The organism is Streptomyces monomycini (genome assembly GCF_022271435.1).
Lineage (GTDB): Bacteria > Actinomycetota > Actinomycetes > Streptomycetales > Streptomycetaceae > Streptomyces > Streptomyces monomycini.
Genome location: NZ_JAFIQY010000019.1, coordinates 57,672 through 113,511, shown reverse-complemented (window position 1 = coordinate 113,511; position 55,840 = coordinate 57,672). Strand labels below are relative to the sequence as shown.

The 55,840-nt window shown below is 73.1% G+C and carries 49 protein-coding genes (2 of these 49 only partly in view); 17 read left to right on the top strand and 32 right to left on the bottom strand.

Translation table 11 applies throughout. From position 1 onward, the window contains the following. A protein-coding gene (xylA, locus tag JXZ78_RS21950) for a xylose isomerase (protein ID WP_030023294.1) crosses the window boundary here: on the bottom strand, window positions 1-1,091 show its 5' portion. Its footprint begins 73 nt before the window's first position; 1,091 of the gene's 1,164 nt are visible here — the first part of the coding sequence; the start codon lies at window positions 1,089-1,091; the stop codon falls past the left edge of the window. Window positions 1,092-1,239: 148 nt separating this feature from the next. Between xylA and xylB the strand changes: the two genes are divergently transcribed. The 4 genes from xylB to JXZ78_RS21930 all read left to right on the top strand — a co-directional run bounded on the left by xylB (window position 1,240) and on the right by JXZ78_RS21930 (window position 6,426). Continuing rightward, entirely contained in the window at window positions 1,240-2,703 is a 1,464-nt protein-coding gene (gene xylB / locus JXZ78_RS21945; RefSeq protein ID WP_238783289.1) for a xylulokinase, read from the top strand. Window positions 2,704-2,810: 107 nt separating this feature from the next. Continuing rightward, window positions 2,811-3,113 carry a hypothetical protein gene (locus JXZ78_RS21940; RefSeq protein WP_050502882.1) on the top strand — a complete coding sequence of 101 codons (303 nt, stop codon included), beginning with the start codon at window positions 2,811-2,813 and terminating at the stop codon, window positions 3,111-3,113. 388 nt (window positions 3,114-3,501) lie between these two features. Then, entirely contained in the window at window positions 3,502-4,911 is a 1,410-nt protein-coding gene (locus tag JXZ78_RS21935; RefSeq protein ID WP_238783288.1) for a family 2B encapsulin nanocompartment shell protein, read from the top strand. A 96-nt stretch (window positions 4,912-5,007) separates the two neighbouring features. Then, a complete protein-coding gene (locus JXZ78_RS21930; RefSeq protein ID WP_238783287.1) occupies window positions 5,008-6,426 on the top strand; it encodes a family 2B encapsulin nanocompartment shell protein in 1,419 nt (472 codons plus the stop codon). Window positions 6,427-6,723: 297 nt separating this feature from the next. Here the strand turns inward: JXZ78_RS21930 and JXZ78_RS21925 are convergent, their stop codons facing one another. Beyond that, window positions 6,724-7,308, bottom strand: a complete 585-nt coding sequence (locus JXZ78_RS21925; protein ID WP_030023300.1) for a DinB family protein — start codon at window positions 7,306-7,308, stop codon at window positions 6,724-6,726. 488 nt (window positions 7,309-7,796) lie between these two features. Here JXZ78_RS21925 and JXZ78_RS21920 point away from each other — a divergent pair, with 488 nt between their 5' ends. Both JXZ78_RS21920 and JXZ78_RS21915 read left to right on the top strand, forming a co-directional pair. Then, entirely contained in the window at window positions 7,797-8,339 is a 543-nt protein-coding gene (locus JXZ78_RS21920) for a COG1361 family protein (RefSeq protein WP_030023301.1), read from the top strand. A gap of 286 nt (window positions 8,340-8,625) precedes the next feature. Further along, entirely contained in the window at window positions 8,626-9,861 is a 1,236-nt protein-coding gene (locus tag JXZ78_RS21915; protein WP_030023302.1) for a phosphodiester glycosidase family protein, read from the top strand. Window positions 9,862-9,894: 33 nt separating this feature from the next. Here JXZ78_RS21915 and JXZ78_RS21910 read toward each other — a convergent pair whose 3' ends face one another. Continuing rightward, on the bottom strand, window positions 9,895-10,089 hold the full coding sequence (locus JXZ78_RS21910) for a hypothetical protein (RefSeq protein ID WP_030023303.1): 195 nt from the start codon (window positions 10,087-10,089) through the stop codon (window positions 9,895-9,897). Between the two features lie 396 nt (window positions 10,090-10,485). On the opposite strand from JXZ78_RS21910, the gene JXZ78_RS21905 reads away from it, so the two are divergent. After that, window positions 10,486-11,256, top strand: a complete 771-nt coding sequence (locus tag JXZ78_RS21905) for a YwiC-like family protein (protein ID WP_030023305.1) — start codon at window positions 10,486-10,488, stop codon at window positions 11,254-11,256. Window positions 11,257-11,287: 31 nt separating this feature from the next. Here JXZ78_RS21905 and JXZ78_RS21900 read toward each other — a convergent pair whose 3' ends face one another. From JXZ78_RS21900 to JXZ78_RS21885, 4 genes are all read right to left on the bottom strand, one after another. Continuing rightward, window positions 11,288-12,100: an ABC transporter ATP-binding protein gene (locus tag JXZ78_RS21900; protein WP_030023307.1), complete on the bottom strand. Its 813-nt coding sequence runs from the start codon at window positions 12,098-12,100 to the stop codon at window positions 11,288-11,290. Next, the gene (locus JXZ78_RS21895; protein ID WP_050502888.1) at window positions 12,093-12,872 is read right to left on the bottom strand and encodes an ABC transporter permease; all 780 of its coding nucleotides are present in this window, start codon (window positions 12,870-12,872) and stop codon (window positions 12,093-12,095) included. The genes JXZ78_RS21900 and JXZ78_RS21895 overlap by 8 nt, the downstream gene beginning before the upstream one ends. Window positions 12,873-12,934: 62 nt before the next feature. Continuing rightward, window positions 12,935-13,744, bottom strand: coding sequence for an ABC transporter permease (locus JXZ78_RS21890; RefSeq protein ID WP_372498434.1), 810 nt, complete (start codon window positions 13,742-13,744; stop codon window positions 12,935-12,937). Further along, window positions 13,741-14,703: an ABC transporter substrate-binding protein gene (locus JXZ78_RS21885; RefSeq protein ID WP_030023312.1), complete on the bottom strand. Its 963-nt coding sequence runs from the start codon at window positions 14,701-14,703 to the stop codon at window positions 13,741-13,743. Before JXZ78_RS21885 ends, JXZ78_RS21890 begins: the two co-directional genes overlap by 4 nt. 257 nt (window positions 14,704-14,960) lie before the next feature. On the opposite strand from JXZ78_RS21885, the gene JXZ78_RS21880 reads away from it, so the two are divergent. Further along, window positions 14,961-16,172, top strand: coding sequence for a L,D-transpeptidase (locus JXZ78_RS21880; RefSeq protein WP_030023313.1), 1,212 nt, complete (start codon window positions 14,961-14,963; stop codon window positions 16,170-16,172). A 26-nt stretch (window positions 16,173-16,198) separates the two neighbouring features. Continuing rightward, window positions 16,199-19,516: a bifunctional lysylphosphatidylglycerol synthetase/lysine--tRNA ligase LysX gene (lysX, locus tag JXZ78_RS21875; protein WP_030023314.1), complete on the top strand. Its 3,318-nt coding sequence runs from the start codon at window positions 16,199-16,201 to the stop codon at window positions 19,514-19,516. A 147-nt stretch (window positions 19,517-19,663) separates the two neighbouring features. Here the strand turns inward: lysX and JXZ78_RS21870 are convergent, their stop codons facing one another. Genes JXZ78_RS21870 through JXZ78_RS21850 form a run of 5 tightly spaced genes read right to left on the bottom strand, consistent with a single transcriptional unit; the run spans window position 19,664 to window position 25,791 of the window. Beyond that, entirely contained in the window at window positions 19,664-20,713 is a 1,050-nt protein-coding gene (locus JXZ78_RS21870) for a 2-hydroxyacid dehydrogenase (RefSeq protein ID WP_030023315.1), read from the bottom strand. A 37-nt stretch (window positions 20,714-20,750) separates the two neighbouring features. Continuing rightward, window positions 20,751-21,383 (bottom strand): histidine phosphatase family protein, encoded by a 633-nt coding sequence (locus JXZ78_RS21865; protein WP_030023316.1) that lies wholly within the window; start codon window positions 21,381-21,383, stop codon window positions 20,751-20,753. Beyond that, window positions 21,380-22,885 (bottom strand): FGGY-family carbohydrate kinase, encoded by a 1,506-nt coding sequence (locus JXZ78_RS21860; protein WP_030023317.1) that lies wholly within the window; start codon window positions 22,883-22,885, stop codon window positions 21,380-21,382. Before JXZ78_RS21860 ends, JXZ78_RS21865 begins: the two co-directional genes overlap by 4 nt. Then, complete coding sequence (locus JXZ78_RS21855; protein ID WP_030023318.1) at window positions 22,878-24,473, bottom strand: FGGY-family carbohydrate kinase; 1,596 nt, start codon at window positions 24,471-24,473, stop codon at window positions 22,878-22,880. Before JXZ78_RS21855 ends, JXZ78_RS21860 begins: the two co-directional genes overlap by 8 nt. 13 nt (window positions 24,474-24,486) lie before the next feature. Then, window positions 24,487-25,791 (bottom strand): MFS transporter, encoded by a 1,305-nt coding sequence (locus JXZ78_RS21850; RefSeq protein WP_030023319.1) that lies wholly within the window; start codon window positions 25,789-25,791, stop codon window positions 24,487-24,489. Window positions 25,792-26,061: 270 nt separating this feature from the next. Here JXZ78_RS21850 and JXZ78_RS21845 point away from each other — a divergent pair, with 270 nt between their 5' ends. Then, complete coding sequence (locus JXZ78_RS21845; RefSeq protein ID WP_030023320.1) at window positions 26,062-26,841, top strand: DeoR/GlpR family DNA-binding transcription regulator; 780 nt, start codon at window positions 26,062-26,064, stop codon at window positions 26,839-26,841. A 72-nt stretch (window positions 26,842-26,913) separates the two neighbouring features. Here JXZ78_RS21845 and JXZ78_RS21840 read toward each other — a convergent pair whose 3' ends face one another. The 4 genes from JXZ78_RS21840 to JXZ78_RS40815 all read right to left on the bottom strand — a co-directional run bounded on the left by JXZ78_RS21840 (window position 26,914) and on the right by JXZ78_RS40815 (window position 31,451). Then, window positions 26,914-28,401, bottom strand: a complete 1,488-nt coding sequence (locus JXZ78_RS21840; protein ID WP_030023321.1) for an aromatic amino acid ammonia-lyase — start codon at window positions 28,399-28,401, stop codon at window positions 26,914-26,916. Window positions 28,402-28,510: 109 nt separating this feature from the next. Further along, window positions 28,511-29,026 (bottom strand): hypothetical protein, encoded by a 516-nt coding sequence (locus JXZ78_RS21835; RefSeq protein WP_050502886.1) that lies wholly within the window; start codon window positions 29,024-29,026, stop codon window positions 28,511-28,513. Between the two features lie 95 nt (window positions 29,027-29,121). Next, window positions 29,122-30,186: a beta-ketoacyl-[acyl-carrier-protein] synthase family protein gene (locus tag JXZ78_RS21830; protein ID WP_030023323.1), complete on the bottom strand. Its 1,065-nt coding sequence runs from the start codon at window positions 30,184-30,186 to the stop codon at window positions 29,122-29,124. Then, on the bottom strand, window positions 30,186-31,451 hold the full coding sequence (locus JXZ78_RS40815) for a cytochrome P450 (protein WP_167745466.1): 1,266 nt from the start codon (window positions 31,449-31,451) through the stop codon (window positions 30,186-30,188). Before JXZ78_RS40815 ends, JXZ78_RS21830 begins: the two co-directional genes overlap by 1 nt. A 132-nt stretch (window positions 31,452-31,583) precedes the next feature. Between JXZ78_RS40815 and JXZ78_RS21820 the strand changes: the two genes are divergently transcribed. After that, on the top strand, window positions 31,584-33,104 hold the full coding sequence (locus tag JXZ78_RS21820) for an acyl-CoA synthetase (RefSeq protein ID WP_238783286.1): 1,521 nt from the start codon (window positions 31,584-31,586) through the stop codon (window positions 33,102-33,104). A gap of 67 nt (window positions 33,105-33,171) precedes the next feature. Here JXZ78_RS21820 and JXZ78_RS21815 read toward each other — a convergent pair whose 3' ends face one another. After that, a complete protein-coding gene (locus JXZ78_RS21815) occupies window positions 33,172-33,846 on the bottom strand; it encodes a GbsR/MarR family transcriptional regulator (RefSeq protein ID WP_030022928.1) in 675 nt (224 codons plus the stop codon). 186 nt (window positions 33,847-34,032) lie between these two features. On the opposite strand from JXZ78_RS21815, the gene JXZ78_RS21810 reads away from it, so the two are divergent. Then, window positions 34,033-35,241: a cytochrome P450 gene (locus tag JXZ78_RS21810; protein WP_030022929.1), complete on the top strand. Its 1,209-nt coding sequence runs from the start codon at window positions 34,033-34,035 to the stop codon at window positions 35,239-35,241. 32 nt (window positions 35,242-35,273) lie between these two features. Here JXZ78_RS21810 and JXZ78_RS21805 read toward each other — a convergent pair whose 3' ends face one another. The 5 genes from JXZ78_RS21805 to JXZ78_RS21785 form a co-directional block, all read right to left on the bottom strand. Further along, window positions 35,274-35,945, bottom strand: a complete 672-nt coding sequence (locus tag JXZ78_RS21805; RefSeq protein WP_030022930.1) for an ABC transporter ATP-binding protein — start codon at window positions 35,943-35,945, stop codon at window positions 35,274-35,276. Beyond that, complete coding sequence (locus tag JXZ78_RS21800; protein ID WP_050502841.1) at window positions 35,938-36,939, bottom strand: ABC transporter ATP-binding protein; 1,002 nt, start codon at window positions 36,937-36,939, stop codon at window positions 35,938-35,940. Before JXZ78_RS21800 ends, JXZ78_RS21805 begins: the two co-directional genes overlap by 8 nt. Window positions 36,940-37,004: 65 nt before the next feature. Next, window positions 37,005-37,931, bottom strand: coding sequence for an ABC transporter permease (locus tag JXZ78_RS21795; RefSeq protein ID WP_030022932.1), 927 nt, complete (start codon window positions 37,929-37,931; stop codon window positions 37,005-37,007). Beyond that, on the bottom strand, window positions 37,924-38,889 hold the full coding sequence (locus JXZ78_RS21790; RefSeq protein WP_030022934.1) for an ABC transporter permease: 966 nt from the start codon (window positions 38,887-38,889) through the stop codon (window positions 37,924-37,926). Before JXZ78_RS21790 ends, JXZ78_RS21795 begins: the two co-directional genes overlap by 8 nt. A 29-nt stretch (window positions 38,890-38,918) precedes the next feature. Beyond that, on the bottom strand, window positions 38,919-40,517 hold the full coding sequence (locus JXZ78_RS21785; protein WP_030022935.1) for an ABC transporter substrate-binding protein: 1,599 nt from the start codon (window positions 40,515-40,517) through the stop codon (window positions 38,919-38,921). Window positions 40,518-40,628: 111 nt separating this feature from the next. Between JXZ78_RS21785 and JXZ78_RS21780 the strand changes: the two genes are divergently transcribed. Further along, on the top strand, window positions 40,629-41,090 hold the full coding sequence (locus tag JXZ78_RS21780; RefSeq protein WP_030022936.1) for a CHAP domain-containing protein: 462 nt from the start codon (window positions 40,629-40,631) through the stop codon (window positions 41,088-41,090). A 24-nt stretch (window positions 41,091-41,114) separates the two neighbouring features. Here the strand turns inward: JXZ78_RS21780 and JXZ78_RS21775 are convergent, their stop codons facing one another. After that, window positions 41,115-42,503, bottom strand: coding sequence for a hypothetical protein (locus JXZ78_RS21775; RefSeq protein WP_030022937.1), 1,389 nt, complete (start codon window positions 42,501-42,503; stop codon window positions 41,115-41,117). Between the two features lie 237 nt (window positions 42,504-42,740). Here JXZ78_RS21775 and JXZ78_RS21770 point away from each other — a divergent pair, with 237 nt between their 5' ends. Then, window positions 42,741-43,139 (top strand): hypothetical protein, encoded by a 399-nt coding sequence (locus tag JXZ78_RS21770; protein WP_050502835.1) that lies wholly within the window; start codon window positions 42,741-42,743, stop codon window positions 43,137-43,139. Between the two features lie 51 nt (window positions 43,140-43,190). Here the strand turns inward: JXZ78_RS21770 and JXZ78_RS21765 are convergent, their stop codons facing one another. The 4 genes from JXZ78_RS21765 to JXZ78_RS21750 all read right to left on the bottom strand — a co-directional run bounded on the left by JXZ78_RS21765 (window position 43,191) and on the right by JXZ78_RS21750 (window position 47,509). Continuing rightward, the gene (locus JXZ78_RS21765) at window positions 43,191-44,012 is read right to left on the bottom strand and encodes a hypothetical protein (protein WP_050502836.1); all 822 of its coding nucleotides are present in this window, start codon (window positions 44,010-44,012) and stop codon (window positions 43,191-43,193) included. 127 nt (window positions 44,013-44,139) lie between these two features. Then, complete coding sequence (locus tag JXZ78_RS21760; RefSeq protein WP_030022941.1) at window positions 44,140-45,309, bottom strand: acyl-CoA dehydrogenase family protein; 1,170 nt, start codon at window positions 45,307-45,309, stop codon at window positions 44,140-44,142. Further along, window positions 45,306-46,514, bottom strand: a complete 1,209-nt coding sequence (locus JXZ78_RS21755) for an acyl-CoA dehydrogenase family protein (RefSeq protein WP_030022943.1) — start codon at window positions 46,512-46,514, stop codon at window positions 45,306-45,308. The genes JXZ78_RS21760 and JXZ78_RS21755 overlap by 4 nt, the downstream gene beginning before the upstream one ends. Beyond that, window positions 46,514-47,509 (bottom strand): NADPH:quinone oxidoreductase family protein, encoded by a 996-nt coding sequence (locus JXZ78_RS21750; protein WP_030022944.1) that lies wholly within the window; start codon window positions 47,507-47,509, stop codon window positions 46,514-46,516. The genes JXZ78_RS21755 and JXZ78_RS21750 overlap by 1 nt, the downstream gene beginning before the upstream one ends. Window positions 47,510-47,820: 311 nt before the next feature. Here JXZ78_RS21750 and JXZ78_RS21745 point away from each other — a divergent pair, with 311 nt between their 5' ends. Next, window positions 47,821-48,702: a helix-turn-helix domain-containing protein gene (locus JXZ78_RS21745; RefSeq protein ID WP_030022946.1), complete on the top strand. Its 882-nt coding sequence runs from the start codon at window positions 47,821-47,823 to the stop codon at window positions 48,700-48,702. Here JXZ78_RS21745 and JXZ78_RS21740 read toward each other — a convergent pair. Continuing rightward, window positions 48,646-49,737 carry a glycosyl hydrolase family 18 protein gene (locus JXZ78_RS21740; RefSeq protein WP_030022947.1) on the bottom strand — a complete coding sequence of 364 codons (1,092 nt, stop codon included), beginning with the start codon at window positions 49,735-49,737 and terminating at the stop codon, window positions 48,646-48,648. The two genes, JXZ78_RS21745 and JXZ78_RS21740, sit on opposite strands and share 57 nt — an antisense overlap. Window positions 49,738-49,908: 171 nt before the next feature. Continuing rightward, entirely contained in the window at window positions 49,909-50,793 is an 885-nt protein-coding gene (locus JXZ78_RS21735; protein WP_030022948.1) for an SDR family oxidoreductase, read from the bottom strand. Between the two features lie 231 nt (window positions 50,794-51,024). Here JXZ78_RS21735 and JXZ78_RS21730 point away from each other — a divergent pair, with 231 nt between their 5' ends. Both JXZ78_RS21730 and JXZ78_RS21725 read left to right on the top strand, forming a co-directional pair. Then, window positions 51,025-51,486, top strand: coding sequence for an SRPBCC family protein (locus JXZ78_RS21730; protein WP_030022950.1), 462 nt, complete (start codon window positions 51,025-51,027; stop codon window positions 51,484-51,486). A gap of 1 nt (window position 51,487) precedes the next feature. Next, window positions 51,488-53,125 (top strand): phytoene desaturase family protein, encoded by a 1,638-nt coding sequence (locus JXZ78_RS21725; RefSeq protein ID WP_238783285.1) that lies wholly within the window; start codon window positions 51,488-51,490, stop codon window positions 53,123-53,125. Between the two features lie 38 nt (window positions 53,126-53,163). On the opposite strand, the gene JXZ78_RS21720 is transcribed toward JXZ78_RS21725, so the two are convergent. The 3 genes from JXZ78_RS21720 to JXZ78_RS21710 form a co-directional block, all read right to left on the bottom strand. Then, window positions 53,164-54,285, bottom strand: a complete 1,122-nt coding sequence (locus JXZ78_RS21720) for a selina-4(15),7(11)-diene synthase (protein WP_063726149.1) — start codon at window positions 54,283-54,285, stop codon at window positions 53,164-53,166. Window positions 54,286-54,569: 284 nt separating this feature from the next. Beyond that, complete coding sequence (locus JXZ78_RS21715; protein ID WP_030022954.1) at window positions 54,570-55,439, bottom strand: alpha/beta fold hydrolase; 870 nt, start codon at window positions 55,437-55,439, stop codon at window positions 54,570-54,572. Window positions 55,440-55,649: 210 nt separating this feature from the next. Continuing rightward, window positions 55,650-55,840, bottom strand: partial view of a DUF6980 family protein gene (locus JXZ78_RS21710; protein WP_030022955.1) — the 3' portion only. The gene runs 124 nt beyond the window's last position; the window shows 191 of its 315 coding nt (coding positions 125-315); its start codon lies beyond the right edge, outside the window; it ends in the stop codon at window positions 55,650-55,652.

Sequence of the window (55,840 nt, the reverse complement as noted above, 5' to 3'; positions counted from 1 at the left end):
GCCTCCACGTCGAAGGACTCGTACGCCGTACGGTCCGCGAGGAGACCGGCGAGCCCGTCCTCGGCGGTGGGCCGGGCCAGCTCGTCCACCCGGGAGGCGCGCAGGGCCTCTTGGACGGCCGGGTCGGCGCGGAAGGCCGCGGCGCGCTCCTTGAGGAGCAGGTAGGTACGCATGCAGCCGGCCGCCGAGGCCCACACCCCGTCCAGGTCCTCGGTGCGCGGCGGCTTGAAGTCGAAGTGCCTGGGGCCCTCGTAGCCCGCCGTCTCCAGCAGGTCCACCAGCCAGAAGGCGGCGCGCAGGTCCCCGGCACCGAAGCGCAGGTCCTGGTCGTACTTGGCGCCGGACTGCCCGTTCAGGTCGATGTGGAAGAGTTTGCCGGCCCACAGGGCCTGGGCGATGCCGTGCGGGACGTTGAGCCCGGCCATCTGCTCGTGCCCGACCTCCGGGTTGACGCCGTACAGCTCGGGCCGCTCCAGCTGTCCGATGAAGGCGAGGGCGTGGCCGACGGTGGGCAGCAGGATGTCGCCGCGTGGCTCGTTGGGCTTGGGCTCGATGGCGAACCGCAGGTCGTAACCCTGCTCGACGACGTACTGGCCGAGCAGGTCGAACGCCTCCCGCATCCGGTCCAGCGCGGCGCGCACGTCCTTGGCCGCGCCGGACTCCGCGCCCTCGCGCCCGCCCCACGCCACGTACGTACGGGCGCCCAGCTCGGCCGCGAGGTCGATGTTGCGCAGGGTCTTGCGCAGGGCGTAGCGCCGGACGTCGCGGTCGTTGGCGGTGAACGCGCCGTCCTTGAAGACGGGATGGGTGAAGAGGTTGGTCGTGGCCATCGGCACGGTCAGGCCGGTGGCGTCCAGTGCCTGGCGGAAACGTTTGACCGCCGCCTCGCGCGCGATGTCGCCGGAGCCGAAGGGGATCAGGTCGTCGTCGTGGAAGGTGATGCCGTACGCGCCCAGTTCCGCCAGCCGGTGGACGGACTCGACGGGGTCGAGCGGGCGGCGGGTGGCGTCCCCGAAGGGGTCGCGGCCCTGCCAGCCGACCGTCCACAGGCCGAAACTGAACTTGTCCTCGGGCACGGGCTGACAGCTCATCGCGACTCCTCGGCCCATTCGTCATGGCGCTTTACACAATAAGGCGGGGCCAAACTAATATGCGGCAGCACGCCGGGGAAGCCCCGGGACGGGCGAGGTACCCGGTGTCCGGCGGGGTGTTCCCCGCGGTGCGAAGAGGGAGAACGCGTTGAGCACACAGGCAGCGGGACCGCTCGTCGTCGGCGTGGACAGCTCCACCCAGTCGGCCAAGGTGCTCGTGGTGGACGCCGCGACCGGCCGGGTCGTGGCCCGCGGCCAGGCTCCGCACGTGGTCACCGGCGGCACGGCCGCCGACGGTTCGGACCTCGGCGGCGCCGGCAAGGAGAGCGACCCCGAACAGTGGTGGAGCGCGCTCGGCGCGGCGCTGGATCAGTGCGGTGACGCCGCGCGGCAGGCGGCGGCCGTGTCCGTCGCCGGCCAGCAGCACGGTCTGGTCACCCTCGACGCCTCGGGGCGGCCGGTGCGTCCGGCCTTGCTGTGGAACGACGTGCGGTCGGCGCCCCAGCACCGGCGTCTGCTCGCGGAGCACGGCGGGCCGGGGGCGTGGGCGCGGCGGGTGGGGAGTGTGCCGCTGCCGGCGTTCACCGTGACGAAGTGGGCCTGGCTGCGCGAGAACGAACCCGCGGCGGCCGACGCGACGGCCGCGGTGCGGCTGCCGCACGACTACCTCACCGCACGCATCGGCGGCGAGGCGGTCACCGACCGCGGCGACGCCTCCGGGACCGGCTGGTGGTCGCCGGCCGACGAGGCGTACGACGCGGAGATCCTCGGGCACATCGGCCTGGACCCGAAGGCACTGCCGCGGGTCGCGCTGCCGGGTGAGGCGGTGGGCACCGTAAAGGGCGGCGAACTGCCGCTGCCCCACGGCGCGCTGGTCGCCACGGGCACCGGCGACAACATGGCGGCGGCGCTGGGACTCGGGCTGCGCCCCGGACAGCCCGTACTGAGCCTCGGGACGTCGGGCACGGTCTACGCGGTGTCCACCCGGCGCCCGGACGGCGATCCGACGGGCACGGTCGCCGGGTTCGCCGACGCGCGCGGCGACTGGCTGCCGCTGGCCTGCACCCTGAACTGCACGCTGGCCGTGGACCGGGTCGCGGCCCTGCTCGGGCTGGACCGGGAGGACGTCGAGCCCGGCGGGTCGGCGGTGATGCTGCCCTTCCTCGACGGTGAGCGCACGCCCGACCTGCCGCGGGCGTCCGGGTTGCTGCACGGCCTGCGGCACGACACGACACGCGGCCAGTTGCTCCAAGCGGCGTACGACGGTGCGGTGTTCGCGCTGCTCCAGGCGCTGGACCGAATCGTGGACGAGGACGTACCGGCCGATGCGCCGCTGCTGCTGATCGGCGGCGGAGCCCGCGGGAACGCGTGGCGGGACACCGTGCGCCGCCTCTCGGGGCGGCCGGTGGTGGTGCCGGAGGCCCGCGAACTGGTCGCTCTGGGCGCGGCGGCGCAGGCGGCGGGGCTGCTGCTGGGTGAGGACCCGGCGGCGGTGGCGCGCCGGTGGGGGACGGCGCGCGGCGCCGAGTATCCGGCGGTGCCGTGCGACACGGCGGCGCGGGAGCGGCTGGCGGAGACGCTGGCGGCGGGCGGGCCGCTGCTGGGGGCCTGACCGGGGCATGTTCCCGTGGGGCAAGCGGTCGGCGGAACTCCGCATCCGGGCAGCGGATTCGGACGGCGCCGTACCGCGAGCGCGGATCTTGTGATGGGGTGCCGGGCATGAGCATCTTTGTTCGTGCCCGGTTCGATGTCCGCGACCGCCGGCAGGACGGCACCGAGCGGAGTGCCACCGCTCTGCACGAGGCGGCCGGTCCGGAGCCGTGCGGCCCGACCTATCGCTGGTTCCCCCTCCCCGAGCCCGGCGCCTATCTGGTGCTGGAGGAGTACGCCGATCCGGCGGCCTCTTCGGCCCCCCAGGAGAACGCCGCCGGGCTGCTGACGAGTCTGGGCCGGTGCGCCGACATGGCGTTCGCCGAGATGTACGGGCCGCTCGGGGCCGGCCGGCCGGACGTCGCCGGCTGAGACGGTGTCCGAGGCCCGCTCGGACGCCCCGCACCCGTATCCGTACGTACGTACCCACTGCCGAGACTCGGAGAACCGCTGCCCGCACGGCCGCCGCGCACCGGTTTCCTTCCGGCGGATCATCCGCTCCGTCAGCTCGTCGGCCTTCCGTCGTCACCGTGCCGTCCGCTGCCACTCCAGCGGAATCACCACGGCACACTTTCCAACGACGGATTCCACTAAACCTGTCCATCTCAATTATTTTTCATGCCACTCTTTTGAGTGATTGCCCACATTAAAACAACACGTCTATGTTCAGTGCGGCGAGCGGCACGGGCCTCGCCGCACGGAACGGCCGTGGCTCCGGCCGCCGTCCGATTGTCAAGTTCCCTAGATTGGTGGCGAAGACGTGACGGTTACCGACGAGACCATTCCCGGCCCCGGGGGCGAGACGCAGAATTCCAGTCTGACGACGGGCGCGGCACGCAATCTGGCCACGACCACCAAGACCGTCCCGCAGATGCAGGGCGTCACCTCGCGCTGGCTGCTGCGGCTGCTGCCCTGGGTGCAGGTCTCGGGCGGTACGTACCGCGTCAACCGGCGGCTGACCTACACCGTCGGGGACGGGCGCGTCGACTTCGCCGTCTCCGGCACCGAAGTATCGATCATCCCCGACGAACTGCGCGAACTGCCCGCGCTGCGCGACTTCACCGACAGCGAGGTGCTCGGCGCGCTCGGCGAGCGCTTCGTCCAGCACGAGTACGCGCCCGGGGACGTGATCGCCGCGGCGGGCACGCCGGCCGACCGCCTGGTGCTCGTCGCGCACGGCCGGGTCGACCGGATCGGCGCCGGCAAGTACGGCGACGAAACGGTTCTGGGGGCCCTGGCCGGGGGCGACCACCTCGGCGACGAGCTGCTCACCGACACCGCCGCTTCCTGGCAGTACACCTACCGCGCGGTCACCCGGGTCACCGTCATGGCCCTGCCCCGGCAGGCCGCGCAGGAGATCACGGACCGCTCCCCGCAGCTGCGCGAACACCTCGCGGCAGCCGGGACGGACACCGCGCCGCCGCGCAACGCCAGTGGCGAGTCGGCCATCGAGGTCGCCTCCGGCCACCACGGCGAACCACGCGTGCCCGGCACCTTCGCCGACTACGAACTCACGCCGCGCGAATACGAACTGAGCGTCGCACAGACGGTGCTGCGGGCCCACACACGCGTCGGTGACCTGTACAGCGACCCGATGAACCAGGTCGAGGAACAGCTGCGGCTGACCATCCAGGCGCTGCGCGAGCGCCAGGAGCACGAGATGGTCAACAACCGCGAGTTCGGCCTGCTGCACAACGCCGACCTCACCCAGCGCGTCCGTACCCGCAGCGGCCCGCCCACCCCCGACGACCTCGACGAACTGCTCGCGACGGTCTGGAAGGACCCGGCCTTCCTGCTCGCCCACCCCAAGGCCATCTCCGCCTTCGGCCGGCAGTGCAGCGCACGCGGCCTGTACCCGACGGCGGTCGACTTCATGGGGCACTCGCTGCCCTCCTGGCGCGGCGTGCCCATCTTCCCGTGCAACAAGATCCCGGTCTCCGCCGACGGCACGAGCTCCTTTCTGGTGATGCGCACCGGCGAGGAGAAGCAGGGTGTCGTCGGTCTGCACCAGACGGGAATTCCCGACGAATACGAACCGGGTCTCTCGGTCCGCTTCATGGGCGTCAGCGACCAGGCGATCGCCAACTACCTGGTGAGCACCTACTACTCCGCCGCGATTCTCGTACCCGACGCACTGGGAATTCTGGAAGACGTGCAGACCGGGCAATGAGCCACCGCATTCCAGCCATGGCAAACCATTGAAGAACCGTTTGCCGAGAAATGACGCACGACGCCGAACGACCGACAGGAACAGGTGAATCCCCCCATGACCACACCGGCGGACCCGACGTCCGGCCCCGGCGCCGTCCCGGGCACCGACCAGGCGCGCACGAGCCTGGCGACAGCCGCGGCACGCAATCTGGCCACCACGACCAAGACCGTGCCGCAGATGCAGGGGATCTCCTCCCGCTGGCTGCTGCGCGTGCTGCCCTGGACCCAGGTCTCCGGCGGTACGTACCGCGTCAACCGGCGCCTGACCCACACCCTCGGGGACGGCCGGATCGAGTTCACCAGCACCGGTTCCGAGGTCCGGGTCATCCCCGCGGAGCTGCGGGAACTGCCGCCGCTGCGCGACTTCGACGACCCGCCGGCGCTGGAGGCGCTGGCCGGCCGGTTCGTCCAGGAGGAGTACGCGCCCGGTGACGTCCTGGTCGAGCGGGGCGCGCCGGCCGACCGGGTCGTCCTGATCGCGCACGGCAAGCTGAACCGGGTCGGCACCGGCAAGTACGGTGACGAAACGGTTCTCGGCGTGCTCGCGGACGGCGACCACCTGGGCGAGGCGGCGCTGCTCTCGCCGGACGCGACCTGGGAGCACTCCGTACGGGCCGTGACGCGGGTGACCGTACTGACGCTGCCCCGTACCGAGTACGAGCAGCTCGCGGACCGCTCCCCCGCGCTGCGCGAACATCTGGAGCGCTTCCGCACGGCCCAGGTACCGCCGCAGAACAAGCACGGCGAGGCGGCCATCGACGTCACCTCCGGCCATGTGGGCGAGCCCGCGCTGCCGGGTACCTTCGTCGACTACGAGCTGGCGCCGCGGGAGTACGAACTGAGCGTCGCGCAGACCGTGCTGAAGATCCACACCCGGGTCGCCGACCTCTACAACGACCCGATGAACCAGCTGGACCAGCAGCTGCGGCTGACCATCGAGGCGCTGCGCGAGCGCCAGGAGCACGAGATGGTCAACAACCGCGAGTTCGGCCTGCTGCACAACGCCGACCTCACCCAGCGCATCCACACCCGCAGCGGCCCGCCCACCCCCGACGACCTCGACGAGCTGATCTCGCGGCGCCGCAAGACCCAGTACCTCCTCGCCCACCCGCGCACCATCGCGGCGATCGGCCGGGAGTGGAACGCCCGCGGCATCTACCCGGCCGGCGCGGAGATCGGCGGCACGGCCGTCCGGGCCTGGCGCGGTATCCCGCTGCTGCCGTGCAACAAGATCCCGGTCAATCCCGACCAGACCAGCTCGGTCATCGCCATGCGGGTCGGCGAGGAGAACCAGGGCGTGGTGGGGCTGCACCAGACGGGTATCCCCGACGAGTACCAGCCGGGCCTGTCGGTCCGTTTCATGGGCATCAATGAGCAGGCGGTCATCAACTACCTGGTCAGCGCCTACTATTCGGCGGCCGTACTGGTGCCGGACGCGCTGGGCGTGCTGGAGGACGTGGAGATCGGACACTAGGCCGCGCCTCCGCCCGGCGCCGGGCCGCGCCTCCAGCCCGCCCGGCGCCGGACCGCACCTCCGCCCCGCCCGGCGCCGGGCCACGCCTCCGTCCGGCCGGACCGCAGCTCCGGCCGGGCACCGCCCGCTGCTCCCGCCCGCAGGGCGCCGGAGCGGCGGGCGGAGTGTGCGTTCCCCTCCGGCCGGCCCGGGACCTTGCGCCCGCATCGGGTGACGCGGGCACATCAGGTGGCCAGGGCGCCCGGACATCGCAAGCGCCGGTGAGGGAGCTGATGTCAGGCTGCCTGGTACGTCTGACTAGGCCTTGCCCGGTGCGGCCGTCCTGGCGGCCCGCTCGATCTTCGCGCAGTAGGCCGCACGGGCTTCTTCCTCGATCCGCTTCTCGTGTTCGGCGCGCAACCCGGTGCGGCCGTCGAGGCACTCGCGCAGGATGTCGGCGTGCCCGGCATGCCGGATGGTCTCTCCGAGGACATGCACCATGACGGCGAACAGGTTCGTGCCGGCATGCGGCTCCGGCCACCACGGCACGCAGCCGGGGGCGTCGAGCGGAAGCTCGTTGACCGTCGCGTCCGAGTGTTCCCACGTGCGCCGGTAGAACCCGGTGATCTGATCGCGGGTCTCGTCCTCGGCCGCCCACAGATCGCTGCCGTCGGAGTCCTGCCACCGGGGCAGCGGTTCCGGGAAAGGACGGTCGAAGACCTCGCCGAAGTACCTGGCCTCGACGGTGGCCACGTGTTTGACCAGGCCGAGGAGGTTGGTCCCGGTCGCTGTCAAAGGCCGGCGGGCGTCGTATTCGGACAAGCCGTCGAGTTTCCAGAGCAGCGCCTCGCGGTCCCGCCGCAGTCTCCCGTGCAGGCTGTCCTTCGCGAACTCATCGATCATGCGGCAGGAGCCTGTCATGGGCTGCACATGGTCTCAAGATCCTGTACCGCTGTTCCCCGACGCCGGCTCCGCAGCGCGTGGGCCGGGCCGGGAACCATGCCGTACGGCGGGCCGTTGACCGTGTGTCGGCAGTGACTGTGGGGCCTGTGGGGCGCTGAGCCGCGTCTTCCGCCCTTCCCGGGCGGCTGCTTCACGCCAGGCCGGGCGGCGCCGGGCGCGTACCGGTACGCGGACACGGCATGGCCGGAATCGGCATGCGGCGGCCGCTCGGCGCCGTCGTCGCGCACCGCCCGACGAGCCCCGAGGGGCGCTCACCGACTTCGTGACGACCGTACGGAACCGAGCCGCCCCCGGCATCCCATCCGGCCGCTTCGCGCAATTCGGGCCGCGAGGAGGTCATTTGTGGGGTGGCCCGTCCTTTTCGGTCGAAAGAACGGGTTCTCCCGGAACCGCCCCGAAGAGCGGATCACGCCTTACGCTCCCTGGTCATGCGCAGAACAATGAGCAGCTTCAGCAGGGCCGGTTTCGCCGCCCTCCTCGCCCTCGTCGTCTCCGTCCTCGGCCTGGCCGGCGCGTCCCCGGCGTCCGCCGCCGACACCCCGGCGCTCGCCTTCACCGTGGACAAGGCACAGGCCACCCCGGGCTCGGACGTCACCGTGACCATGACGTTCACCAACACCGGCACCGCCGACGTGCGGTTCGTGTGGCAGTCGTTCCAGCCCACGTGGGAGACCTCTTCCGCGAGCGGTCTGAAGTACACCTGGAAGACCTGTACCGCCGACCCCGGCGTGACCTGCACCGCTGGCCAGGGCGCCTCGTACGCCGTGCCGATCGCCCCCGGCGCCACCCGTACGGTCACCATGACCTACACCATCGGCGCCGACTCCTCCTGCGGCTACCCGGACGTCGCCTTCTACTCGTACATCTACACCGAGTTCGCCGGTGGCCAGCCCGCCAAGGACGGCACCTACTTCACCCCCGCCACCCGCGTGATCTGCCCGACCACTCCCCCGGCGGGCGCGCAGGCCTGACCCGGCCGCACCACCCGTGCGTTCCGCACGGCGAAACCGCCTTCCCCCACCGGCACCGCACCGGCGCGGCCCCTCGCACGCGTTTCCGTCCCCTTCCGCCCCCTCGGCTTTCCGCTTCGCCGCGCCAGGGGCGTGGCCACGCCCCTGGCGCGGCGGAGCGGCTCCGGTGCCCGGGGGACGAAAGCGACACGACGGCCGTACGGCGGTTGTACGGTTTTCCGACACCTCCGGGCCATAGTGGGCTGCTCGTACCCGTGAGACCGTTACCGCGACGTCTGGGGGGATCGTGAAGAATCGATTCGTTCGTGCACGGACGGTGCTGACGGCGCTCACGGCCTGGGGCGTTCTGGCCGGGAGCGGAGTGGCCTCCGGGGCCACATCCCCGGACAGCACCTCGCAGCCGGGGCGCGCGGTCCGCGTCGCGCCGGGGGTGACGTACCGCGCCTTCGACATCCCCGTGGGGCGCGGCATCGCGCACGGCCACCTTCTGACGGTGGATCTGACCGACCGGCGTGTCGCGGTGGACCTGCTGTACCCCGGCGCGGTCGGCGCGCGGGCCCCGGTCTCCCGGCTGGCCGACGCACAGGCCGCGGTGGCCGCCGTCAACGCGGACTTCTTCAACATCAGCGAGACCCAGCATCCCGGTGTGGAGGCGACCGGCGCCCCCGTGGGCCCGGCCATCGCCTCCGGGCGGCATCTGAAAGCGGCGGTGCCCGACGGCCAGCGCTTCGGCCCCGCCCTGCCCCCGGGGACGAACAACAAGGACGTCATCGGCGTGGGGTTCGACCGCCGCGCGCGGCTGGACCGGCTGTCCCTGCGCGGCGCCGTCCTGACGTCGGCGGGAGCGCTCCCCCTGAAGGGCCTGAACCAGTACGCGCTGCCGGTGAACGGCATCGGCGCGTTCACGTCCCGATGGGGCCCCACTTCGCGCGTCCGGGCGACCTGCGGCACGGACAGCGACCGGGCCGCGCCGTGCAGCACGGAGACGTACGAGGTCACGGTCCGGCAGGGCCGGGTGACGCAAGCCGCGCAGGTGCCCGGCCGGGGCGGCATCCCCCGTGGGACGACGACGCTGGTCGGCCGGGAGGAGGGCGCCCGGCAGCTGCGCAAACTGCACGTCGGCGACCGGGTCCGGGTCGGTCACGCCCTGACCGGGCGGCGTCCCGCGCCGCTGCGCTTCGCCGTCGGCGGCTTCCCGATCGTCCGCGACGACGAGCCGCTGGCCGGTCTGGACACCGTCACCCCGGCCGTACGGACCGCCGCAGGCGTCGGCGCGGGCGGGCACCGGCTGTTGCTGCTGGCCCTGGACGGCGCGCCGGGACGGGCGGGGGCGACGGTACGCGAACTGGCCGACCTGATGGACCGGCTGGGCGCCCGGGACGCGGTCAACCTGGACGGCGGCGGCTCCTCCACGCTCGTCACGCGCGAGCCGGGCAGTCCCGGTTCGATCGTGCGCAACCACCCGTCGGCGGGCGCGGAACGGCCGGTCACGAACGCCGTCGGCGTGTTCGCGCGGGGGTGAGAGCCGGCGGCTGCGGGCCGCACGCCGGCGCGCTCAGGGGCGGACGCTGCTCACCACGTCCGCCGCGCCGGACAGCCCGTTCTGGATGTCGGGCGCCAGGTTGCTGCCCGCCAGATAGAAACCGAGCAGCATACAGACGAGGGCGTGCGTGAATTTCAGTCGTCCGCTGCGCAGGAAGACGACGGTCAGCACGACGAGCAGCACGACGACCGAGATCGAGACAGCCACGACAGAACCTCCTCACCCCGCCGCCCGAACGGACGACAACGGCCGCCAGTGTGGCCCATTCCGCCCCCTTTCCCGCGTCTTCGCGGGTGCGCCATACAGGTGATCACTACGGGTCACCGGCGGACGCGGGCGCGGCCGGCCGCAATTCCCGGCCCGGGCCGGGCGGGAAAGCCGGGCGGGAAATCCGGGCCGGAAAGCGGGTCCGGAAGTCAGATGGGAAGTCGGGGGGGGAGCCGGGCAGTGCGCCGGGTGGGAAAGACGGGGTGGGTGTCGGGGAGGCAGCGCACGGAAAGGGACCGGAGGGAACGCTCGGAAAGAAAGGCACCCGCCATGCGGGACCTAGGTCCCGGACCTTCGGCCGCCCGAACCGGCTTGCGCACCGCCTATATTCGTGGGATGAGCACTTCGCCCGGGCGGCGCGCCCTCCGCCGCTGGATACCGAACCAGCACGGCGCCTGGGCCATGCTGGTCGTGCCCCTTCTGACGGGGGCGCTGCTGGGCGGATTCGACGGGTGGCACACCGTCCTGCTGCCCGCGTGGCTGCTGGCCTACTGCGCGGCGTTCCACGCCCAGCAATACGTCCGGCTGCGCCGCGTCTCCCGTAATCCGCGGGCGCCACGCCGTCATCTCGCGCCGCTCACCGGATTCGGCGCGGCTTTCGCCGTATGCGCCGTACCGCTCGCGGTGGCGCGTCCCTGGCTGCTGATCGCGGCCTTGTGCGCGGCGCCGTTCTTCGCCGTGAACATCGGTTACGCGTACCGCAACAAGGAACGCGCCACGGTCAACGGAATCGCGGCCGTGGTGCCCGCCTGCGGAATGCTGCTCGTCTCGTACCGGCTGGGCAGCGGCACCGTCGATTCCGGTGCCTGGCAGGCCGCCGCGGCCTGCCTGCTGTATTTCACCGGAACCGTGCTGTACGTGAGGACGATGATCCGCGAGCGCGGGAACCGGACCTTCCGGGTGGCGTCGGCCGTTTATCACGGACTCGCGGTGGTGGCCGCCGTCTCGCTGGACCCTTGGCTGGCGGTGCCCTTCGTCCTGTACTTCGTACGGGCGAAGGCGCTGCCCACGCGCCGGGTGCCGGTCGCGGTGGTCGGCGCCGTGGAGGTGCTGTGCTCGGTGCTGCTGCCGGCCTTCCTCGTGTGCGGGCGGCTGTTCACCGGCTGAGGTCACACGGCCGGGGTCCCCCGCCGAGTCGCTACGGCCCGGACTGCTCCGCCTCCCGCACCGGAGCGTCCCCTCCTGTCACGCCGTTCTTCGCGTGCTTGATCTGCGCGTAGACATGGGCGCGCAGCTCGGCGAAGCGCGGGGCGGAGCGGGTGGTGATCTGGTCGCGGGCGGCCGGCAGGTCGATCGGAAGGTCCTCCTGGACGACGGTGGGCGCCGAGGACAGGACGATCACCCGCCGCCCCAGGTAGACCGCCTCGTCGATGTCGTGGGTGACCAGGAGCGTCGTCACTCCCAGCCGTCGCCACAGGGTGAGCAGCAGGTCCTCCAGCTCCGCCCTGGTCTGCGCGTCGACGGCGGCGAACGGCTCGTCCATCAGGAGGACCCGCGGCTCGTACGCGAGGGCGCGGGCGATGGCGACGCGCTGCTGCATGCCGCCGGAGAGCTGCCACGGGTGGGCCGCCGCGGCGCCCGCGAGGCCGACGGCGGACAGGGCCTCCTCGACCAGTTCGCGGCGGCGTGGCGCGGGCACCTTCTTCTCGCGCAGCGGGAGTTCGACGTTCTTGCGCACGGTCATCCAGGGGAAGAGGCTGCGCCCGTACTCCTGGAAGACGACGGCCATGCCGGGCGGCGGACCGGTGACCCGGCGGCCCGCGACCCGTACCTCGCCCGTCGTCGGTGACAGCAGCCCGGCGAGGCACTTGAGCAGGGTCGTCTTGCCGCAGCCGGAGGGCCCCACGACGCACACCAGATCGCCGTCGGCCACCCGGAAGTCGATCTTCCGTAGTGCCTCGACGCCGCCGCGCCCCTCGTAGACCTTGCCCAGCCCGGTGATCTCAAGCATGCCGTCCCCGCTCCCCGCCGCGCGCCAAGTGCCAGGCCAGTATGCGGCGTTCGACGGCCCGGAAGGCGAGCGAGAGGCCGAAGCCGAGCAGTCCGAGGACGACGATGCCGCTCCACATCTCCGGGATGGCGAAGCCGCGCTGGAAGAGGACGACGGTGTGACCGAGACCGGAGGTACTGGCGAACATCTCCCCGATGACCATGAGGATGATGCCGATCGACAGGGCCTGCCGCAGCCCCGCCATGATCTGCGGGCTCGCGGCGGGGAGGACGAGATGGCGCAGCCGTGCGACCCCGTGCAGCCCGAAACAGCGGCCGGTGTCGTCCAGCACCTCGTCCACGGCGCGGACGCCCTCGACGGTGTTGAGCAGCACGGGCCACACACAGCCGGAGACGATGACCAGGACCTTCATCGCGGTGTCCAGCCCCGCGAGCAGCATGATGAGCGGGACGAGGACGGGCGGCGGTACGGCGCGGAAGAACTCCAGTACGGGTTCGGCGGCGGCCCGCAGGGTGCGCGAGGAGCCTATGGCGACGCCGAGGCCGACACCGAGCAGTCCCGCGAGGGCGTAGCCGGTGAGCAGCCGGCCCACGCTGGGCAGGACGTCCTCGGTGATCCGCGCCGAGAACCACACCTTCGCGAAGGCGGTGGCGACCCGGCCGGGCGTCGGCAGGTAGAAGGTGGGGCTCGCGGAGCTGTACGCCCACCAACCGAGGATCAGCAGGACCGGCAGGCCCAGGACGCGCAGCAGGCGCAGTCCCGCGCGCCGCAGCGGCCCGGCGGGGCGCTCGTCTGCCGCGCTCGTCCTCTTGTCCCGCCCCGTACGTGCCGTGCTCACCGCGCCGCCTCGCCCCGTACGGACGGGTGCCAGGCGAGCACCCGGCGCTCCACGGCCCGTACCGCCGTGTTCACGGTGACTCCGACCAGCCCGGCCAGCACGATCAGCGCGTAGACCTCGGTGACCGCGCCGCCGGACTGGGCGAGCTGGATGCGCAGCCCCAGCCCGGGACTTCCGATGACCAGTTCGGCGGTGACGGCGAGGATGAAGGCCACCGCGGCGGCCAGCCGCAGGCCGGTCATCACGTACGGCAGGGCCGTCGGCCACACGAGGTGGCGCAGGTGCGCCCAGCGGCCGAGGCGGTAGCTGCGGGCGGTCTCGCGGGCGACCGGGTCCACGTCGGCCACCCCGTACAGCACCTGGATGAGCACCTGCCAGAAGGAGGCGTAGACGACGAGGAGGAGGGTGGAGCCGGTCTCGGCGCCGAAGAGGAGGGTGGCCAGCGGGATCAGTGCCACGGACGGGATGGGCCGCAGGAACTCGATGGTGGAGGCGGTGGCGGCGCGCAGCCCCGGTACGGCGTCGATGAGGACGCCGAGGGCGACGGCCAGGCAGCAGGCGATGGCGAGGCCGAGCGCCCAGGAGCGCAGGGTCTCGCCGAGCGCGGTCCACAGGGTCGCGTCGCCCAGTTCGGTGGCGAGGCGGCGCAGGATCGCGGTCGCGGGCGGCAGATGGCGGGGGTCGACGAGGCCGAGCCGGGGCACCGCCTCGGCGACGGCGAAGAGGCAGGCCAGGCCCAGGAGGCCGAGTCCGGCGGCGCGTGGTGTGCTCAGCGGCGCCCCGGCGCGTGCCCCTCGGCGGGTCACGGCAGCAGCGCGCCGACGTCGGCGGGCCGTGAGAGGACCCCGTCCTTGCGGGCGAAGTCGGCGATGGCCTGCACGGACGGGCGGTTGATCGCGGTGGGCCACTTGGGCAGCACGATCCGCCGGACGACCGCGGGCGGGATCTTGGTGTACTTGGCGAGTTCCGCGCGTACCGCCTCGGGGTGCGCGCGGGCGTGCGCCAGCGCCTGGTTGACGGCGGCGGTGAAGCGTTTGACCAGGTCCGGTTTCTCGCGGAGCAGTTTCTCGCTGGTGAAGTACATCGCGACGGTGAGGTTGTCGATGGCTTCGGCGAACGGCCAGCACACCTCGTGGGCGCCCTGGTCCTTGGCCTGCGTCTGGAAGGGCTCCACGGTCCAGATGGCGTCCACCCGTCCGGCGGCGAGGGCGGCGGGCATGTCGGTGAGCGGGATCTCGGTGAATTCGAGCTTCTCGGGGTCCCCGCCGGCCCGGCGCACGGCGGCGCGGATCGTGGTGTCGCCGATGTTCTTCAGCTGGTTGACGGCGATCTTGTGGCCGGGCAGGTCCTTGGCCGACTTGATGGCGCTGCCCTCGGGCACGAGGACGGCGCTGTAGTCCTTGCCGCGCCCGGTCTGCCCGGTGGAGGCCACCCCGCTGGCCACGGCCTTGAGGGGCAGCCCCTGTTCCCGGGCGGTGAGCAGGGTGGTGGTGTTGCTGAAGCCGAAGTCGAACTGGCCGCTGACGACACCGGAGGAGCTGTACGCGCCGCCCTGCACCGGCGTGATCTTCGCGTCGATGCCCTGCTTGGCGAAGAAGCCGAGCGACCGGGCCAGGTGGACGGGTGCGGTGTCCACGATGGAGAGCGCGCCGATCTCGATGCTGTCCCGGCCGTCGCCGCCCGGCCCGGATCCGTCGTTCCCGCACGCGGTGAGGGTGAGGAGGAGTGCTGCTGCTGCCGCCGCGGCGGTCCGTAAGCGATACACGCGGGAACCGTAGGGGCGGGCGGTGCCGTCGTCAACGGTGCAGGGGCATCGGGACGGGGTGCACGGGCATCGGGACGGAAGGGAGCCGGCGAGGCGGCACACCGGAGGAGCGGACCACGGACCACGCCGGCGCGCGGGCGCGACGCCCGCCGGTGGCGCGACGTGTCATGGATCACGTCACCCACCGCAACGAAATGCAGATGGTTCGCGTCTTAGCGGCCGACATCCCCCGGACCGCTGCAACGGAAAGCCCTTAGATGACCCCTGCCCCCGCCTCGCACCGCCGCCTCGTGCCGCGCCCTGCGCGGGCCGCGCTGGTCCTGGTGCCACTGCTCGGCATCGGTGCGCTGACCGCCTGCGGAGGCCCCGCGGCGTCCGCGTCCAAGGGCGCTCCGGTACGGGTGTCGCTGAGTGCGGCGAACGGCGTGAAGACGGTGCAGGCAGGGGACAAACTGCAGGTCAGCGCGGAGGGCGGCAGTCTGGTCAAGGTCGTCGTGACCGACCCGAAGGGCCGTCGGCTGCCCGGCGGGCTGGGCGACGGCGGCCGGGTGTGGACCTCCCACGAGCCGACCGTCCCGGCCACCAGGTACTCGGTCGCGGCCGAGGCCCGGAACGCCCAGGGCGGTACGAACACGGTCAAGGAGTCGCTGACCACCGCCCAGGCCGACAAGCTGAACAAGCTCGTGCTGAGCCCCGGCTCGCAGGGCGCCACCGTCGGCGTGGCGCAGCCCGTCTCGGTCACCTTCGACTTCCCGGTGACCGACAAGGCCGCCGTGGAGAAGCACCTGAAGGTCACCACCGACAACGGCACGGCCGGCGCGTGGGGCTGGGTCAAGGACTTCTCCGGCAAGGACCGGGTGGACTGGCGGCCGAAGGAGTACTGGCGGCCGGGCACCAAGGTGGGGCTGCGCGCCGATCTGAACGGCGTGGACTCCGGCGGCGGCCGCTACTTCGCCAAGGATTACGACCTGAACTTCACCATCGGCGACCGCCATGTGATCACGGTCGACCTGGACAGCAAGCACCTGACGTTCACCGAGAACGGAAAGGAGGTGAAGGACATCCCCTTCTCCGCCGGCAAGCCGGATTCGCGGCACTCCACCTGGACAGGCATCTTCCCGCTCATGGCGAAGGAGGGCACGATCACCATGAACTCCGAGACCGTGGGGCTGGGCGACGCGTACGAGAAGACGGTCCGCGACGCCATGAAGCTCACCAGCTCCGGCACCTACGCGCACGCGGCGCCGTGGAACGCCGGCAAGGTGGGCCGGGTCAACGACAGTTCCGGCTGCATCGGGCTGACCGACGCCGACGCCGACTGGCTGTACTCGAAGGTCCGCGTCGGTGACCCGTTCGAGGTCACCGGTTCCTCCGAACGGGGGAGGGCGGCCGAGAACAACGGACTCGGGGACTGGATGGTCGACTGGTCCCAGTGGCAGAAGAAGAGCGCCCTTCCATCGAGCAGCTGACCCCTTACAGAGCCTAGTGTGACGGAATGAGCACCGTGCAGGACCAGGACCAAATAACGGCGTGGGCGCGTTGTCGCCGCCGCGTGCCCAACGGCTTTGCCATCTTCTTCAGCCTTCTGGGGCTGTTCTGCGCCGTCACGGCGCTGATCGGGCCGCTGCGACGCGCCCTGAAACCGGTCATCCAATGGCTGGACACCCTGACCATCGTGGTCGAACCGAACCTCGCGTACGCGGTCTTCCTCTCGCTGCTGGCCGCGGCCATGACCGCGCGCAAACGAGTCGCCCTGTGGTTCGCCGTCGTCTACATGGTGCTGGTCACCCTGACCGACGCGCTCTTCGTGATCGACGGCTACCCGGAGTACTACTTCTCCCTGGTGCTGTGCACGGCCGCGCTGGTCCTGCTGCTGGTCGCGCACCGCGAGTTCTACGCGATCACCCGCCGCGGCGCGTTCTGGCGCGCCGCCGGGGTGCTGGTCGCGGGCCTGGTGGTCTCGATCCTCGTCGGCTGGGGCCTGGTGTCGCTGTTCCCGGGCAGCCTGGAGCGCGGCGCCGACAGCCGACTGCTGTGGGCGGCCGACCGGGTCTGCGGCGGTCTGCTCAGCAACCACCAGTTCCACGGCCACCCGCCGCACTGGATCATCTTCCTGCTCGGTCTGTTCGGCGCGGTGGCGCTGCTGAACGCGGCCCGGGTGCTCTTCCGGTCGCAGCGCATGGAGGCCGCGCTCCACGGTGACGAGGAGACCCGTATCCGGGCGCTGCTGGCCCGTTACGGCGGCCGGGACTCGCTCGGCTACTTCGCCACCCGCCGGGACAAGGCCGTGGTCTTCTCGCCCAGCGGCAAGGCCGCCGTCACCTACCGCGTGGAGGTCGGCGTCTGCCTGGCCAGCGGTGACCCGGTCGGTGACCGCGAGGCGTGGGGCCCGGCCATCGAGGAGTGGCTCAAGGTCGCCGGGCGCTACGGCTGGCAGCCCGCCGTCATGGGCGCCAGCGAGGACGGCGCCAAGGCGTTCGCGCGGAGCGGCCTGAGCGCCCTGCAGCTCGGCGACGAGGCGATCCTGCACGTCAAGGACTTCGACCTGGACGGCCGCGAGATGCGGGTGACCCGTCAGGCCGTCAACCGGGTCGAGCGCACCGGCGCCACCTTCCGGGTCCGCCGGCACTCCGAGCTGTCCGACGCGGAGATGCAGGAGGTCATCCACCGGGCGGACGCCTGGCGCGACACCGAGACCGAGCGCGGCTTCTCGATGGCGCTGGACCGGCTCGGCGACCCCGAGGACGGCGACTGCCTGCTGGCCGAGGCGTTCGACGGCGACGGCAACATGATGGCCCTGCTGTCGTTCGTGCCGTGGGGCAAGGACGGCATCTCGCTGGACGTGATGCGCCGCGACCGCAGCGCGCCCAACGGCGTGATGGAGTACATGGTCGCCCAGCTGTGCGCGCAGGCCGGGCAGATCGGGGTGCGCCGCATCTCGCTGAACTTCGCGGTCTTCCGGTCGGCCTTCGAGGAGGGCGCCCGGATCGGTGCCGGTCCGGTGCTGAAGGTGTGGCGCAAACTGCTGCTGTTCTTCTCCAAGTGGTGGCAGCTGGAGGCGCTGTACCGCTCCAACGCCAAGTACGCGCCCGAGTGGTACCCGCGCTTCCTGTGCTACGCGGACACCGGCGCCCTGGCCCGCATCGGCATGGCGTCCGGCATCGCCGAGGGCTTCGTGGCCGTACCGAGCCTGGGCAAGCTGTGGGGCAAGGGCCACAAGAAGCGGGCGCTCACCCCGGCCAGCACCGCCAACCTGCCGTCCCTGGACGAGCTGGGCCTGGTGGAGAAGCCTGCCGCCAGTGAGGAGGAGCTGCGCGAGCGGGAGCTGGCCGCGCTGCCGGAGCAGGTCCGCATCCGGCACCGCAAGCTGGAGCGGCTGCGCACGGAGGGCACCGACCCGTACCCGGTCGGGGTGCAGCGCACCCACACGCTGGGCGACGTCCGCGACGAGCATCCGGACCTGGAGTCCGGTACGCGTACCGGCAAGGTCGTACGGATCGCCGGCCGGGTGCTGCTCACCCGTGACCACGGCGGTGTGCTGTTCGCCGTGCTGCGCGACTGGTCGGGCGACCTCCAGGTCGCGCTGACCCGTGAGGGCACCGGCGCCGAGGAGCTGGCACGGTTCTCCGGCGACATCGACCTGGGCGACCACATCGAGGCCGAGGGCGAGGTCGGCGCGAGCGACCGCGGTGAGCTGACGGTCTTCGTCACCCACTGGCGGCTGACGGCCAAGTGCCTGCGCCCGCTGCCCGACAAGCGGCGCGGTCTGACCGACCCGGAGGCCAAGGTCCGCCAGCGCTACGTGGACCTGGTCGTCTCGCCGGACTCGCGGGACAACCTGCGGGCCCGCAGCACCGCGGTGCAGGCGCTGCGCCAGGGTCTGATCGAGCGCGGCTATCTCGAAGTCGAGACGCCGATGCTCCAGCAGATCCACGGCGGCGCCAACGCGCGTCCCTTCCAGACCCACATCAACGCCTACGACCTCGACCTGTACCTGCGCATCGCGCCCGAGCTGTACCTCAAGCGGCTGTGCGTGGGCGGTATGGAGAAGGTCTTCGAGATGGGACGCACGTTCCGTAACGAGGGCATCTCCTACAAGCACAACCCCGAGTTCACGATGCTGGAGGCGTACCAGGCGTTCGCCGACTACGACGTGATGCTCGACCTGACCCGTGAGCTAATCCAGGGCGCGGCCGTCTCCGCGTTCGGCAGCGCCACCGCCCGCAAGGCCGGCGCGGACGGCAAGCTCGTCGAGCACGACATCTCGGGCATCTGGCCGGTCAAGACGGTCTACGGCGCGATCTCGGAGGCCCTGGGCGAAGAGGTCGACGCGGACACCGACCCGGACGTGCTGCGGCGTCTGTGCCAGCGGTCCGGGGTGCCGGTGAAGCCCGAGATGGGCCGCGGTGACGTCGTCCTGGAGATGTACGAGCGGCTGGTCGAGGAGAAGACCACGCTGCCCACCTTCTACAAGGACTTCCCCACCGACGTCTCGCCGCTGACCCGGCAGCACCGCAAGGACCCGCGGCTCGCCGAACGCTGGGACCTGGTCGCCTTCGGCACGGAGCTGGGCACCGCCTACTCCGAGCTGACCGACCCCGTCGAGCAGCGCCGCCGGCTGACCGCCCAGTCGCTGCTGGCGGCGGGCGGCGACCCGGAGGCCATGGAACTGGACGAGGACTTCCTCCAGGCCCTCGAATACGCGATGCCGCCGACCGGTGGTCTGGGCATCGGCGTGGACCGGCTGGTCATGTTCCTCACCGGCCTGTCGATCCGCGAGACGCTGCCGTTCCCGCTGGTGCGGCGCCGGTAGGCACCTGCGGATGAAGGGCCGTCCCCGTCTGGGGGCGGCCCTTCGTCGTACCGGAAGGCTCGTACCGGGAGGCGTGGGCCGGGAAGGCACGTACCGGCAGGCTCGTACCGGGACATCCCGTGCCGGGAAGGCCGGTACGAGCCCGGGTCAGCCGCCCAGCACGTCCGGGTTGGCGCAGTGCGCGAGCGGCTCCCCGCGCAGGAAGCGTGCGGCCTCGGCGGCGACGATACGGGCCGCCTTGTGCGCGACCTGGCGGCTGCCGCCCGCGATGTGCGGGGTCAGCACCACGCCGGGCGCGGCCAGCAGGCGGGAGCCCGCCGGGACCGGCTCCTCGGGGAAGACGTCGAAGCCGGCGCCCCTGAGCTGCCCGGACTCCAGCGCGTCGCAGACCGCTTCGTAGTCCACCAGGGCGCCGCGGGCGCAGTTGACCAGGACGGAGCCGTGCGGCATGGCGGCGAGCTGCGCGCGGCCGATCATGCCGCGGGTCTCCTCCGTGAGGCGGGCGTGCAGGGACACGATGCGGGAACGGCTCAGCAGCTCGTCCAGGCCGACCTGCTCGGCGACACCGGCCGGCGCCGCGGGGGCGGCGTACGGGTCGTAAACGAGGACGTGCGCGCCCATCGCTGCCAGCACCTTGGCGACCCGGCTGCCGATCGCCCCGTACCCGACCAGGCCGACGGTGGTGCCCTCGATCTCGATGCCGCACTTGTCGTAGTCGTAGTAGTCGCCGCGCCACACGCCCTGGCGCAGGTCGGTGTGGGTGTCACCGACGCCGCGGGCGGCCGCGAGGAGCAGGGTCAGGGTGTGCTCGGCGGTGGCGGTGGCGTTGCGGCCGGGGGCGTAGCAGACGGCGACGCCGTGCCGGGTGGCGGCGGCCAGGTTGGCGTTGACCGGCCCGCCGCGGCCGACGCAGAACAGTTCCAGGTCCGGGCAGTGGGCGAGGATGCGCTCGGTGAGGGCGGCGTGCTCGGTGACGCAGATCCGGACGCCCTGGAGCGCCTCGATGAGCTGGTCCTCCGTACCGGACGCCTCGTCGACCTCGGCGACCTTGCCGAGCGGGGTGTGCGGCCAGGGCAGTTGCAGCTCCCGGATCTGCCCGGCGGACACCGCGCCGCCGGTGGCCTCCTGGACCGCCTCGGTGAGCAGGCTGGGGAGGATGAAGTGGTTGCCGGCGGCGAGGACGGTGGGGCTGCTCATGGGGGGTCTTTCTCCTGGGGTGTACGGGTCGGTGCGGTCAGTGCAGGGGTGCGGAGACCGGTGCGGGCGTGGCGGGGGCGTTGAGGCGCAGCAGCGCGGCCTGGCCGTCCCGGAGGCGCAGTTCGGTCAGCGCGCCGTTGAGGAGCTGCGGGAAGACGCGCCGGTAGTCGGCGAGCGGGATGCCCAGCAGATGGCAGAGCAGGACCCGGACGAGGGTGGAGTGGGCGACGAGCAGAACGCGGCCGTCCGGGTGGGCGCGCTCGATGTCGGCGAGGCAGTCGGCGGCGCGCAGGGCGGCGGCGCGGGGGTCCTCGCCCCCGGGCAGGTGGTGGCCGACCGGGTCGGCCAGGAACGCCTCCAGCTCGTCCGGGAAGCGCCGGCGCATCTCGGCCTTGGTCAGGCCCTCGCCGCGGCCGAAGTCCACCTCGCAGAGGCGTGCGTCGACGTGCGGGGAGAGCCCGCAGGCCGCGGCGGCGGGTGCGGCGGTGCGCCGGGCGCGGGACAGCGGGGAGCACCAGACGGCGTCCAGGCGGGCGGTGGCGGCCCAGCCGGCGAGGGCCGCCGCCTGCTCCTCACCGCGTCCGGTCAGTGCCACGTCGGTGAGGCCGGCGTAGCGGTTCTCGGCATGCCATTCGGTCTCGCCGTGGCGTACGAGGATGAAGTCGGTCACGGTGCGGCCCTCCTGCGGGCGTGGTCGGCCACGGTCTGGTCGAGCCAGCCACGGCGGGTCAGTTCGTCGAGGAAGCGGAGGTAGGCGGGGAGCAGGCGGGCGGTACGGGCCGGGTCGGGTGTGACCGGCGCGCCGGTGCGGACCATGGCGGCGGCGGCCTCCTGGAGGGTGACGCCGCCGGAGGTGGCGGCGAGCACGGCCATGCCGAGGGCGCCTTCGGCCTGTTCGGGCAGGTGGACGGGGCGGCCGAGCAGGTCGGCGCGGAGCTGCGACCAGTAGGCGTTGCGGGCGCCGCCGCCGGTGAAGGTGAGCGGCCCGTCCACGGGGGCGCCGAGGTGGTCGAGGTAGTCGAAGCAGAGGCGTTCGACGCAGGCGACGCCGAGCAGGCAGGCGTGGAACTCCTGGGCGCGGGTGGGGACGTCGCCGAGGGTGAACGGTTCGGCGTCGGTGGCGCGGAAGGGGAAGCGTTCGCCGCCCGCCGACACGAGCGGGTAGGTGACCGCGTCCCAGTCCCGGCCCTCGCGCGCGGCCTGCGCGGTGAGCGCGTCGAGGTCGTCGCCGTTCTCCTGGGTGAAGTGCCGGGCGATGATGCCCGCGCCGGAGCTGGAGGCGCCGCCGGGCAGCCAGTTCCCGTCCGGCCCGCGGTGGCAGTAGACGACGCCGTGCGGGTCGCGGATCAGGTGCGGGCTGGTGCCCTTGAGGACGAGGGTGGTGCCGAGCACGGCGTTCCAGGCACCGGGGGCGAGGGCTCCGGCGCCGATCTGGGCGGCGCACCCGTCGGTCATTCCGGCGACGACGGTGGTTCCTTCGGGGATGCCGGTGGCTTCGGCCGCCGCCGCGCAGACCGCGCCGAGGACGGTTCCGGGCCGTACGACCTGCGGCAGGACCCGCTCGGGCACGCCGAGGCGGGCCAGTTCGGCGGAGGGCCAGCGTTCGTCGACGAGGTGGTAACCGGTCTTGAGGGCGTGGCTGGCGTCGGACGGTACCTGATGGCCGGTCAGCCGCCAGGTGACGAGGTCGGGCTGGTGCAGCAGCCGGGCGCGCTCGCCGAGGCCGGGGTCCTGGCGCAGCATCCAGAGCAGCTTGGGCAGGGCCCAGGAGGGATGCATGGTGCGGTAGCCGAGGTCATGCCACACCGCTCCCCCGGCCTCGTTGACGGCCTCGGCCTGGTCGGCGGCGCGCCCGTCGTCGTACATGAGGCCGGGGGTGAGCGGGGTGCCGTCGGCGTCGGCGAGGAGGACCGTACCGGAAGTGGCGTCGAGGGCCAGGCCGCGCACCCGGGCCGGGGCGATTCCGGCGAGGGCCGCGCGGCAGGCCGCGGACAGGGCGCTCCACCACTGTTCGGGGTCCTGCTCGTGGCGCCTGCCGTCGCGGTGGCTCGTCAGCGGCCGGGAGGCGGCGGCGAGCAGCTGTCCGGTCCCGTCGACGGCGACGCAGCGGGCGCTCTGCGTGCCGAGGTCGAGGCCGAGCCAGACGGCGTCGGCGGTCAGGGCGTCAGACACGGTGGGGGGCTCCTCGGTCGGGGTGTTCGGGTGGTGCGGGTATCGGGTGCGGCCGGGCCGGTGGCCGGTCGGGGGCTTCGGGGGTGTTCTTGCGCCCGGCTCCGGGGCGCCAGCCCGCCTCGCGAGCCAGGTCGCGCCAGTACAGGAAGTCCTCGTACAGCTCCGCGTACCGGGCGGTGCGCTCCGGGTCGGGCTCCCAGCTGGACCGCATCCGTACGTACTGGGTGGCGGCGCTGTGCATGCTGGACTCGGCTCCGGACAGCACCAGGCCGGTGAGGAAGGCGCCCTTGGCGCCGAGTTCGGTGTCACCGGAGCGGGCGGTCGGCACGCCCGTCGCGTCCGCGATGAGCGCGCACCACGCGTCGCTGTTGGCGCCGCCGCCGCACAGACGCAGTTCGGTGACGTGCGTACGGGAGGCGGTCAGCGAGTCGCGCAGCACGAGCGAGAGGCCGTCGAAGACCGCGCGGGCCAGGTCGGCGCGGGTGTGTTCCAGGGACAGGCCCCAGAACCCGCCGCGGGCGTGTCCGTCGAGGAACGGGGCCCGCTCGCCCGCCGGGGAGAGGTACGGCAGGAACATCAGGCCGTTCGCGCCCGGCTCGGACTCGAAGGCCAGCCGCGACAGTTCCGGCGGGCCGGACAGGTGCAGGGCGCGGGCGGCCCAGCCGAGCACTTCGGCGCCGTTGAGGGTCGGGAAGGCGCGCAGGACGCGCTCCCGGCCGCGGTAGGCGATGGTGATGCCGGACGGTTCGCCGGTGGTGTCCACGGTCGTGCGGACGATCTCGGTGCACAGGGTGGTGCCGAGGATGCTGCACGCCTGGCCGGGGTTGACCACGCCGACGCCGCGCGCGGTGGCGGCGATGTCGTACGGGGCCATGACGACCGGGAGGCCGGCGGGCAGCCCGAGCTGGCCGGCCGCGTCGGACGTCATCTCGGCGATCCGCTCGTGCTCCCCGAGCACCTTCGGCAGCAGCCGCTCGTACGCGGCCAGGCCGAAGAGGTCGATGAGGTACGGGTCGTACGCGCCGGTGGCGTGGTCGAGGAAGGGCGCCGAGGCGTCCGACTCGTCGACGGCGATGACGCCGGTCAGCCGCAGGAAGAGCCAGCCGGCGGCGGTGAGCGAGGCGTGCGAGCGGGCGAGCCGGTCCGGGTCGTGCCGGGCCAGCCACGCGAAGATCGAGTTGGGCATTCCGGCGCAGGTCAGCGAGCCGTTACGGCGGAAGGCGGCCTCCAGCACGCCGTCCCGCTGCCACTGGCCGACGAGATCGCCCGCCCGGCCGTCGGACCACAGGATCGCGGGCCCGGTGGGGCGGCCGCGGTCGTCCACGAGCCAGGCGCCGTCGCCCTGGGCGGTGAAGGAGACCAGCCACACGGGGTCGGCCGGGCCGGGGCGGCCGGCGAGTTCGGACAGGGCGTTGCGGACGGTGAAGACGACGGCGTTCCAGACGGCGTCCATGTCCTGCTCGGCGCGGCCCGGGCGGGGGCGGAGCACTTCGGTGCCGAGCCGGGAGACCGCGATCTCGCGGCCTCGGTCGTCGAAGACCACGGACTTGATCATCGTGGTGCCGACGTCGATGGTCAGTACGGACATCAGGTGCGTCCTCTCACGCCGGTGACGGGGCGGACGGCGTGGCGGCCGCGGTGGGAGCCGCCCCCGCCGGTGCCGTGCCCGGCTCGTCCGGCAGCTTCAGGAAGACGGTGAGCACGGTACTGACCGCGTACATCCCCGCGAAGATCCAGACCACTCCTTCGACGCCGAGCGGTCCGGCGAAGACCGCGACGACGGCCGGTCCGACGAAGGTGCTGGCGCCCGCGCCCAGGTTGAGCGCCGCCAGTGCCTGGCCCTTGTGGCGCGGCTCCAGCGAGGGCATGAGTGCCGATATCGGGACGTATCCCGCCAGCGTAGCGCCGTAGAACGCGGCGACCACCAGAGCGAGGCCGAAGTTGGCGCCCGCCGCCTGCGGTACGTAGAACAGCAGCAGGGTGCTGACGGTGCAGCCCGCGCCGCCGCACCAGGCGATGGTGCGGCGCCAGCCGAACCGGTCGCCGATCATGCCGCACAGCAGATTGGCGACGATGTTGGTCGCGAACATCGCGCTGAGCAGGTGCAGCCACTGGGTGAGGCTGAAGCCGACGGTCCGGGTGAAGTGCACCGGCAGGATGACGAAGAACCCGAACTGCGAGGCTGTGTTGACGGTCCGTACGAGCGCGCCGGTGCCGACCCGGGGGTTGCGCCACAGGATCGTGACGCTGCCGAGCAGGGTGGCCATCGGTCCGTCCCCCTCGGAGCGCGGCCGCGGGCCGCCGCGGTCGTCGCGGACCAGCAGCAGCGCGATCAGGCCGCCGGCGGCGACCAGCACGAGGGCGGCCCACAGCGTGGCGTACGCGCCGATGTGCGGGATGAGGCCACTGGCGACCAGCGAGCCGAGGGTGGGCAGACCGCCCGTGAAGGCGAACCAGAACCAGCCCATGGCGGTGCTGAGCCGGGCCCGCGGCGCGACCCCGGCGATCCACACGAGGAACCCGTAGGCGAACAGCGGATAGCCCAGGCCGCGCAGGCCGTAGCCCAGCATCATCAGGGGGTAGCTGCCCAGCGGGACGGCCGCGGCGAGGAAGACGATCTGGAAGGCGCCCCAGATCGCGAGGCCGCTCCACATGACGCGGCGCGGGCCCCACAGCTCGGACAGCACGCCGGACAGCCAGGCGGCGACGCCCGCCGCGATGCCGTAGACGGTGAACAGCAGTGCCACCCGGGGCTCCGGGACCCCCTGGTCGATCAGGTACGGCGAGAGGTAACCGGACTCGACACCGTCACCGATCATGAACAGCAGCAGGCCCAGATAGCCCCAGGCCAGGGTCGGCGGTATGCCCAGGCGTGTGATCGGCGAACGCGGAGGAGGGTTCGTCATCGAATCTCCCCTTTCTCAGGCGGCAAGGGGTCTGCGGAGCGGACGGAGCCGATGCAACAGTTCGGCCGAAACGGGCGTCAATGGTGGCTGGAAATCTTCACACCGGGCCGGTGGCCTGCCATGTTGCGTCGTACCGGCACCGACCGGTGAGGGCCGCGCCCCGCGCGCACGCCACGTTAAATCCGTGCGAACATAACGCGGCGAATTCACACGGCGTACGCCGCGCCCCGGCCGCCGGACGGCCCCGGCACGGCGCGGAAGGCAGGCACCATGGACCGGCTCGAAGCCCAGGAGGAGCGGCGCCGCCGCCTGCGCGACACCGTCATCGCCCGCGGCTTCGTCCGCACCTCGGACCTCGCCGAGGAGTACGGCGTCAGCCTGATGACCGCCCACCGCGACCTGGACGCCCTCCAGGCGCAGGGCTGGCTGCGCAAGGTGCGCGGCGGGGCGACCGGTCTGCCGTCGGCGCAGTTCCACGGGAGCGTGGCCGACCGGATGGCGGTGATGGCACCGGTCAAGCAGGCTCTGGCGCGGGCCGCGGCGACCCTGCTCGTACCCGGCCAGACCGTCCTGCTCGACGACAGCACCACCTGCCTCCTGCTGGCGCACCGGTTCGCCGAGCACACACCGCTGACCGTCATCACCAACTCGCTGCCGGCCGTCACCACGCTCGCCAAGGAGCCCGGCATCTCGCTGATCACGCTGGGCGGTGCCTACTTCCCGGCGTACGACGCGTTCATGGGCCCGCACACGGCGGACGCGGTACGGGACTTCCGCGCCGATGTGCTGTTCCTGTCGACCACCGCCGTCACCAACGGCCGCTGCTACCACACCTCGCCGGAGACGGTGCAGGTCAAGCGGGCGATGATGGGGAGCGCGGCGCGGCGGGTGCTGGTCGCCGACCACACCAAGTTCGTCAAGGGCGGCTTGTACGCGCTCGCGCCGCTGACCGACTTCGACCTGCTGATCGTGGACGACGGACTGCCGGCGGCCGAGATCCGGGCCGTACGGGCGCGGGGCACCGAGGTGCTGGTGGTGCCGCGGCCCTGAGCGCACGGGCGAGCGGCCGCGGCGCCCGGATCGGCAGGTACCGCCTCCTGATCGGCACGTACGGCCTCCGGATCAGCACGCGCGGTCGAGCACGTCGGCGGCGTCGCGTACGGACACCGCCCACGGCCGGTCCGGCGCCACGGTCGGCTCCAGCGCGTCCAGGAGGCGGACGCAGGCGTCGGCGGTGGGGCGCCGGGTGCCGACGTGGACGGCCTGGCGCAGGGCGACGGCGAGCGAACCGTGCAGCAGGCGCAGCGTCCTGGCCTGCCGGAGCGCGGTGAACGCGGCCTGGGTACCGAAGGGGACGATGTCCTGGTTGTGCCAGTTGGTGGGGATGCTCTGCATGGCGGCAGGGGTCGCGGCCCGGCGCATCGCGACCACCAGGGACGTCGCGGCGAGCTGAATGCCCTGCACGCCGTGGTCGCGGCCGGGGTCCTCGGCGAGCATCGGGTTGAGGCCGCCGTTGCGGCGGGGGTCGATCAGCAGATCCAGCTGGCGTTCGGCGAGGTTGGCGAGCTGGGCCGCGGTGATGGACATCAGATCGGCGACGAAGGCGACCTGCTGGCCGAAGAAGTTGCCGCCGTGCGCGACGACGTCGCGTTCGGGGAAGAGCAGGGGGTTGTCGCTGATGCCGTTGAGGTCGTCGGTGACGACCTGGCGGGCGTGGCGCAGGCTGGTCGCCGCGGCGCCGAGGATGTGCGGCGCGCAGCGCAGGGTGTAGGGCTCCTGGAGGGCACGGGTGCCGCTCGGTTCGTGACCGGTGAGTCGTTCGCGCAGGTCGGCGGCGCGTTCGGCGGTGTCCTCATGGCCCAGCGCCTCGAAGATCTCGGGGGCGGTGAAGTCGGGACGGCAGCCGAGGACACCGGCGAGCAGGGCGGTCAGCGCGGTGCCGGCGGCCACCGAGCGGTGCAGCTGGGCGAGCGCGAGCCCGGCACCGGCCGCGGTCACGGACGTGCCGTTGACCATGCCGAGCGCGTCCCTGCCGGTGAGTTCCACGGGCAGCAGCCCGGTCTCGGCGAGGGCCTTCGCCGCGGTCATGCGGGTGGTGCCGACGTAGGCGTCGCCCCGCCCTTGGAGGGACCTGAGGGCGTGGGCCAGCGGTGCGAGGTCACCGCTGGCGCCGACCGATCCGTACTCGGGCATCACCGGCGCGAAGGACGTGCCGAGCATCGCCACGAGGGCGTGCACGGCGGCGGGCGCCACGCCGGAGCGGCCCTTGGCCAGGCTCCACAGGCGGGTGAGCAGGGCGGCCCGGACCACCGGCGGTTCCAGGTCGGGCCCCTGGCCGACTTCGAGATGGCAGAGCACGTTCTCGCACTGGTCGGCGCCCTGGTCCTGGCCCGCGTAGACGACGAGGGGGCCGAAGCCGGTGGTGGTGCCGTAGATCTCGCGGCCCTCGGCGATGCAGGTGTGCAGGTAGTCGTGGCTGCGGGCGACGGCGGCGCGGGAGGCCTCGTCGAGCCGTACGGTGACGGGCCCGGCAGCGGTTTCGAGCGTCTCGGGGGTCAGGACCGAGGGGAATCGCAGCTCGGCCGGGGAGGGCGGCAGGTTCGAGGGCATCGCTTTCCTTGGGTGGGGACGACGGTGCCGCCGCGGGCGGGGATGCGCGGCAACGGTGACGGTCGGGAGCGCGGCGGGCAGCCGGTCCCGGTACGGCCGGTACGGGCGGTCAGCGCCGGCCGGCCGTGAACAGGTGGGCCCAGGCCGTGCCGGGCGAGCGCGGGCTGTCGCCGGGGTCGGCGGCGATGGCCAGGGCCTGGTCGGCGTCGCCGGCGGCGATGACGCGCGCGGCGGCGGTGCGGGCCGCGACCAGCGGGTCGCCGATGGCGAGCGTGGCGACGAGCGGGCCGGTCAGGCCCCATACGGTGCTCAGGTGGCCGAGCGCCGTGGAGGGCACGTTCTGGAAGAGCAGGGGCTTGGGCACCTGCTGCTGTCCGGCCACCGCGTCGTCGATGGCGGTCTGGGTGACCACGTCGCCGCGGGTGGCCGCGAGGACGAGCGCGGTGCGGGCGCCGAGCGCCGGGGGCAGCGGCGGTGTGCCGTAGCGGTCGGCGAGGCAGCGTTCGCCGACGGCCACCAGCAGGGGTGCGAAGGCGGAGGTGTCGAAGCGCGGGACCTCCGGGAGGCGCGCTGCCGGGTCGTCCGCCGGCGGCCATTGGGCGCGGGTCTCTACGATCAGTTCCATGGCGTCCTCATGAGGCTCCTCCGCACTCATGGCGTCGTGCGGTACGGGGTGGTCGGGGATGGCGGCACGGCTGTGGCGGCATGGCTACGGTGCGGTTACGGCATCGCCAGGAGGAGGGCCGTGCAGACACCGCCGAAACCGCTGTTGAGGCTGAGCGCGTAGCGGGACTGCGGGGCGCGGCCCGGTTCAAGCACCAGATCGAGGGGGCAGTCCTCGTCCGGGCCGAGGTGGTTGGCGTTGACGGGCAGCTCCCCGTGGCGGAAGGCGAGGGCGCAGACGGCCAGTTCGACCAGGCCGGAGGCTTCCAGGCAGTGTCCGTGCAGGGCCTTGGTGGAGCTGACGGGGACCCGTACGCCGTGCGGGGAGAGCGCGCTCACGATGGCGGCGGCCTCGCCCGCGTCGAAGGCGGGGGTGGCGGTCGCATGGGCGTTGAGGTAGCCGATCCGGTCCCCGGTGACCCCGGCCCGGCGCAGTGCGGTGGTGACGGCCGCGGCGGGGCCCCGGCCGTCGGGGTGGGGGCGGCAGACGTGGTGGGCCTCGGCGGCGTTGCCCCAGCCGCGGACGGTGGCCCACGGCGGTGCGGTGCCGGTCTGTTCGAGGACCACGGCGGCGGCGCCGTCCCCCAGCACCGGGCCTTCACGGCCCGCGCTGAAGGGGCGGCAGACGCCGTCCGGGGCGAGGATGCCGGCGCTGTCGAAGGCGGCGAACATGCTCGCGTCCACGAAGCTGCCGCCGGCCACGACGGCCCGCCGCTCGGCCGTGGTCCTGACGAGGTGGGCCGCCTCGGCGACGGCGGTGTTGGAAGCGGCGCAGGCGGCGGTGTGGACGGTGAGCACCTCGCGCAGGCCGCAGGCGCCCGCCAGTTCGACGGCCAGGGAGGCCGTGTCCGGGCCCGCGTGCAGGGCGAGGACGAGCGGCGTGGCAGCCCGGTCGTCGGGGGACAGTTCGGCCTGGTCGCAGGCCTCACCGATGAGATCGGCCAGCTCCCCGTACAGATCGGGGGTGCCGGGGAGCGTGGCGGCGTGACGGGCCCGGTGGCGCGCGGTGTCGAAGCGGGTGACCGCGGAGGTGGCGGGCGTCGCGGAGGTCAGGCCCTTCCAGAGGGCGTCCGGGCCGTGGCCGTACGCGGTGAGGACCGACAGGCCGGTGACGCGGGCCATCAGGAGACCACCGCGTGCCGGGACTGTGGCTGGTAGGTGACGGGCAGCGCCGTCAGGCCCGCGGTGACGTGCAGGTGGGTGATGCCGCCGGTGGAACCGCGCTGCCACGGCAGCGTGTCGAGCGGCTGGGCGGCGGCGAGACCGGGCAGGCGGCGCAGTACGGCGCCGAGGGCGGTACGGCACAGGCCGACGGCGAGGCCGCTGCCGAGGCAGAAGTGCGGGCCGTGGGCGAAGGCGAGGTCCTGGCCGACGGTCCGGGTCAGATCGAGGCGGTGGGGGGCGGCGAACCGTCGCGGGTCCCGGTTGGCGAGGGCGATGTGCACGATGACGGCATCGCCCGGTGCCAGCTCCGCGCCGTACAGCTCGGTGGGCTCCAGGGCGAAGCGGGGCATGGTGGCCGCCAGGGGCGAGGTGTAGCGCAGCAGTTCGTCGAAGCCTTCGAGGACCTGGGCGGGCTCGGCGAGGAGGTCGGGGCGGTGCCAGAGCGCGTACAGGCTCGACGTGAGGAAGTCGGCGACGGGCTCGTAGGCGGAGACCAGCAGCAGGAAGAGGGTGGAGGTGAGCTGACCTTCGTCGAGGCCGGCGGCGTCGGCGTGCGCGATCATCGCGCTGACGGCGTCGGCCCCGGGTCTGCGCCGCCGGTAGGCGACGAGGTCGTGCATCAGCTCACTCATGGCTTCGCGGTCGGTCGCGTACTGCACGCGATCGGGCGAGCCGGGGGGATCGAACAGCGGCGACGGGCCCCAGCGCCGCAGCTCCAGCGCGCGCCGGACGAAGTCGGGCGGATATTCCAGCAGTCCGGTGACCGCCCGGACGCCGAACGGGTGGGCGAACTCGCGGACGAGGTCGGCGCGGCCGCGCCCGGCGATCGCGTCCAGCAGCTCCTCCGCGGTCTCTTCGGCGCGGTCGACGGCGGCCCGTACGCGGTCGGGCGTGAACGCCGACGCGCCCAGCTCCCGCAGCCGGCGGTGCAGATCGCCGTCGGTGTTCAGCATGCTGCGGACGATGCTGTCGGTGACCTGCGGACCGGTGAACCCCAGATAGCGCGTCCATCGCTCGCCACCGCGGACGGCCGGCTTGGCGAAGCCGCCGTCCGTCATCACCCGGCGCGCGGCGTCGTATCCGCTCGCGACCCAGACGGGCGAGCCGTCGGGCAGCTCGGCACGCCACACCGGGGGCTCGCCCCGGGTGTCGATGCGCTCGGCCTCGGGACTGAGGCGGACCCGCGCGTCCATCAGAAGTGCCGTACCGGGACCAGCGGCCACCACAGCCTCCCCACACTCGGAATACACAGTGTCATCAATGAATTACCATCAGTAATATCATGTCACTCGGTCATCCTCCTCAAACGGATGACGCGGCAACAGATCACCGCAGCAGACCGGACAGGGACACCCATGCACGACCAAGGCATCGGCGCCTGGACCGCACGGCGGGCGCGGCGCACACCGCACCGCACCGCACTGATCCACGACGGCGGGCTCCGGGTGACCTACGCCGCCCTCCACGCCCACGCCGCGTGCATCGCGCACACCCTGCGGCAGCACGGCGTACGCAAGGGCGACCGGGTCGGCTTCCGCGGCGCCAACCGGCCCGAGTTCCTCGCGTCCCTCTTCGCCACCGGCCTGCTCGGCGCCGTGTTCGTGCCCTTCAACATACGGCTCGCCCCGCCCGAACTGGCCTGGCAACTGACGGACTGCGGCGCCCGGGTACTGCTGCACTGCGGCCGCTCCCCCGGCCCGCCCCCGGACGGCGGCGTACGGCTGATCGAGGTGCCCCCGCCCCGATGCACCGCTCCCGCCCCCGCCTCCGCCCCCGTGCCCGTCCCGGTCGACGAAGCCGTGGCGCCCGACGACCCCTGCCTCATCCTCTACACCTCCGGCACCACCGGCCGCCCCAAAGGCGCCGTGCTCACCCACGCCAACCTCACCTGGAACGCCGTCAACGTCCTGATCGACGAGGACCTGACGGCCGACGAGACCGCCCTGGTCGCCGCGCCGCTCTACCACGCCGCGGCCCTGGGCATGCAGGCCCTGCCGGTGCTGCTGAAGGGCGGCACGTGCGTCCTGCTGGAGACCTTCGACGCGGGCGCGGCACTCGAAGCCGTCGAACGGCACCGCGTCACGTCCCTGTTCGGCGTCCCCACGATGTTCCGCCGGATCGCCGCCCACCCGCGCTGGCCGGACGCCGACCTGTCGTCCCTGCGCACCCTGGTGTGCGGCGGAGCGCCGACCCCTCGGTCCCTGATCGACACCTACGCCCACCGCGGGCTCACCCTGCGCCAGGGGTACGGCATGACCGAGGCGGCCCCTGGCGTCCTGCTGACCCACGACGGCCGCACCGACCCCGGCCGGGGCCGCGCAGGCATCCCCCACTTCTTCACCGACGTCCGCGTGGCGCACCCCGCCCCCGCGCCCGCCCCCACGTCCGCACCCGCCCCCTCCACCGACGCCGTCGGCGAACTCCTCGTCCGCGGCCCCAACGTCATGACCGGCTACTGGAACCGCCCGCACGAAACCGAAGCGGCCTTCACGGACGGCTGGCTGCGCACGGGCGACGCCGCCCGCACGGACACCGACGGCGGAGTGACCATCGTCGACCGCATCAAAGAGGTGATCATCTCGGGCGGCGAGAACATCTATCCCTCCGAGGTCGAGCACGCGCTGCTGGCCCACCCGGACGTCGCCGACTGCGCCGTGATCCCGGTACCCGACCCCGAGTGGGGCGAGGTCGGCCTCGCGGTCCTGGTGGCGGCCCCGGGAGCGACCCTCGACCCGGCCGAGGTCCTCGCCTCCCTGACCGGCCGCCTGGCCCGCTACAAGATCCCCCGCTCCGCCGTCATCGCCCCGGACCTCCCCCGCTCCGGCACCGGCAAGACCGCCCGCCGACACCTCAGGGCCCGCTACGGCGCGCCCTGACCCGCGCCCTCGCAAGCTCTGGCACACCGCGGCGGACGCCCCATCACGACACGCGTCACGACAGGCGTCACGACAGGAGGAAGCGCCAGCGGTCGGCCGATTCCCGCTGGTCCAGGACGACCCGTTCCAGGAACGTCCCCGACCTGGCCAGCCGTTCCCCCACGGGGCTGCCGGGCCCGAGCGCCTCCGCCGCCGCCAGTGCGGCCCGCGCCGACTCCAGCGTCCGCTGGGCGCTGAGCACGACCGAGTGGTACCAGGCGTCGTCGTCGACCACGTAGACGTCGCGGCGCCGGTGCGGGTCGCGCTCGCGCCGCACGTATCCGTGCTGCACCAGGTAGTTCACGGCCACGGACACGGAGGCCGGGCTGACGCCGAGCCTGCGGGTCAGCTCGGCCGCGGTGCGCCTGCCGTCCTCGGAGAGCAGCAGGTCGACGTGCACACGCGCCGTGATCCTCGGCAGTCCCGCCCGCACCGCCAGCTCGATCACCTCCTGCTCCACCGCGCCGTCCGGCCCTCCGGGCGCTTGGGGCGGTGCCGGTGTACCGCGCCGCGCCCGCCGGGCCGTCGCCCGGTGCGCCTGCTGAGGCCGGTAGCCGCCGGCGCCGCCGTTGCGTGCGACCTCCCGGCTGACCGTCGAGGTCGGCCGGCCGAGCCGCCTGGCGATCTCGGCGTAGGTGAGCCCGTCGGCGAGTCCGGCCGCGACGCGCTGGCGGTCCTGCTGGGTCAGTCGTCCTCCTGGCATGGCGGCAGTATTGCCTTCGCCTCCTCCCATTGCAACGGCACGTTGCATTCGAAGGCAGCGTCATTGCACCAATATTCCACTCCCCACCTGCATCGATGCATATCGGGTGATTGACGTGATGTTGAACGCAACGTAGCTTTCGAGCTGCGCCAAAACGCGTACTATCGCGACATGAGGAGAGCGGTCATGAGCGAGTCCCTCCACACCGTCCCCACGCTGCCGACAGGCCGCAGGTCCGGCTGTCCGTTCGCCCCGCCGGCCGAGCTGACCGACGCCCGCCGGCACGGCCCGATCAGCCGCTACACCTTCCCGGGCGGGAAACCCGGCTGGCTGATCACCGGATACGACCTGGTCCGCGCGGTCCTGGCCGACCCGCGGTTCAGCTCACGCAAGGAGCTGATGCGCTACCACCCGACCATCGACTACGGCGACATCGAGGTCCCTCCGGCGCCGCCCGGCGAGTTCCTCCTCACGGACGACCCGGAGCACCGGCGGTACCGCAAGCCGCTGGCGGGCAAGTTCACCGTCCGGCGGATGCGGATGCTCACCGAACGCGTCGAGCAGATCACCGACGACTGCCTCGACGCCATGGAGAAGACCGGGCCTCCGACGGACCTGGTGAGCGCGTTCGCCAAGCCCATCCCCGCCATCGTGATCTGTGAGCTGCTGGGAGTGCCGTACGAGGACCGGGCCGCCTTCCAGGAGCAGATCGGGTCGTTCATGAACGGGGAGACGACCGACGAGGAGCTGATAGCGGCGTACACCGCGGTGCAGAACTATCTCGCGGAGCTGGTGGCCGCCAAGCGCGCGCACCCCACCGACGACGTGCTCAGCGAACTCACCGACAGCGACCTGACCGAGGAGGAGCTGCGCGGGATGAGCCTGATCCTGCTGGCGGCCGGGCTCGACACCACCGCGAACATGCTGGCACTGGGCACCTTCGCGCTGCTGCGGAACCCGGCGCAGCTGGCCGCGCTGCGCGGCGATCCCGCGCTCGCCGACCGGGCCGTGGAGGAGCTGCTGCGGTATCTGAGCGTCGCCAAGACGTTCATGAGGATGCCGCTGGAGGACGTCGAACTGGGCGGCCACACCATCGAAGCCGGCTCGCCGGTGATCCTGTCGCTCAACACCGCCAACCGTGACCCCGAGCGCTTCGCCGATCCCCATGTGCTCGACCTCCGGCGGCAGGGCGGCGGGCACCTGGCCTTCGGCCACGGCATCCACCAGTGCCTGGGCCAGCAGCTGGCCCGTGTCGAGATGCGGGTCGCGTTCCCCGCGCTGGTCAACCGTTTCCCCACGCTGCGCCTGGCCGTACCGGCCGAAGAGGTCGGCCTGCGCCCGGAGACCGCGGACATCTACGGGGTCAAGCGCCTGCCGGTCGCCTGGGACGTGTGACCGGGAGTTCCGGGGAGGCTGTCCGTGCCCGCTCAGCCGCCCGCCCCGGAGGAGCCCAGCTCCCCCCACCCCACCGTCCGGTCGCACCACCGCTCCAGCAGGACGCGGTCGTGTCCCACCGCCAGCAGTCCCGCCCCCGACTCGCGCCGGTAGTCCTCGACCACCGCCACCAGCGCGGCCGTCGTCGACGCGTCCAGCATCGCGGTCATCTCGTCGCAGATCAGCCAGCGCGGACGCAGGACCAGGGCGCGGGCCAGGCAGGCGCGTTGCAGCTGGCCGTCGCTGACCTCGTGCGGGCGGCGGGACAGGAGGTCGCTGGAGAGGCCCACGGTGGGGGCCAGTTCGGCGAGGCGGGTGGGGGCCTCGGTGCGGCGGCCGGTGGCGCGCAGGGGTTCGGTGATCAGGTCGGCGAGGCGCAGGCGCGGGTCGGCGGACAGCCGGGGCTGCTGGAAGACCACGCCGTACGCGGTGCGCTCGGCGGGGGTGGCGCGGTGGCGGTAGCCGCTGACGGGCCGGCCGTCGAGGACGACGGTGCCGGCGTCCGGGCGGTGCAGCAGCGCGGCCACCCGGGCCAGGGTCGACTTGCCGCAGCCGCTGGGGCCGAGCAGGCCGACGGCCTCGCCGGCTTCGACGCGCAGCGAGACGTCCCGGACGACGGGGCGGGCGCGGTCGTACCCGGCGGTGACGGCACACAGTTCAAGCACCGGCTGCTCCCTCTCGTACGGCGGCCACGGGCTCCCCCGGCGTTCCCGGCGGGTGGTGGCAGGCGGCGCCGTCCGTCAGCGCGGGCACGACGCTCGTGCAGCGGTCCGTGGCCCGGTCGCAGCGGGCGGCGAAGGCGCAGCCCGGCGGGAGGTCGCCCAGTTCCGGGGGCATGCCGGGGATGGGGGTGAAGGCGCGGTCCGGGAGGGCGTCGAGCAGGCCGCGCGCATACGGATGACGGGGCCCGGGGGCGCCGAAGAAGTCCGCCGCTTCCGCTAGTTCGACGATCCGTCCCGCATACATGACGGCCACCCGGTCGGCGATCCGCTCGGCCGCCGCCAGGTCGTGGGTGATCATGAGGAGGGCGCGCCCGACGCCTCCGGTGTCCCCGGGGGTGCCGACGCCTCCGGTGCCGACGCCTCCGGTGCCGCCGGGCGCGTCGATGTGGCGGCGCAGTTCGTCGACCGTACGGTCCACCAGGTCGCGGTCCAGGCCGGTCGTCGGTTCGTCGGCGAGCAGCAGCGGGGCGTCGCCGACCAGCGCGAGGGCGGTGGCGGCGCGCTGGGCGAGGCCGCCGGAGAGTTCGTGCGGGTGGCGGTCGAGGTGGTCGGCGGGGAAAGCGGCGCGCGCCGCGGCCTGCTCGGCGGCGGCCCGCAGCGCGTGCTTGGGGGTGCCGGTCAGCTCCCGGACGGTCTCCTCCAGCTGCGCCCGCACGGTGCGAACGGGGGTCAGGTGGGCGGCGGGGCTCTGGGGCACCAGGCCGATGCGGCGGCCGCGTACGGAGCGGGACAGTTCGCGTTCGGAGGCGGTGAGCAGTTCCGTGCCGTCCAGGTGTGCGGTGCCCGCGGTCTGCGCGTTGCCCGGCAGGAGGCCGAGCAGCGCGGAGGCCAGGACGGACTTTCCGCAGCCGCTCTCACCGACGAGCGCGAGGCACTGGCCGGGCGCGAGGTCGAAGGAGACGTCGGTGACGGCGGCGACGTGCCGCCCGCCGCGCATCCGGAAGCGTACGGAGAGGTCGCGCACGGACAGTACGGGAGCGGCCGGGGGTGCGGGCGGCGTGGTCACAGCATCAGCTCCGATCGGCGGCGTGGGTTGATGCGTTCGCGCCAGACGCCGGCCAGGCCCGCGATGGCCAGCGTGGGGACGATGATGAACAGGCCCGGGAAGAGGGTCGGCCACCAGTCCCCCGCGAGCAGCGAACTGCGCGCGCTGTTGACCATGTTGCCGAGGCTCGCCTCGTGGGCGGGCAGCCCGAGCCCCAGGAAGGACAGGGCGGACTCGTGCCAGATGGCGTGCGGGACCATCAGGACGGCGGCGAGTCCGGCCTGCGGCAGTACGCCCGGCAGCAGGTGGCGGACGGCGACCCGCCACCGCGAGGCGCCGCCGGAGACGGCCGCGTCGATGTACGGGCGCGAGCGCAGGGAGAGCACCTCGGCCCGGACGATCCGGGCGGTGGACAGCCAGTGGGTCAGCGCCACCGAGATGATCACGGGCCAGACGCCGGGCCGGAACATCGCCACGATGAAGATGCCGAGCAGCAGGTGCGGTACGGACGAGAACAGGTCCACGACGCGCATCACGGCGCGGTCCGCCCAGCCGCCGAGCGCTCCGGCCAGCGCGCCGACCGCGGTGCCGATGACGGTGGCGACGAGCGCCGCGACCACGCCGACCAGCAGCGAGACGCGCAGCCCGTACACACAGCGCAGCAGCAGGTCGCGGCCCACGTCGTCGGTGCCGAAGGGATGGGAGAGGGAGGGCGCCCGGAGTTTGGCGGCGAGGTCGACGGCCTGCTGGTCCAGGGGGAACAGGAGGGGGACGACGAGCACGGCCAGCACGACGGCCGCCACCAGGACGGCGGAGGTGCGGACGCGCAGGGCCCGGGTACGGGTGCCGCCGCGCCGTGCGGGGCGCTGGTGCCAGTGGGTGGCGGCGGGAGTGCCGGCCGCCGTCTTCCTGGGTGCCTGCACCGTCTCAGCCGTTTCAGCCATCGAAGCCCACCCTCGGGTCGGCGAGTCCGTACATCAGGTCGGAGAGCAGGTTGCCGATCAGCACGGCGATCGTGGCGAGCACCGTCAGCGCGGCCAGCAGCGGGAAGTCCACGCTCGTCGCCGCGTCGACGGTGGCGGCGGCGATGCCCGGCCAGCTGAAGACGGACTCCACCAGCAGCGCGCCGGTGATCAGTTCCGGTACCCGCGAACCGATCAGGGTGAGGACCGGCAGCAGCCCGGAGCGCAGGGCGTGCTGGAACAGGACGGTGCGCTCGCCGAGGCCGCGGGCCCGCGCGCCGCGCACCGGGTCCTCCTCCAGGGCGTCTCCGACCCCTTGCCGTACGTACAGCACGAACCAGGGGAGTTGGGAGACGGCGAGGACCAGGGCCGGGAGGATGACATGGCGCGCGATCTGGCCGGCCGTGGCGACCTCGCTGCCGGTGTCGGTCAGCCCGCCGGCCGGCAGCACGCCGAGCTTGAGCGCGAACAGCCAGACGGCCAGCAGTCCGAGCCAGAACGGCGGGGCGGCCTCCAGGGTGTACGCGGCGGAGGTGACGGCGCGGTCCAGCATCGAGCCGGGCCGCCGGGCCGCCAGGACGCCCAGCAGCGTGCCCAGGACGATGGCGGTCACGAACGCCAGGGCGCACAGCAGCACCGACCAGCCGATGCGTTCGCCGATGACCTGCGAGACGGGCGCGCGCAGCGTCGCGGAGTCGCCGAGGTCGCCGGTGAGCGCGCCGGTCAGCCAGTGCCACCAGCGGCCCAGCAGCGGCTGGTCGACGCCGAGATTCTGCCGGATCTGGTCGAGGTTCGCCTGGGAGGCGGTGAGCCCGGCGGTGCCCGCGTACGCCCTGACCGGGTCGAAGGGCGCGGCGGCCGCGACGGCGAACACGCCGAGGGTGACGGCGAGGAGGACGGGTACGGCGAACAGAGCGCGCCGTCCCGTCATCCGCGCCATGGGGCCCCAGGGCAGCTGTGCGAGGCGGCTCACGTGGCGGGCTGCCAGTCCTCCACGTTCCACCACGGGCCGGAGGCCAGGCCGTGGTCGTGCGGCTCGACCTGGGTGGTGAGGTCCTTCCACCGGTCCTTGACCACGTAGAGGTGGTCGATGTGGGTGAGGAAGACGTACGCCGGGTCGTCGACGAGTTCGCGCTGCACGGCGTCGTAGCCGGCCTTGCGCGCGGCCTTGTCGTCGGTGCGGCGGGCGTCCACCAGCGCCTTGTCGACCTTGGGGTTGTCGTAGCGCGACATGTTGTTGAAGCCGTCGCCGGCCAGCGAGGAGTGCAGCAGCAGGTACTGGTCGAAGTCCGGGTCGGCGGGGCTGCCGCCGCCCGCGAGGACCGCGTCGGTCTTCATGTTCGGCATGATCGCTTCCCAGGGGCCGGACTCGACCTTCACCTCGATGCCGGCCTTCTTGGCGTCGGAGGCGAAGGCGAGCGCGTGCTCCTGGCGGAGCTTGTCGCCGGCCAGGTACCAGAGCTTGAACGAGGCGGGCTGTCCGTCCTTGGCGCGGATGCCGTTCTCGCCCTTCTTCCAGCCGGCGTCGTCGAGGATCTGCTCGGCCTTCTTCAGGTCGTGGGTGCGCTCGGCGCCCTTGGCGAACCAGGGACTGTCGGTCGGCACGGGCCCGTAGGCGGGCTTGCCGGCGCCGTCGAGGATGCCGTCGACCATGGCCTTGCGGTCCACCGCGATGTCCAGGGCCCGGCGGACGGCCTTGTCTCCGGTGACCTTGTTGGCGGTGGGCAGGGTGACGGTGCGGTAGTCGAAGGTCTTGGCGGCCAGGGACTTCTTGTCCTGGTCGGACTTGAAGGTGGCGGCGAGGTTGGGCGGCAGGATCGCGCCGTCGAGGTCGCCGGAGCGCAGCCGGGTGGCGCGTACGTCGTCGTCCTTGATGATCGCCATGGTGAAGTTCTTCACCTTGGGGGCGCCGCCCCAGTAGTGCGGGTTGGCCTTGAAGGACAGCTTCTCGCCCTTGGACCACTTGGTGAGGATGTAGGGGCCGGTGCCGATCGGCGCGGTGGTGAAGGAGCCGTGGTTGATGTCCTGCTTGCCCGCGACGTGCTGCGGGGCGATCGGCAGGACGGTGCGCTCGGCGAAGGGCGCGTAGGGGTACTTCAGGTGGAAGACGACGGTGCGGGCGTCCTTCTTCTCGACCTTCTCCAGGGCGTCCAGTTCGGCCTTGGAGGCGTTGTTGGTCTTCGCGTCGAGGATGGTCTCGTAGGTGAAGACCACGTCGTCGGCGGTGAAGGGCTTGCCGTCGCTGAAGGTCACGCCGTCGCGCAGCGTGTACGTCCAGGTCTTGCCGTCGTCGGAGACCTCGGGCAGCTTCGCGGCCAGCGCGGGCTTCAGCTTCATGTCCGCGTCGTGGGTGAGCAGCCCGTCGAAGATCTTGGAGTTGCCGTCCTTGCCGTAGCCCAGCAGCGGGCTCAGCGACTCCGGCTCGTAGGCGATGCCGACCACGGCGGAGTCCTGGGCACCGGACGCGCCGCCCTTGCCGCTGCCGGGCGTCGAGCAGGCCGCCGCCGTGAGCGCCACCGTTCCCGCCAGTGCCGTGGCGGCCGCTGAGCGTATCGACCGGGACCTCATGCCCACTCCCTACTGAAGACCGTATGTTGTTGCAAAGTGCAGGCAATTAAACAACATGTGAGAAGCGGAATCCTCGCCACCCCCCACCACCGAGCCCGGCACGATGGGCGGATGACCTCCGACCCGCTCTCGCGCCTGCCCGCCGCCCTGCGGGACGTGCCGTACACCGGCTCCCGGCACCCCGGTGCCGGCCCGCTGCCGGGCGGCCGCCATCCGTACGACGTGACGGCGGGCGCCAACTGCCAGCTCTACGCCTACGCCGTGCTGCGCCACTTCGGACGCGAGGTGCCGCCGCTGCGGTCCGCCGAACTGTGGGCCGACACCGTGGCGACCGTACGGGCCGGTCCGCCGCTCCCGCTGGACCTGGTGCTCTTCGACGCCGGGGAGGCGCCGGGACGGCCCGCCGGGTACGGGGCGCACGTGGGCGTGCACCTGGCGCCCGGCCAGGTGCTGCACCTGTGCAAGGAGGCCGGACGGCCCGCTGTGTGGACGTACGCGGACTTCGCCCGGCGGGCCCGCTACGCACGGTTCCTGGGCGCGAAGCGGGTGCGGGCGGCGCCGGTCAGCCGGTAGCCGCCACCGGCCGGGCGGCGCGCGTCACCAGTCTCCGCCGCCGAAGCCGCCGCCGCTGTCGCCGCCGCCGAAGTCCCCGCCGCCGCCGAAGCCGCCGGAGAAGTCGTCCGGGTTGAAGTCCGCCCCGGAGACGTCACCGCCCTCCGCGCCCTGCTGGCCGCCGCCGAAGTCGGAGGCGTAGGCGGACGGGCCCATCATGACGCTGCCGAGCATGGTGCCCATGAGGAGGCCCGGCAGCATGCCGCCGCCGAAGTAGCCACCCGCCCAGGGGCCGTACGCCGGGCCCGCGTCCCAGTAAGGACGCTGCCCGTACTCGGTCTGCACCGTGCGGGCCATCGGCTCCTGCCCGTCCGCCAGGCGCGCCTGGTCGGCGGCGCAGACCGGGACCGTACGCGGTGCCGCGCCGTTCGGCGCCCACTCCGCGTCCGCGACGGACGGCCCGTGCCGCGGGTCGAAGAAGCACGGCACCCGGCGTTCGGGCAGCGGCTTGCCCTCGCGCCGCGCGGCCAGCGTGGCCAGCGCGAACCGGCCGTCCTCCAGGGCCTTGGTGACCTGCTCGACGTCACCGGGGCGCTCGGCGCGGGCCATCGCCGACTTGGCGTTCTCGTACGCGTCCAGCGCGTGGCTGTAGTCGGCCCGCATCGCGTCGTCGGCGCCGGGCTCGCCGGGGGTGAAGTCGAGCCGGTCCAGTTCCTCGCCGAAGGCGGTGATGTCCTCGTCCACCACGACACGCAGCTGTTCCAGCGCGGCCCGCTCCTCCTCGGCCCGCCGCTTCTTGTTGCGGCGGTGCAGCTCGAAGGCGCCACCGCCGCCGACCACCACCAGCGCGCCCAGGCCGACGAGCGCGCCGGTGCCGACACCGGCGCCGTCGCCGCCCCAGGAGGCCGGCTCGTGGCCGGACGCCTGCTGGGTGGCGGTGTCCACGAAGCTGTTCAGGCGTTCCTTGGCGGTGCCGTAGTTGGAGCGCTGGACCGCGCCGACGAGGTTGCGTACGGAGTTGTGCGACATCACCCGGGCGTCGGCACCGGCGTTGAACTGGTCGCCGAGCTCGACGGCGTAGACGCCGCTGATGCCGGTCTTGGTGCGCAGGTCGCTCAGAAGGGTGCGGGGCCGGTACTCGGCTGCCTTGGGCAGCACCGCGACGAAGACCGGCTTCCCGGAGTCCTTGATCTTCTTGGCGAGGGCGTCCGCGTCGGCGGACGACAGCTCGCCGGACGCCCGCGGGTCCACGTACACCGGGCCCTTCTTCAGGGCGTCCGCCGCCTCGTCGAGCCCTCCGGCGGCCCGCGCGCCGGGGGCCACGGCGGTGAGCACCGCCAGGAGGACGGCGGCCAGCAGGGACGCCGGGCCGGCCTGCGGGTACCGGCGGAGCGCCGTCCCAGAGGCCGAGGGGCGACGGGGTGCGATCTTCATGATGACGACGCTACCCGAACCGCACTTTTTAGACATAACGGTTGCGTAACGGGCGGAGCCGTGCCGCACGCACCCGGACACCGGGCGCGCTACCGCCGCGCGGACACAGTGTCGTACAGCCGTGGCGCCCCGGCCGCTCAAGGGCCCCCGGTGAGGTGGCCGTCACCCCGGCACCGGTGATGATCTCATCGCGCGGGGAGGCTTCGCCCGACCGCCCCCGACGAAACGGAGGTCATCATGCGTACGGCGAAGGCCCAGGGCATAGTCGTCGGAGCCGCCACCGCCGCCGTGGCGGCCGCCCTCGCGGTCGGACCGGCCGCCGCCCCGTCCGCCGCCGATCCGGCCCTGAAGGTCACGGCACCGGCCGCCGGCTCCAGTGCGAAGGTGGCGGGCAGCCTCCTCGTCCAGTGGTCGAACACCACCGGGAAGGAGGTGGACGTCTGGCTGAGCGCCCGCACGCCGTCCGGCGGACACGACCGGCTGTCGCTGGTGGCACCCAAGGCGGGCGACAAGAAGGCCGGCGAGGCCCTGGCGACCCTGCCCACCGTGCCGCCGGGCACCTCCTACACGGTCGAGGTGACGACCCAGGACGGCAAGGAGAGCGACGTCAGCGGGCCGTTGAGTCTCGTCGGGTAGGACACACCGACACACACCGACCGCGGACGGTTCAGAGCTGCCGCGTACGGTTCAGGGCGCCCACGGAAGCCGGAGCGCTTCGAGACCGGGGTCGGCGAGGAGGGCCTCGATCAACGAGGTGGGTCCCGCGACCTTGGTGCCGTGCAGGTCGTAGTGGGTGAAGGTGACCCACGACCGGTCCTCCGGCCAGACGTTGGAGGGGCTGTAGGCCCCCAGGTCGGGGTGGTGGATCAGGCCGTACGCATCGCCCAGGCGGCCTGCCAGCACCGTGGGGACGTGGTAGTAGAACATGTTCCGGCAGAAGTGGACCAGGCAGCGGGTGTCCGCACCCTCCGGGCTCTGCTCGATGAGCAGATCGATCAGCCGGTGCCAGGTCTCCCAGTCGAGGCTGCCCTCTTCCGGCCACAGGACGTCGCCCGGCAGGCCGGGGTCCCTGGTGCCGCGGGGGCGCACTTGGTAACGGTCGGGACGAGAGCCTTCCTTGACGACCGGGACGCCGAGGTGTCCGGCCAGCTCCGCCCAGCGAAGGCGCCGCCAGTCAGGCGCCGGCGGCGTGTGCCAGCCCGTCTCGTCGTTCCCGGCGTTCTCCGCGGCCGCGTCGGCCGGGCGCCGCGGGACCTCGTACATGGCGTTCAGGACCCAGGCACTGTCGGGGCGCGCCGGCGGTTCGAACCCGAGCAGGCCGTCGTCGCCGGACAGCTCGGCCAGCCAGCGCGTCTCCTCCTCGGCGGACACCCGCGTCCAGTTGGCGAATGCCGCGGCCTCCTCGGCAGTCAGGACCTGCGCCGCCCGCTCGGCCTTGTGCTCTGCGAGGAGGTCCCGCAGTACGGAGTCGGTCTCGTCCATGCCGGGAAAGCCGTAAATGTCTTGCATAGGGCCATTCTTTCAGCCTGCGGGAGCCGGCCGAGGACCGCCCTCGCCGTCAGCAGGACGCCCGACGCCCCGCACGGTCCGCTGCGGAACCGGCCGTACGGGGCTGAGCCGAGCGCGCCGGAAGCCGCTACGGCGCCTGGAGGTCCGCCAGTTCCGCGAGGGCCGCGCGGTGCCGTCCCGGGGTGCCGAGGGCGATCTCGTCGGCCTTGGCGCGCTTGAGGAACAGGTGCGCGGGGTGCTCCCAGGTCATGCCGATGCCGCCGTGCAGCTGGATGCACTCCTCGGCCGCGCGCACCGCGACGGGCGCGCAGTACGCCTGCGCGACCGCCACCGCCACCCGCGCGTCCGGGCTGCCGGTGGCCAGCGCGTCGGCGGCGTTGCGGGCCGCCGCCCGGGCCGAGGCGACCTCCAGCCACAGCGCGGCCATCCGGTGCTTGAGCGCCTGGAACGAGCCGACCGGGCGCCCGAACTGGGTGCGTTGGGCGGTGTGCCGCACGGTTTCGGCCAGACACCATTCGGCGATGCCGAGCTGTTCGGAGGCGAGCAGCCCCGCGCCCGCGAGCAGGGCCCCGGTCACCGCCGCCCGAGCCGTGTCCTGTCCGGCCAGCAGCCGTCCGGCGGCGCGGTCGAGGGTGACCCGGGCCGGGGTGCGGGTCAGGTCGAGCGGTGTGCCGGGCGCGGTCCGCACCCCGTTGGCATTCGCGTCCACGGCGTACAGCGCGTATCCGTACGGGCCGTCGGCCGGCACGAGCAGCACGTCCGCCGCTGCGGCGTCCGCGACGCCGGTCACCTCGCCGCTCAGCGCACCGTCCGCGTCGGCCCGTACGGCCGGTTCCGGCAGGGTGCCCGGAGCCGTCGGCAGGGGCACGGCGAGCACGCCGACGCTGTGCCCTTCGGCGAGCGCGGCGAGCGGCGCGGCCACTTCCGGGCGGTCCGTCTCGCAGCCGAGCAGCGCCGTCACGGCCAGGACCGCGCTGGTCAGGTACGGAACGGGCGCCACCGAGCGGCCCAGTTCCTCCAGCACGACGGCGGCCTCGCGGGCGCTCGCGCCCTGCCCGCCGAGCTTCTCGGGGACCAGCAGTCCGGCCGTGCCCATGTCGGCGGCCAGCGCGCGCCACAGTCCGGTGTCGTGCGTCCGGCCGCTCTCCAGGTCGGCGAGGACGGCGGCCGGGCCGCCGCGGTCGGTGAGCAGCGAGCGGACGGCGGCCCGCAGGTCGTCCTCCGGCTCCGAGTAGAGGAGGTCGGGGGCGGCGCCGGGCTGCGCGGGGGCGGCCTGGGCCCTGCTCGGAGCGGTCATCGGGGGAGATCCTTCCACGCGACGTCCTTGTCGGTGCGCGGCTCGGGCGGCAGCCCCAGGACGCGTTCGGCGACGATGTTCAGCAGCACCTCGGAGGTGCCGCCCTCGATGGAGTTGCCCTTGGCGCGCAGGTAGCGGTAGCCGGCCTCGCGTCCGGTGAAGTCCACTCCCTCGGGGCGGCGCAGCGTCCAGTCGTCGTACGCCAGCCCGTCCTCGGCCAGGAACTCCACCTCCCAGCCGCTGATCTGCTGCGCCAGCCGGGCGAACGCCAGCTTCATGCCGCTGCCTTCCGGCCCCGGCTGCCCCTTCGCGAGCTGCTGACGCAGCCGCTCCCCCGTGAGGCGGGCGACCTCGGCCTCCACCCACAGGCCGAGCAGCCGCTGGTGGAGGTCGTGGGTACGCGCTTCCGGTCGTGCCCGCCAGGCCTGGGCGGCCACGCCGATCATGCCGCCCTCGCGCGGCATGCGGGCACCGCCGATCGCCACCCGCTCGTTCATCAGCGTGGTCTGCGCGACCTTCCAGCCCTCCCCCACCTCGCCCAGGCGGTGCGCGTCGGGAATCCGTACGCCCGTCAGGAAGACCTCGTTGAACTCGGCCTCGCCCGTGATCTGCCGCAGCGGCCGTACGTCGACGCCGGGGTCGGTCAGGTCGCACACGAAGTAGGTGATGCCGCGGTGCTTGGGCAGCTCCGGGTCCGTACGGGCGATGAGGATCGCCCAGCGGGCCTGGTGGGCGCCGGACGTCCAGACCTTCTGGCCGTCCACCGTCCAGTGGTCGCCGTCCCGTACGGCGCGGGTGGCGAGCGCGGCCAGGTCCGATCCGGCGCCGGGTTCGCTGAACAGCTGGCACCACACCTCTTCGCCGGTCCACAGCGGACGCAGGAAGCGCTTCTTCTGCTCGTCGGTGCCGAAGCGGAGGATGGTGGGGGCGGCCATGCCCAGGCCGATGCCGATGCGGCGGGGGTTGTTGTCCGGTGCGCCCGCCGCCTCCAGCTCGGTGTCCACGACGACTTGGAGCGCGCGCGGCGCGTCGAGTCCGCCGAGGCCCGGGGGGAAGTGGACCCAGGCCAGCCCGGCGTCGAAGCGGGCGCGCAGGAAGGCGAGCGGGTCGGTGGTGGCGGGCGGGTGGGCGGCGAGCAGGTCGGCGGTGCGGCGGCGCAGTCCTTCGGCGTCGAGGCTCCCGGCCTCGGGGTGCTCCTCGGTCATCACGCGTCCTCCAGACCGGGGACGACGACGAGGCGGCCGGTGGTGGTGCCGTCGAAGACGCGCTGGACCGCCTCGGCCGCGCCGGACAGCGGCACCCGGCCGCCGATCAGCGGCTTGATGACGCCCTGTGCGGCCAGCTTGGTCAGCTCCTCGTGGCAGGCGTCGACCGCGGCCGGGTCCTTGGTGTTGTACAGGCCCCAGTGCAGGCCGAGGATCGTGTAGTTCTTCACGAGGGCGTGGTTGAGGCCAGGGGCCGGTACGGCGCCGCTGGCGAATCCGACGACCACGATACGGCCCTCGAAGGCGACGCACTTGACGGACTTGGCGTACGCGTCGCCGCCCACCGGGTCGTAGACCACGTCCGCGCCCCGGCCGCCGGTCGCCTCCTTGACGGCGGCCACGAGATCGTCGGTACGGCGGTCCAGCACCACGTCGCAGCCCAGTTCACGGGCGACGGCCGCCTTGTCGGGGCCGCCCACCACCCCGACGACCCGCGCCCCCGCGGCCTTGCCGAGCTGGACGGCGGCGCTGCCGACCCCGCCCGCGGCGGCGTGCACGAGCAGCGTCTCGCCGGGCTGGAGACGGGCCCGGCGGTGCAGGCCGAACCAGCCGGTCTGGTAGCCGATGTGCAGCGCGGCCGCCTCCGCGTCGTCCAGGGCGTCCGGTGCGGGGCGTACCGTCGCGGCGTCCGCGAGGGCCAGTTCGGCGAAGCCGCCGTCCGGCAGCGGGGGCTGGGCCAGGACCCGGGCGCCCACCTCGGCGGACGCGCCCTCACCCGCGGCGAGCACCTCGCCGCAGATCTCCACGCCCGGCGTGAAGGGGAGCGGCGGACGTACCTGGTACTGGCCGCGGCACAGCAGCGCGTCGGGGAAGTTGACGTTGGCCGCCCGCACCCGCAGCAGCAGTTGTCCCGGCCCGGGCCGCGGGTCCGGCACTTCTTCCCGCCGCATCACCTCGCGAGGCTCGCCGTTCTCGTGTACGCGCCATGCCTTCACAGGTGCCTCCACAGACCTCGGGTACGCGGGGAGCGCGGGGTGCCGGATCGCGCCGGGGTCCCGCGACCCTCGGCATACTAAGCGGTCGGTATCCCTGAGGGAACAGCCGATCGCGGGCAGGCTGGTACCGGGGGGCGCCGCGGTCCGCGGCCTGGCAGCGCCCAGAGCCTGGTACTTGGGGCGTCGAGGTACGCGACCGGCGGCGCCCGGAGCCTGATACCCGGCCCGTCGAACTCCCCGACCGGCGGCGCCCGGAGCCTGATACCGGCAGGGGCAGGCTCCGCACCGCCCGGTGGACGACACTGACCCGTATGGACACCACCGCCGAGTTGGGCAACTTCCTCCGGACCCGCCGCGCCCGCCTCCAGCCGGAGGACGTCGGCCTGATCTCCTACGGCGCCCGGCGCCGCGTGCCGGGCCTGCGCCGTGAGGAGCTGGCACAACTGGCCGGGGTGAGCGTGGCGTACTACACCCGCCTCGAACAGGGCCAGAGCCACAACGCCTCGGACGGCGTCCTCGACGCGCTCGCCCGCGCCCTGCGGCTGTCCCCGGACGAACGCGCGCACCTGCGCGACCTCGCCCGCCCCGCCCGGGCCCGCCGCCGCCCGGCCGTACGGCCCGACAGGGCGCGCCCCGGCACGCTCCAACTGCTCGCCGCGCTCGGCGAGGTGCCGGCCGTGGCGCTCGGCCGGCGCTTCGAGGTGCTGGCGTGGAACCCGGCGGGGCACGCGCTGGTCGCCGGCCACCTGGACTTCGACAGCCCCGGACGGCCGCTGGACCGGCCCAACGCCCAGCGGCTGCTGTTCCTGGACCCGCACACCCGCGAGCTGTATCCGGACCGCGAGACGGAGACCCGGCGGGCGGTCGCCGCGCTGCGCATGGCGGCCGGGCAGCATCCGGACGACCAGCAGTTGGCCGAGCTGATCGGCGAGCTGTCCATGAAGAGCGCCGAGTTCAGCACGCTCTGGTCGCGGCACGCGGTCAACCATTGCAGTTTCGGCGTGAAGAGTTTTCACCACCCGCTGGTGGGCGCCATGGAGCTGGACTTCGAGATGCTGCACACGCCGGACGCGTCCGGGCAGGGCCTGCTGATGTTCACCGCGCGGGCCGGCAGCCCGTCCGAGGCGGCGCTGCGGCTACTCGCCGCCCAGCGCCTTCCAGAACCGCGGGTCCTCGAACCCGAGCGCCCATAGCCCGGTGTTCCGTACGCCGTACTTCCTCAGCAGGGGCAGGTGCGCGGCGACCCCGCGTGCGTCCTGGTACCAGACGTGGTGCACGGCCCGGCCCGCCTTGTACGTGAAGTGCGGCGTGCCGGACTTCGTGTCGAAGCGGTAGGCGGCGCCCTTGCGGCGGCGCAGCGCCTCCGCCTCCTTCCAGGTCAGGTGCTTGGCGCGGGCCTTGACACCCTGGGTCCAGTCCCAGCCGTACCCGGGGAAGGCCACTTCGAGCTTGTCGCGCGGCACGATGCGGGTGGCGTAGCGCAGGAACTCCTCGTACCAGGCGAGCGAGGACAGCGGCCCCGGGGAGCCCTCGGCCCAGTGCAGGTCGTAGCCCATGATGCGGACGCGGTCGGCGGCCTTGCCGAGGCGCGCGTAGTCGTACGCCTTGCCGGAGGTGCCGGTGCGGGCCATGACCGTGATGACGCAGGTCTTGCCCTTGGCGTGCAGCCTGGCGCACAGCTCGTCGGCGAACAGCGCGTACCCGGTGCGCACGCGCTCGCGCATCCGGGCGCTGCCGGTGGTCGCCATCGTCTCGTAGTCGAGGTCGATGCCGTCGTACGCGCGCGAGGCCACCAGCCGCAGCAGCGCCGCGATGTGCGCGTGGCGGCGGGACCGGTCGTGCAGCAGCGCGGCCATCGCGGTGGCGTCCATGGACTCGTTGACGGTCGGTACGACCTTGATCCCGGCCTGGTGCAGGCCCGCGATGACCTGTTTGTCGCCCGCGCCGTGCTGGCTCTTGATGGTGGTGGCGGAGGTGGCCCGGTACCAGAAGGGGCTGACGGTGTGCAGTTGCGCGGCGTGCTGGAGCGCGTCACGGTAGGCGGCCTTGGTGTCGTCCCAGTAGGGCAGCCAGGCGGAGGCCGTACGGGCGGACTCCGCGGCGGCGGGAGCCGCGGCGCCCGTACGATCCTGGGCCGCGGCGCCGGGGGTGAGGGCAGCGGCGATCCCGGCCGCCGACAGCAGGAAGACGAGCCCGAGCCGGGCCCGGGGAGCCGATGCTTGGTCCATGTCCCGAGCTTGTCCCGGGTGCGGCGGGCCCGCCGCGCCGGTTGCGCCGAACGGCCGCGCCGTCCTCCGTACCGCGAACGGATGGAATCGAGGCTCCTGTACCGCGAACGGCCGGGAACGAGACCCCCGTACCGCGTACGGCCGGAGACGAGACCCCCGTACTGTGAACGGTCAGAAGCGGGCGTCGGCGGACGCCTCGGCCGCCCGGCCGCCCGCCCCGAGCAGCCCCGTCGGCGTGAGGTCGGCGTGGCCCGCCAGGCGCAGGAACGCGCGGCGGGAGCCCTCGGCCACGATCCCCGGCAGGACGGCGCGCACCGCCTGGCCCGCCCGCAGCCACGGCTGTGCGTAGACCGCGGCGGCCCGCCGTTCGATGCCCCGGACCATACGGTCGGCCACCGGCCCGGCGTCGTAGGTCTTCGACGCGGGCCACGGCAGGTGGGCGCGCAGCTCCCGCATCACCGTCCGGCGGTCGGAGGCCCGGACCATCTCGGTGTCCGCCCAGCTGAGGTACGCGGTGCCGACACCCACCCCGCGGTGCGCCAGCTCGGCCCGCAGGACCTGCGCGAAGGTTTCCACTCCCGACTTCGAGGCGCAGTACGCGGACAGCATCGGCGCCGGGCCGATGGCCGCGAGGGAGGCGACCTGGAGCAAGTAGCCGCGGGTGTGCAGGAGGGCGGGCAGGAAGGCACGCGCGGTCACCGCGCTGCCGATCAGGTTGACCTCGACGACGCGCCGCCACACGGCCGGGTCGGTGTCCAGGAAGGGGCCGCCCGCCACCACCCCCGCGTTGGCGACGACGACGGACGGCGGGCCGAAGCGGCGCTCCACGAGGGCGGCGGCGCGGTCCATGGCGTCCTCGTCGGTGACGTCCACCGGCCAGTGTTCGGCGCGCCCCGGCAGACCGGCCGCGACCTGCTCCAGCGCGTCCTCCTCCAGCCCGAGCAGAGCCACGTCGGCTCCCCGCCGTACGAGTGAACGCGCCAGGTGCGCGCCCAGGCCGCGCGCGGCCCCGGTGACGACGGCGGTGCGTCCGCGCAGGGGAAGGTCGTGGCTCATGGGCGGGCCTCCACGGGCTGCGTACGGTGCCGTTCGGGGGTGACGGGTCGAAGGCGGGTACCCGGGGCCGGGCTTCTGCAACGTCACGCCGGGTCACCGCCGAGGCCCGGGACGAAATCCGCCCGGCTGGTGTCGTACGGCCCGTCACGGGCACACGGTCGTGGTCCCGAAGGCCGGGACGACCGGACCCGCCGGTGCCGGCGACCGGCTCCCCCTGACGTTGGAGACCGCATGGCGGTAAGACATCAGCTGATCAAGAGTCCCCCCGCCGCGGTGTGGGCGGTGCTCGCCGACGGCGCCCGCTACCAGGAGTGGGTGGTCGGCCCCTACCGGTCGGAGCCGGCCGAGGGCGACTGGCCGGAGCTGGGCTCCTCGATCGCGTACAGCGTGCGCGTGGGTCCGTGGTCGCTGAGCGGCCGGACCATTGTCCGGCGAGTCGAGCCGCCCAGGGAACTGGAGCTGGAGATCGAGAGCGGCGCCCTGGGCAGCGCGCGGATCGCCGCCGAGATCCGCCCCTGGGGCGAGCACAGCCTCATCATCATGGACGAACACCCGCTGCGCGGGCCCGGCGGGCTGCTGCACAACGCCGTGCTGGACGCCCTGCTCCAGATCCGGCACCGCAGCATGCTCGGCAGACTGGCCAAGGTCGTGGAGGGCGGCCGGCCCCGGCAGCAGCCGAGCGGGGCGTTCTGAGATGCCCGACGCGGTGGTGATCGGCGCCGGTCCGAACGGGCTGGTGGCCGCGAATCTGCTGGTCGACGCGGGGTGGAGCGTGGAGGTCCTGGAGGCGCAGCCCGAGGCGGGCGGCGCGGTCCGCAGCGACCGCGGCGTCCATCCCGATTTCGTCAACGACCTGGCCAGTTCCTTCTACCCACTGGCCGCCGCCTCCCCCGTACTCGCCGCGCTCCGCCTCGACGACCACGGGCTGCGGTGGAGCCACGCGCCCAGCGTCCTCGCGCATCCGCTGGCCGACGGCCGGTGCGCGGTGCTGGAGCGGCGGCGGCCGGCCACCGCCGACGGGCTGGACCGCTTCGCGGACGGTGACGGCGACGCCTGGCGGCGGCTCTGCGAGATCTGGGACCGGGTGGGCCCGGACATCCTGGGCGCCCTGTTCACGCCGTTCCCGCCGGTACGGGCGACGGCCCGGCTCGCCGCCCGGCTGCACAGCGCGGGCGGCCTGCGGCTGGCCCGCACGCTGGTGCTGCCCGTACGGCGGCTGGGCGAGGAGGAGTTCGGCGGCGAGGGCGGCCGGCTGCTGCTCGCGGGCAACGCGCTCCACGCCGACCTGGCACCGGAGGCCGCGGGCAGCGGGGGCTTCGGGTGGCTGATGTCCATGCTCGGGCAGTCGTACGGCTTTCCCGTACCGGTCGGCGGCGCGGGCGCGCTGACGGAGGCCCTGGTACGGCGGCTGGAGTCGCGCGGCGGTGTGCTGCGCTGCGGCGAACGCGTCACCGAGGTCGTCGTACGGGCGGGCCGCGCCGTGGGGGTGCGCTCCGCGGGCGGCGAGTCGGTGCCCGCGGGCCGGGCCGTGCTGGCCGACGTGTCCGTACCGTCCCTCTACGGCGAGCTGGTCGACAGCCGGCACCTGCCCACCCGGCTGATGGCGGACCTGCGCCGCTTCCAGTGGGACTTCGCGACGTTCAAGGTCGACTGGGCGCTGGACGGGCCGGTGCCGTGGACCTGCCGGGAGGCGGCGACCGCGGGCACCGTGCACCTGGCCGAAGGCGTGGACGAACTGACGCGGTTCGCCGCGCAGCTCGCGGCGGGCCGGGTCCCCGACCGGCCGTTCGCCCTCTTCGGGCAGATGACCACCGCCGACGCCACCCGGTCACCGGCCGGGACCGAGTCGGCGTGGGCGTACACCCACGTACCGCACGACGTCCGTGCGGACGCCGGGGACGCCGGGATCACCGGCTCCTGGAGCCGCGGCGAGCAGGAGGCGATGGCGGACCGGGTGGAGGAGCAGGTGGAACGGTACGCGCCGGGCTTCCGCGCCCGCATCCGCGCCCGCCGCATCCTCGCGCCGCCCACGTTGCAGGCGCTCGACGCCAACCTGCACGGAGGTGCCATCAACGGGGGCACGACCGCCATGCACCAGCAGCTCATCTTCCGCCCGGTGCCGGGTACCGGGCGCCCGGAGACCCCGGTCAAGGGCCTCTTCCTGGCGTCGGCCGGGGCGCATCCGGGCGGTGGTGTGCACGGCGCGCCCGGCGCCAACGCGGCGCGCGCCGCGTTGCGCAAGCGGTCGCCGAGTGGCGCGCTCACCCGTCTCCAGCGGTCGCTGACCGGCCGTAACCGGCTGGGTGACCGCCCGGACGACCCGGCGGAGTGACCTGCCCGGAAGGGAGCGGCCGACAGGGGCCAGGGCGGTCAGCCGGCGGGCTGTGCCACCCAGGCATGCGCGCGTGCGCCGTCGGCCGCTCCGCGCGGCTGGTCGTGGGTGGCCGGGACGAGTCCCCACCACCAGGAGATGACGGGGATGTCCAGCGGCGCACGGCTGTCGTCGGTGGGTGTGGAGCGCAACGCCGAGGGCAACCGGGCCGGGTCGTCCGGGGTGGTGTAGCGCAGGGAGGTGATACCCCAGTCCTGGGAACCGCGGATGAACGTGCCCAGGTTGTGCAGGTACTGACGCAGCTGCGGGCTGGCCTGCGGCCGCAGGTGCGCGCTCAGGCGCATGAACAGCGTCATCACGCGGTCCCGCTGGGCTATCGCCGTGGTCAGGGCCTCTTCCTGGGATATGCCGTACTCGTTCTGGAGGACGCGCAGCACGTTGAGGTAGTAGCCCGGCCCCCGGCTCTCCTTGTGGTGGGAGAAGATGTCGTTGTCCCAGGTGATGATGAAGGAGGCCATCTCGGCCGCGGCGCGCACGGACTTGTGCTCGCGCTCGTGCGGCTGGAGTTCGTAGCCGTGCCCCATCTCCAGCATGGGCAGGACGACCGAGGTGGCCCCGTCGTACAGGCGCATCAGGGTGTAGTCGGGCAGGCTCGGCACGGCGCCCGAGCGCCGGTAGGACGCCTCCCACACCACGGAGAAGAAGTACTCGCGCAGCGCGTCGATCCAGCGCGCTGCCTGGCCCACCGTGCCGTGGTGGGCCATGCGGCACCGCAGGTCGCGAAGGCCCTCGGCGAGGCTGTCGCCCGGCAGGACGGGGGCCTCGGGGTTCTGCGCGACCCGAAGCAGCCGGTGCAGTACGCCGGTGAGCGCGCCGGGATCGTGACCGAGGTCGCTCTCCTCGCAGTACCCGTCGTCCACACCGAAGAGCCACAGGACGAAGTCGGCGAGGAGGGAGACGACCTCCTCGCGGCCGTCGGGCAGGATACGGGCCGAGAAGCCGCCGATCCCGTGGGTGACCAGCCGTCCGCGCAGCTCGTCCGAACCTATGGAGAAACGATTCGCCCAAGCGGTCGTCCGGGCCTCGATCTCCGCGTGCCGGGGGTGGACGGCGGACGGAAGGGGCGAGTAGGTCGGCGGAACGGTCAGCTCGGGTCCCACTCCTGACCACCTCTCAACAGCGTCATGGCACATTCGGCCGGACAGGGAAACAGACATGTCGGTCTTTGATCGCTCAACTATGGCGCATAGTACGCATCTCGCACCCCTGATCCAATAGCGTCTTCAGGTCTATGACAAGTTTCGGAGGCAGATCGTCCGTTTTCATCGCCGACGTCCCGCCACCCGGGCGCCGCACCGCCGACGAGCGCTGAGCCCGCGTACCTCAGGCGGCCTCCGCCCCCTGACGGGCCGTCGGGCGAGGTGTCGGGTGAGCCGCTGCTGTCTCAGGCGGGCTTCGGCAGGAAGGTACGCAGGTGCGCCAGCAGCGCTTCCGGGGCCTCCTCCGCGATGAAGTGCCCGCAGGCGGGGATCTCCGCGCCGGTCACCTGGTCCGGGTGCGCGGAGTGGTCCCGCCAGATGTCCAGCGTCGGCAGCCGCGCGGGCAGGCCGGCCGCTCCCCACAGGGCCAGGACCGGGACGGTCAGCAGCCGTCCCGCGGCGAAGTCCGCGTCGTCCAGGGCGACGTCCGCCTCCGTGGCCCGGTAGTCGTCGAAGCCGGCGCGCAGCGCGCCGGGGCGGGAGAACGCCGCCACGTACGCGTCCACGGCCTCGTCGGTCAGCGCGTGCCGGTCGTAGGTCCACCGCTCGAAGAAGTACTCCAGGTAGCCGCGGACGTCCGCGCCGGCCAGCCGTTCGGGCAGGTCGGGTTGGAGGTGGAAGAACCAGTGCCAGTACCCGGCGGCGATCGTGGCGTCCGTACGGCGCAGCGTCTCGCGCGTCGGCACGATGTCCAGCACCGCGATCCGCTCCACCTGTTCGGGCCGGTCCAGCGCCCAGCGGTGGGCCACCCGCGCGCCCCGGTCGTGCCCGACGACGGCGGCCCGCTCGAACCCCAGCGACTCGACGAGGCCCGCCATGTCGGCGGCCATCCGCCGCTTGTCGTAACCGGTCGTGGGCTTGTCGCTGCGGCCGTAGCCGCGCAGGTCGGGCGCGACGACGGTGTAGTCCCCGGCCAGTTCGCCGAGGACCGGCCACCAGCACCGGGAGGTCTGCGGCCAGCCGTGCAGCAGCACCACCAGCGGGCCGGAACCCGCCCGGGTGTAGTGCAGCCGCACACCGTCCACCTGGGCCACGCCCGTGGTCGTACCGTCCACCGTCCGTTCCCTTCCAGGCTGTTCGAACCGTCGCCGGGCGCAGCCGCCGCACCTTGGCCGGGCGCGTGTGCACCACCACCAGCCGGCGCGGCTCACCCTCTCAGGGGGTTACCGCCATCGCAAGCATGTGGGGCCAGGCGCAGGGGTGGGAGACGAGGGGGTGCTGGTGTGGGACGGCGGGCCGGTGCGGCGTCGTGCCGTGCGGCGGCGCTATGCCTGGGGAAGCGAGGCCAGCCAGCGTTCGTCCTCGAACTCCGCGGGGATCTCGTCCTCCCACGGGTCGATCCCCCGCCGTTCCAGTTCGTCGAACCACCGGTCCCGCTCCGACTCGGGAAGGCGCCGTCCGCACCAGGGGCAGAACGTGATGGTGCTGCTCGACGTGCCGCCGTCGTGGATGATCA

What these genes read in the sequence shown, in the direction of transcription:
- JXZ78_RS21940 (WP_050502882.1), top strand. Translation starts at nt 2,811, where the DNA reads ATGAGCATCTTTGTTCGTGCCCGGTTCGATGTCCGCGACCGCCGGCAG.
- JXZ78_RS21930 (WP_238783287.1), top strand. Translation starts at nt 5,008, where the DNA reads ATGACCACACCGGCGGACCCGACGTCCGGCCCCGGCGCCGTCCCGGGC.
- JXZ78_RS21925 (WP_030023300.1), bottom strand. Translation starts at nt 7,308, where the DNA reads ATGATCGATGAGTTCGCGAAGGACAGCCTGCACGGGAGACTGCGGCGG.
- JXZ78_RS21920 (WP_030023301.1), top strand. Translation starts at nt 7,797, where the DNA reads ATGCGCAGAACAATGAGCAGCTTCAGCAGGGCCGGTTTCGCCGCCCTC.
- JXZ78_RS21905 (WP_030023305.1), top strand. Translation starts at nt 10,486, where the DNA reads ATGAGCACTTCGCCCGGGCGGCGCGCCCTCCGCCGCTGGATACCGAAC.
- JXZ78_RS21900 (WP_030023307.1), bottom strand. Translation starts at nt 12,100, where the DNA reads ATGCTTGAGATCACCGGGCTGGGCAAGGTCTACGAGGGGCGCGGCGGC.
- JXZ78_RS21880 (WP_030023313.1), top strand. Translation starts at nt 14,961, where the DNA reads ATGACCCCTGCCCCCGCCTCGCACCGCCGCCTCGTGCCGCGCCCTGCG.
- lysX (WP_030023314.1), top strand. Translation starts at nt 16,199, where the DNA reads ATGAGCACCGTGCAGGACCAGGACCAAATAACGGCGTGGGCGCGTTGT.
- JXZ78_RS21870 (WP_030023315.1), bottom strand. Translation starts at nt 20,713, where the DNA reads ATGAGCAGCCCCACCGTCCTCGCCGCCGGCAACCACTTCATCCTCCCC.
- JXZ78_RS21855 (WP_030023318.1), bottom strand. Translation starts at nt 24,473, where the DNA reads ATGTCCGTACTGACCATCGACGTCGGCACCACGATGATCAAGTCCGTG.
- JXZ78_RS21850 (WP_030023319.1), bottom strand. Translation starts at nt 25,791, where the DNA reads ATGACGAACCCTCCTCCGCGTTCGCCGATCACACGCCTGGGCATACCG.
- JXZ78_RS21845 (WP_030023320.1), top strand. Translation starts at nt 26,062, where the DNA reads ATGGACCGGCTCGAAGCCCAGGAGGAGCGGCGCCGCCGCCTGCGCGAC.
- JXZ78_RS21840 (WP_030023321.1), bottom strand. Translation starts at nt 28,401, where the DNA reads ATGCCCTCGAACCTGCCGCCCTCCCCGGCCGAGCTGCGATTCCCCTCG.
- JXZ78_RS21835 (WP_050502886.1), bottom strand. Translation starts at nt 29,026, where the DNA reads ATGGAACTGATCGTAGAGACCCGCGCCCAATGGCCGCCGGCGGACGAC.
- JXZ78_RS21830 (WP_030023323.1), bottom strand. Translation starts at nt 30,186, where the DNA reads ATGGCCCGCGTCACCGGCCTGTCGGTCCTCACCGCGTACGGCCACGGC.
- JXZ78_RS21820 (WP_238783286.1), top strand. Translation starts at nt 31,584, where the DNA reads ATGCACGACCAAGGCATCGGCGCCTGGACCGCACGGCGGGCGCGGCGC.
- JXZ78_RS21815 (WP_030022928.1), bottom strand. Translation starts at nt 33,846, where the DNA reads ATGCCAGGAGGACGACTGACCCAGCAGGACCGCCAGCGCGTCGCGGCC.
- JXZ78_RS21810 (WP_030022929.1), top strand. Translation starts at nt 34,033, where the DNA reads ATGAGCGAGTCCCTCCACACCGTCCCCACGCTGCCGACAGGCCGCAGG.
- JXZ78_RS21800 (WP_050502841.1), bottom strand. Translation starts at nt 36,939, where the DNA reads ATGCGCGGCGGGCGGCACGTCGCCGCCGTCACCGACGTCTCCTTCGAC.
- JXZ78_RS21795 (WP_030022932.1), bottom strand. Translation starts at nt 37,931, where the DNA reads ATGGCTGAAACGGCTGAGACGGTGCAGGCACCCAGGAAGACGGCGGCC.
- JXZ78_RS21790 (WP_030022934.1), bottom strand. Translation starts at nt 38,889, where the DNA reads ATGGCGCGGATGACGGGACGGCGCGCTCTGTTCGCCGTACCCGTCCTC.
- JXZ78_RS21785 (WP_030022935.1), bottom strand. Translation starts at nt 40,517, where the DNA reads ATGAGGTCCCGGTCGATACGCTCAGCGGCCGCCACGGCACTGGCGGGA.
- JXZ78_RS21780 (WP_030022936.1), top strand. Translation starts at nt 40,629, where the DNA reads ATGACCTCCGACCCGCTCTCGCGCCTGCCCGCCGCCCTGCGGGACGTG.
- JXZ78_RS21775 (WP_030022937.1), bottom strand. Translation starts at nt 42,503, where the DNA reads ATGAAGATCGCACCCCGTCGCCCCTCGGCCTCTGGGACGGCGCTCCGC.
- JXZ78_RS21770 (WP_050502835.1), top strand. Translation starts at nt 42,741, where the DNA reads ATGCGTACGGCGAAGGCCCAGGGCATAGTCGTCGGAGCCGCCACCGCC.
- JXZ78_RS21765 (WP_050502836.1), bottom strand. Translation starts at nt 44,012, where the DNA reads ATGCAAGACATTTACGGCTTTCCCGGCATGGACGAGACCGACTCCGTA.
- JXZ78_RS21760 (WP_030022941.1), bottom strand. Translation starts at nt 45,309, where the DNA reads ATGACCGCTCCGAGCAGGGCCCAGGCCGCCCCCGCGCAGCCCGGCGCC.
- JXZ78_RS21755 (WP_030022943.1), bottom strand. Translation starts at nt 46,514, where the DNA reads ATGACCGAGGAGCACCCCGAGGCCGGGAGCCTCGACGCCGAAGGACTG.
- JXZ78_RS21745 (WP_030022946.1), top strand. Translation starts at nt 47,821, where the DNA reads ATGGACACCACCGCCGAGTTGGGCAACTTCCTCCGGACCCGCCGCGCC.
- JXZ78_RS21740 (WP_030022947.1), bottom strand. Translation starts at nt 49,737, where the DNA reads ATGGACCAAGCATCGGCTCCCCGGGCCCGGCTCGGGCTCGTCTTCCTG.
- JXZ78_RS21735 (WP_030022948.1), bottom strand. Translation starts at nt 50,793, where the DNA reads ATGAGCCACGACCTTCCCCTGCGCGGACGCACCGCCGTCGTCACCGGG.
- JXZ78_RS21730 (WP_030022950.1), top strand. Translation starts at nt 51,025, where the DNA reads ATGGCGGTAAGACATCAGCTGATCAAGAGTCCCCCCGCCGCGGTGTGG.
- JXZ78_RS21725 (WP_238783285.1), top strand. Translation starts at nt 51,488, where the DNA reads ATGCCCGACGCGGTGGTGATCGGCGCCGGTCCGAACGGGCTGGTGGCC.